This is a genomic window from Fluviicola chungangensis (genome assembly GCF_007558725.1).
In the GTDB taxonomy this organism is placed as follows: domain Bacteria; phylum Bacteroidota; class Bacteroidia; order Flavobacteriales_D; family Crocinitomicaceae; genus Fluviicola; species Fluviicola chungangensis.
This window is the reverse complement of record NZ_VLPL01000005.1, coordinates 57,672-115,342: the sequence shown is the minus strand read 5'-3', so window position 1 is coordinate 115,342 and position 57,671 is coordinate 57,672. Positions and strand designations below refer to the sequence as shown.

Genomic DNA, 57,671 nt, shown 5'->3' with positions numbered 1-57,671 from the left:
TTTCCATTTAGCGGAAGAGTTATCAAATTTTTCCGTTTTCACCGGGTTACGCGTCGAATCGACACTGGATTCAAAATACACGATTTGATCTTCTGAGAAAACCACTTCTTTTCGGCAATACCCGCGGCAATGCCCAAAATTGGTCCCGTGCGTGATGCTGATGATCGTATTGTCGGGGGCAACTGGTTTGGTGGTGTTGCAACTGAACAGGAAGGAAGCAAAAAGCGTAATAAACAGGAAGAATTTCATGACTCGAATTTTTAACGAAGGTAGTGGTTTGGAAATTAAAAGCTAAAGCGGAGAAGCCAAAATATGTAAATCCCGGTATGAATGGAATGTGCAGTTGAAATGATTTAGATCGCTTAATCTTTTCTGAAAGCGGGTTTGCCTGGAAATGGTTTTCTTCTTTTGATACACCGGTAAGTTTGACCGCTGCAGATACTATTTGCAAATTGACAGGTATCCCGGGTTTGTCTGTTAATTGATTGATTGGCCATTTTTTGAATTCAAATAAGTAAAATAAGCTTTAAAAGAGCGGGAGAAGTACAGGTTGTAAGCTCCCAGTCCATAAATGATAATCATTACCAAAAAAGGAACTTTTCCTGCAAGCGGAATAGGAAGGAACAATAGAATAAAACCACTAATCATTGCAAGTAAAAACAAAACAAACAAGGTGATTCGTGCCCAGTTTTTTCCCTGGAACAAAAAATAAAGCAGGGCAAGTGTGAGCACAAACCGAACAATTTGCTGAAAGAATTTCTTCGGATCTACTGAATCATGCGGAATGTGGTAGAATGCAATGACAAACATGGAAATAAGTATGACACTGATTGAGATAGCAATTGTTTGGCTTCTGCCTTGTCTGGCTAATTCATTCATGGTTGATTGGAGTTTTTATAAAGATAACTTATCGTTTTGAATCAGCTCTCCGTTCAAATAGAAATTGATTTTTCCGATAGGTCCGAACATCCTTGTAATAGTAATCATTGCTCATGAAATAGTCCCACTGTTTGGAATTCAGCGTATGATAAATGGTTGAATAGATTTTGGGTAATTGGTTGATAGTTAGAGGTATTTCTTTGTATACATATTTTCTATTCCAATCGGTGTATTCTCTGTACGGAAAGATTCCGAAGTTCAGGTTGTAGTTCTTTCTAAATAGAAAATATCCCAGCGGTCCGCAATCTGAGCTGAGATTGGAGTGCATTTTTTTCATGAGTTGCACTTGTTTTTTTAAAGAAGTTCCGTTGTATTCTTTCATAAGGGACTCCAGGCTGTCTTTTCCATGATTACGAGTTTTTAGGTAGGAATAAACCGATTTCTTTTGTCCGATGCTTACCTGGAAAATGGTGTCATGATAGAGAAACAAAACGTAATGGATAGTCGGAGGACTCATATAAACACCATTTTCTAATTCGATTTCAGCGCCATTACTGACTAAACAAATTGCCTGGAAATCTTCGCTGATAGTTTGTAGTTCGTTTTTGCAGGACGACAAAACCAATATCATTAATTGAATTGAAAAAATAAATCTCATATTACGCTTTTGCATTTGATAATTTCCAACGTCCCATTCCAATAAAACTCCCAATGCTTGTAAATTTCGAAAGTGGGAAAGTTGCTAGCCTCAACACGCAGTTCGGTTTGGTCTCCTTTCGCTTTTAAACAGAACGAAATGGTGGTATAATTCTCTGGCAAATCTTCCAGGTTTGACAAGGAGCTCAGGAATTCATATTGAAATACTTTTTCCGGGTCGAACTGTAGGATCGTTCCCCGGTTCTCAAAGGGCACATGATGAAAGCCTCTGATAACAAACGAACCTCCAATTTTCCAGTCGCTGATGATGTCGATTTCCATTGCTTCATCGCCCATCCATTCTTTCATCCGTTTCGGATCGGTCAAATAGCTCCAAACGGTTTCAAGTGAAGCCTCAATTAAAATGCTCTTTTCAATGTGATTAGGATAACCAGGTAATTCGTAATGCGGCATTTGTAATTATTTCTGGTGATCGTAACTCAATCCGGATCTCAATTTCCACTTTCCGTTTTCAATAATCCAGACATGGGTGAATTTTGCGGTACTCGCAAATTGCTCCGCTTTGCCTTCCATCTTTTCGTAAAACCGGTGTTCTCCGTATTGGATTGCCCCATACAGTTCTCCGTTTTCATACAATGGGAAAACCTGCGTTTTTTCTGTGATAAGTTCCCTTCGAGACTGGTAGGTTTCCGGCGATTTGCACAACCCGTTTTTCAAATCACTCAGGAATTTTTTGCGGTCGGAAATCCCCGATTTATCGTGGAAGAATTCAAACTGTTCGCTCAGCAATGCTTCAAATTGCGAAATATCACAGGTGTTGAAACCGATGTTAAATAGTAAACTGTCCTTTGAAAGAATGGTTTTATAAAGGATTGAATTGCTTTCAACTTGTGCCCGAGCGAGCCAACTGATTGCAATAAAGCAAAAGATGAACAGGTGTTTCATGTGTCTGAAATTGAAATTGTATCCGGAAAATTACGCATTTAAAATACGCTTTCAACTGTGTTGGGCAGCCTTTTCAATTGGGAAGTAAGCTTAACGCTGCTTTTTCCTGTTCAATTCTCACTTTTCAACGTTCAATTACGTAATTTTGTAACATGTTCGTCGAATCCCTTTCTTTAGTCAATTTCCGCAATCACAGCGAAGCTGAATTCCAGTTCGAATCCGGTGTGAATTGCATTGTGGGGAAAAATGGGTCCGGGAAAACGAATGTATTGGATGCGGTCCATTACCTGAGCATGTGTCGTTCGTATTTAAATCCGATCGACCGGCAAAATATCCGCTTCAACGAGCAGTTTTTTGTGATCCAGGGATGCTGGATGAAGGACGATCAGCCGTTCAATTTGTATTGCGGTGTGAAATCGGGTTCAAAAAAGGTGTTTAAGAAAAACAAGAAGGAATACGAACGCCTCGCAGATCACATCGGGTACTTTCCGGTAGTCATGATTTCTCCGTATGATACGGATTTGATCTCGGAAGGAAGTGAAGTGCGCAGAAAATGGATGGACGGGATTATTTCCCAGTTCGACCACGAATACCTGACGGATCTTCAGCGTTATAACAAAGTGCTGGATCAGCGGAATGCTTTGCTGAAACTGCAATTCGAGAACGGCTTCTTTGAGCGGGAATCCATTGAGATTTGGGACGAACAATTGATCCGGTACGGAACAGCGATCCACAACAAACGGGTTTCATTCATCGAAGCTTTTATTCCCTTGTTTCAGCATTATTACAAGTGGATCTCACAGGAACAGGAGGCTGTTTCACTGAATTATGAATCCAAACTTTCCGAAACGGATTTCAGGATTTTGCTGGAACAGGCGTATCCGAAAGACATGCGCGTTCAGTATACTTCCGTTGGGGTTCACAAAGACGACATCACTTTTTTGCTGGAAGGATTGCCGATTAAACGTTTCGGTTCTCAGGGACAACAAAAAAGTTTCCTGATTGCCTTGCGGTTGGCACAATTCGATTGGCTGAAAGAACGCCTGAAGCAAACGCCGATTTTGTTGTTGGACGATATTTTTGATAAATTGGATAACCTGCGTGTAGCGCAATTGATGGAATTGGTTTCCAAAAATACCTTTGGGCAGGTTTTGGTAACGGATACAGACGAAAACCGGGTTTCAGCTATTTTTGACACCATCCGGGTAAAGCCGCATATGATCATTTTTAATTCCGAATTGGTATGAGTGAGTGGGACGAACGCAAGAGATCGGGAAATGCACAACCGATGAAGGAATTGGTGGATAAACTCATGACAGCTTACCAGTTGAAGGGGAAACTCGTTGAAATTGAAGTGCTGAACAAATGGGAAGATATGATGGGGAAAGCAGTAGCCACAAGAACTACTAATCTTCAAATCCGCCAGGGAGTTTTGATCATTGCATTGAATTCCTCCGTGATGCGGGATGAGTTGCTGCATGGGAAGCAAATCATTATCCAGCGGGTAAATGAAACAGCCGGTAAGCAGATTATTCACGATGTGTGGTTTGAATAATTACGAATTTATTATTGATATCGGGTAGTGGCGAAAAATTTTTCGCCACTACGGTTGGTTTTAAATTCGCAATTCGCAATTCATAATTCGCAATTAACTAAATTTGTTAGATAAAATTATCGCTCATGTCTGTGCATAAAAATGTAAAACGCGTCACTACGAATGTTTTACAAGAAATGAAAAATTCCGGAGCAAAGATCTCTATGTTGACCGGTTATGATTTTTCCATGGCAAGAATCATTGATTCTGCAGGAATTGATATCATTTTGGTCGGGGATTCCGCTTCAAATGTCATGGCCGGACATGAAACGACACTTCCCATTACATTGGACCAGATGATTTACCATGCCGGCTCGGTTGTTCGTGCAGTAGAAAGAGCATTGGTGGTTGTCGATATGCCTTTTGGTTCTTACCAGGGAAATTCCAAAGAAGCGCTGTCAAATGCCATTCGCATCATGAAAGAATCCGGTGGACATGCCGTGAAACTGGAAGGGGGGATTGAGATCATCGAATCCATCAAACGCATTCTGACAGCCGGAATTCCGGTGATGGGACATTTGGGTTTGACACCACAATCCATTTACAAATTCGGAACGTACGTGGTTCGCGCCAAAGAAGAAAATGAAGCGCAGCGCCTGATTGAAGATGCATTGGCTTTGGAAGAAGCCGGATGTTTTGCGATCGTGTTGGAGAAAATTCCGGCTGCATTGGCAGAAAAAGTAGCCAAATCGGTTTCCATTCCGATCATCGGGATCGGGGCAGGAAACGGGGTCGACGGACAAGTACTCGTGGTCCATGACATGTTGGGCATCAACAATGAATTCTCTCCGCGGTTCCTGCGGAAATATGCAAACCTGTATGAAATAATGACCGAAGCGGTTAAGAACTACATCGATGATGTGCGCAGCGGCGATTTCCCCAATCAAAACGAACAATATTAGCCGATGGAGCAAATCCGCCCGCAAGACGTTTTGTATGAGGATAATCACCTGGTCGTGATAAATAAGCATGCAGGTGAAAATGTGCAGGGAGATAGTTCGGGTGATTTCCCTTTGGTGGAAAAAGTGCGCGAATACATTCGTCACAAATTTGAAAAACCCGGCAATGTGTTTTGTGGGTTGATCCATCGCTTGGATCGCCCGGTTTCAGGAGCCATTGCATTTGCACGTACGAGCAAGGCCTTAACACGGATGAACAAACTTTTTGCAGAGAAACATCCCCGGAAGGCGTATTGGGCGGTAGTTGAAAAAGCACCAAAACAGAAATCCGGTTCCCTGCAGCATCACTTGGTTCGCAACGAAAAACAAAACAAAACTTACGTATACAGTGAAGCGCGTAAAGATTCGAAAGAAGCGCGCCTGAAATACCGGCAATTACTCAGTTCCGACAATTATACCCTGCTGGAGGTGGAATTGGAAACAGGAAGACATCACCAAATTCGGGCACAATTGGCTGCCATCGGTTGTATCATCAAAGGCGATTTGAAATACGGTGCAAAACGTTCAAATCCGGATGGTTCGATATATTTGCATTCCAGGGAGTTGGAATTCGAACATCCGACGACCAAAGAAACAGTTAAAATAACAGCCCCGGTGCCAGAAGATAAGTTATGGCAATGGTTTGAAACCGAAATTCAAAAGCAGAAAAAATGAAACTAGTTCCGATCTTTCTACTCTTCACTTCACTTCTGTTTGCTCAAACAAAATCGTATTATTACCCGGTAGAAACTTCGCTGAAAGATTACCATATCACGGCAATCGAAGAAGATGCATTCGGACGCCTGGTTATTGGATCGGAGAAAGGGGTTTTCAGTTTCAATGGTTTCCAGTCAAAGCAAATTACAAGTGCTAAATTGTATTCCAAAGACATCATTCAGCTCGTGAAGTTGAGTAAGAAGCTGATCGGGTTAAATAGAACGGGACAACTATTCGAAATTAAAGGAAATGAATTGGCTTTGATTACTTTACCACAGATCGGGCAGCAAATCCTCAAGCTGGAAAAGGCCAAAGACGGAAATCTGAGAATTGTATGTCCCGATGCGGTTTACCTCTTCAAAACGAATCCGTTTTCCCTGGTTTCCAAAACTGAAATTCCGTTCTATGTAAAAGGAAAGTCGGAACTGATCGATTATTGCGAGAACGACAAAGGGCGTTTTGCCCTGCTATCAAGCAATGAACTGGTGGATATTAACGAACAAGTTGCGCGTACATTGCCTGGAATGACCGGAAGATGGCTGATAGGGGAACAAAATGGCCTGATTATTTTTCCTGCAAAACCGAATTCACATATTTCGCTCCAATACATCAATAAGCGTTTTAAAAATCTCAATAAACTGATCGGTGCTTTCAATCATTCCATTCAAAAAGTGGTACGCATAGATGAAAAAGTGTACCTGCTTTCAGAAACCGGTTTGATCGTTTTGAAAGCCGGGGACATGCGGGTTAAATCCATCATTGTCGGACTGCATGTAACGGCGGTGTTCAAGGATAAGAACAGTAATATCTGGCTTGGAACAAAATCGAAAGGTTTGTACTGCATGCCAGCCGGATCGTATAAATTATTGAATTCGACTGAATTCAGTTACCTGGACAGCTACCGGGATGAGATTATCGCACGAAGCAATTCGGGAGAAATGATGGTGCTGAATAAATTCGGAAAGAAGGTGCGTAATATGTCTCAAAAGGAAGAAATTACGCAAAAGGAGTGGAAGACAAGAGGAGTGTATCGCATCCCTGCTATCCTGTCGGATGAGTTTGTGAAAGAACTCATTCCGCTTAAAAATGACTATTTCCTGATCGTTTCTTCCAAAGGATTATTCACCATACAAGCGAAAACCGAAAAAGAACTGCGTGAAAAGTTGACGAAAAACAAAGAACGGCAGATTATCCTGGAAAGCCCGGTCAAACTGTTTCAGCAATCGGATACCAATGAAGTATTGTTCTCCAACCTGGACGGATTGTTTACGCTCGATCTGAACACCCTGGAGTACCGCTCGATCAGTTACTTTAATGAAACGATCGATCCTTCCGAGATCTTGTTCCACAAAAACTGCTGGTATGTGTTGAGTTCTGCCAACAAAATTTTTACCATTAAGAACGGGAAGGTGACTCATGAAGTAAACTTCCGGGAAAACGGCAGCAACCTGCCGATATCGAAATTGAAAATTTACAAAGACCAATTCTACATTCTTTCGGATAAAACACTTTACCGGACAACGAATTTAACCGGGAACCTGGAACGTCTGGAAGAGCTTTCCCGCATGAACGACCTGTTCCTGAGGGATTTTGTGGTAGTGGGCAACAAAGTGTATGTGGCAACTCAATTTGGCTTGTTCGAATTTAAATGGGAAAAGGTGAAAACGGATTTCCCTACCTTCATTTTAGGCAAACCTACAGGCGATCATCAAAAGGATCACTCCAATACATTTGAAGCTGCAAATACAGAAGTGGTTATTCCCTATGAGCTGGTGGAGTTGATGGGGAATCACCCTTACGAGTTGCAATACCGCTTGGTGCGAAACAATAAAAAAGACCAGGTTCGCTGGTCCAATGCCTCTCTGAATTTAACCAGGTTGACATTTGAGCACCTGAATTCGGGAGCGTATAGCTTGGAATTGCGGCTTTTTGATCCGGGAACGGGAAGTTATTCAACCCCGGATGCAATCACATTTAAAGTGAAAGCTTCGTGGTACGAAGAAACGGTGATTTGGTTCATTGCCGGCTTGTTGACAGGCTTTTTCGGGGTGCTTTACCTGAAACGAAGGAAACACTTAAAAAAAAAGCAAAGCTGAAGAGTTCGTGCGAAAATGATTTTGGGTTAATGAAAATGTGATAGAATTAACTAAAATCCACTAAACTCCTTCGGACACTGATACCTTCTGCGCATGCTCTTGCTGTTTGCATTCTTCGAGAACAAAACCTTATTCGGTATTTCGAATAGCAGTGAAAGTTCGTGACTGCCATAACTGCTTGTTTTCAGACGGGAAATGGTCATGTCAAAATTGTAAGTCACACGCCAAAGTGTTTCATATTTTGTTCGCAGATTTAGTCCCAGGGTGAAAATAAAAGAATCGTATTGCTTGAAATTCATAGCTGCCGTTCTGTTTCTGAACCAAATACCGATAATAAAGGGCTGACTGATAAAATTACTTCCCACACTAAATGTTCTGAATTCATTCTGCATTTCATAAACTACCCCGGGCGAAACCACAAACTCGTTGAAAAGGATGTTGGATGATGCATGGAATACCAGTTTAAAAGGTAATCTATCACTATCGGCAAGAAAAGCATCCTTGGGTTGTGACAAGTGATGGATCGCACCGCCCAGTGTTGCATTGAAACGTTTGAACGAATTTCGTTGCTTACGTGTTGAACCATTGAAGCGAGCAACCAACCCGGCACTGAAATCTGCGTAGGAAACACTGTTGTAGTTGGGTCGGTTAAAACTGCTTTCTTTGATTTTCCCCATTGTTTCATCCAGTTGGTCAGAGAAAGTGAGTTTCGACCAATCAATATTCTTGGTCACAAATCCACCGCTTACTCCGGCTTGGAGAATAAAGTTTTTCGTGTCTACGGGTCTGTAAGAATAATTCAGGTAACCACCGGCCGTTCTCAAAAGCGCTTCACCACCCACATCCGAATAGGCCATGATTCCCAATCCCATTTTGTACATTGTTTGTGCTTCGGCTGAAAAAGAAAAGGTATTGAACCTACCCGGGATCGGTCCCCACAAAGAACGTGCATTCAATCTGATGGCAATTCCATTGTTTACTGCCGTCATAGAAGGATTGTAATAAATCGGGTTGTTGTAAAACTGTGAAAAGTTGGGATCCTGTGAATACACACTTCCTGCAGCAACGACGAATAGGAATAAAATCAGTACTCTCATTTTCTAGCGTATTACAGTTACGGTTCCCGATCGTTTGACCCTGCCTTTCGGGTATTCTTTTCCTTCCCATACATTGGAATTTTTGAACGTTGCGCTGGCTTTCCACACATAAGCGTCCTGCTGAACCGGCTCACCCCGATAAGTTCCGTCCCAATATTCTGTCGGTCTGCCGTTTTCATCCAGCGCGGTCGTCGACCAGATCAAATTTCCCCAGTCGTCGTAAATCAATAACTCAAATTCTTTCATGTTGACTCCTTTCGGGACGAAGTTCGCTACTTCAAAGTCCGTATGTCCGGGGCTCATGGCGTTGGGAATATACAGTCCGTAAAAGAAATCCACTGTAATCGGTTTCACAAGAGTATCCGCACATCCATAAATGGTACTTGCGATCAGCGTTATACTGAATTCTCCGTCTTCCTCGTAACGGATTTCCGGATTTTCTTCGGAAGAGGTCGTGCCGTTTCCAAATTCCCAGGAATAAGCATCTGCCAAACTGCTCAGGTTCGTAAAATCAACGATTCCGCTTAACGGTTCCGGGCCTTCCACGTTGATATAACTGAAATCAGCAGTCGGTTGGGGAAGAACAGTAATGGAAGTGGTCGAATAAACCGTATCATTACATCCGCCGTTTCCGTAAGCAATCAGGGTTACAGGGTAAGTTCCGCTTGCATCAAAAGAAGCTCCGGCAGGGTTCTGACTGAGAACCGATCCGTTACCCAGGAACCAGGTAATGCTATTCGTGAATTGCGTAGTTGCCTGCAATATAATTTCTTCCCCGACACACACGGAATCTGTTGGCAAGACAAAGGAAGCAACAGGCATTTGATACGACGATACCGTTTTCTGTATGCTGTCGATACAACCATGAACTGTTGTTCCGACCAAGGTGACGGTGTAACTTCCGGTTTGCTGGTAAGTGGAAGTGGGATCAGTCAATACAGAAGTTAATCCATTTCCGAAATTCCAGGTATACCCCACGGCATTCACACTCAGATTGGTAAAGTTGATGACCGTTGGCTGAACGCAGGAATCCACAGGAGTGTAAGTGAAATCCACTGTTGGCAACGGGTAAACCGTAACAACCTGTGTGGCAGTATCCGGACAACCGATAGCATCGAGTACAATTAATTGAACAGCATAAGAACCCGGATTGGTAAAGGTATGACTTGGATTGCTCTGGATGGAGGAATTGCCGTCACCGAAATCCCAAACCTGGTTTACAATTCCTACGCTGTTGTTGGTCAACTGAACCGTTAAATCTTCACAACCGGAAGTTGGCCCGAGAGAAAATTGGGAATCCGGCCCCTGGTTGACTTTAATTGTTTTTGTTTTTTGAGTTGTACATCCGTAAGTCTGACTGATCCCTGAAAGAGTTACGGTATAATAACCCGGAGTGGAATAAGCGTGAGTAGGATTGGTTAAAGAGGAACTTGTTCCATCTCCGAAATCCCAGTTTACAGAAGCAATTCCCGAACTCAAATTCGTAAATACAAGTCCCTGGTTCAGGCAAACTGAATCCAATGAAGTAAAATCGATTTGTGGCAGCGGATGAACGGTTACAATGGTCGTTGCGGTGTCAAAACCGCAACCTGCTGCAAAAAGAGATACAACATAGGTTCCTGGTAACGTAAAGGTATGGGAAGGATTGTAAGCAGTGGAAATATTTCCATCTCCAAAATCCCAGGAAGAAAAACTGGCCCCTTGTGAAAACTGTGTCAGGTTAATGGTATGCGGCACACATCCGGAAGGATTGTCAATGTTAAAGAAGGCATTAACCTGCGGCGGAAGTACTGTAATTTGATGCTGGATAGTATCCGACCCGCATTCATTGCTTACAATCAACTGAATGGTGTATGTAGTATCTTCTGTTCCTGTGTAGAACGTATGCTGAAGCGTTGCGGCTGAAGTAGTTGAAGTGGAACCGTCGCCGAAATTCCATTCGTAGGTGTCAGGCAATCCAAAACTGTTGTTTACGATATCCAGGTCGAGCGGAGTGCAGCCGATATCCGTCAATGTTCCGAAAATAGCTGTCGGTGAAGGCATTACCGTAATTTGTTCCGAATGGGCACTGCTTCCGCAGAAATTGGTCAAACTCAGGGTGATGGTGTAGCTGGTATCACTGGTACTGCTCGCCGGATAGGTTTGTGAAACAGGTATAGCACCGGTGCTTGATTGACCGTTTCCATAATCCCAATTATAGGTCAGACTTTGCCCCAATGACAAGTCCGTGAAATTTACCGCCATAGGCCCACACGCTGAATCCGGCGTTAAACTGAAGTCTGCAACTGGAGGAATCCGCACTTCTATCTGAAGTGTAACGGAATCCAGGCATCCGAATGAAGTTGTTACGACTAATTCCACATCAAAGAATCCCGATGCGGAGTAAGAGTGAGTTGGATTAACAATAGCAGCTGTATTTCCATCGCCGAAATTCCAGTTGTTTTGACTGGCCAGGGTACTTGTATTTGTAAATAACTCATTGGTTCCGATACAGGTGATCGCATTGTATGTAAAGTTCGCAACCGGCATCGGATGGACCATTGCCAGCAAAGTATCCCGGTTAATACATCCGGTTGCCGGGTTGGTATAAGTATAAACAATGGAATGGGTACCTACAGGAGCTATTCCCGGATCAAATGTTCCCAGGATTGCATCTGTAATTCCGTTTCCGCTCCAGACACCATTTGCAGGACTTCCGGAAAAGTTAACAGCATTTTCGCTCGGACAAAATTCCTCGTCTGTTCCTACGCTTACAACAGGAAGAGAATGAACGGTGAAAAGCATGGTGTCGCGGGTAAGGCAGTTTCCAGCTCCGTTGGAAATAACTAATGGAAAAGTTCCTGCAATGGTCGGATTAAATAATCCGCTTGAATTGACAAAGCTTCCGGTCCATGTTCCTGAAACGGGAGTTCCGTTTAGCTGTACATCCGGTGCATCGATACAAGCTTCCAGGTCCGGGCCTGCATCTGCCTGGGTTGGATTAACGACCGTAACAACCCGGACATCGGAATTGGTACAACCATTGGCATTACTAAAAGTATAAGTCAGGTTGAATGAGCCTGTCGCATTGGGTGTGAAAAGACCGGAAGAAGTAATTCCTGCTCCCGTCCAGGTTCCTCCGGATGGAGTTGCCGTAAATTGGATCGGGAATGGTTGGTTACAAAGCGTTGTGTCAGTCCCGGCATTTACAACAGGCAATGGATTTACAGTAATAATCGTGTTATCTGAATTAGTACATCCGTTCGGATCGGTAAATGAATAAGTAAGTGTTTTGTTCCCTGGTCCTGCTGCAGAAGGTGTAAATTCTCCCGATGGGTTCGTTATTCCGGTACCTGTCCAGGTTCCCCCGGGCGGAGTACCGGTTAAATTTTGAATTCCGGCATCAATGCAAAGACTAAAATCATTTTCTGCATTGACCACCGGCAGCGGATTCACCAGAGCAACAAGTGTATCGCGCAGTAAGCAGGCTCCTGATCCTAAAGTGTATATTAAATCGAAACTTCCGGCAATCGTTGGATTAAAAATCCCTGCCGGTGTAGTGAACGAACCGCTCCAGGTTCCACCGGTTGGGGTAGGAGATAAAGTAACATTCGGAGCGTCAATACAAACTGCGAAATCAGGACCCGCATCCGGTTGTGTCGGACTGATGATGGTCACGATCCGTGAATCGGAATTGGTACAGCCGTTTGCATCTGTGAATGCATAGGTCAATGTAAAAGTTCCCGTTCCATTAGGAGTAAATTGACCGGTCGGGCTTACATTTGCTCCTGCCCAGGTTCCACCGGCCGGTGAACAACTTAATTGAAACGGATTTGGTTGGTCACAAGCTGTTGTATCCGGACCGGCGTTGACAATAGGAAGCGGATTTACGGTTATTACTAAGTTGTCAGCTGCAGTACAACCGTTTCCATTGGTAAATGAATAGGTCAGTGTTTTATTTCCGGTTCCGGCAACGGAAGGAGTGAACTCCCCGGCTGGATCAGTAATTCCTGTTCCTGTCCATGTTCCCCCCGGAGGTGTTCCGTTCAATGTTTGAATACCGGCATCGATACAAACCGCGAAGTTGGGGCCTGCATCTACAACCGGTAAAGGGTTTACTGTCAGTAACATGGTGTCACGAGATAAACATGTTCCCGTTCCAAATGTATAGACCAGGGAATGAGTACCCACCACATTTGGAGTAAATACTCCCGCAGCAGTTATACTTGTTCCGCTCCAGGTTCCCCCGGAAGGTGTTCCGGTAAGTGTCATGGCTGTGGCGCCGAAACACCCGGAAGAATCGGGACCGGCAGAGGCTGGAGTTGGAGCAACTACTGTTATCAGGACTGTATCGGTATTCGTACACCCGTTACCATTTATGAAAGAATACACCAATGGGAATACTCCTGTTCCATTCGGTGTGAAAACTCCCCCTGAAGTAACCTGTGACCCGGTCCAGGTTCCGCCGGTCGGAGTAGGAGTTAAGGTAAATGGAATGGGCTGATCACAGAGTGTAACGTTTGGTCCTGCATTGACTACCGGTAACGGGTTTACAGTAACCGTGGCCGTGGTAGAACCCGAACAGGTTCCATCGGAACCGACAATTGTATAAATTTGATTAGTTGTTGGATTTGCTGTCACAGTAGCCACATTGGTTGCAGATAGCCCGGTGGAAGGATTCCAGGTATACGTTGTGGCACCGGAAGCGGTTAAAGACACGGACTCACCGTTACAGATTGTTGCATTTGGGGGAGTAACAGTGATTACCGGAATAGGGTTTACAACCAAGGTGACAGATGCACTTGGTCCGGTACAACCGTTCATCGTTCCGAATAAGGTGTAAGTTCCCCCTTGGGCCGTGGTCACGTTTGTTAAGTTGAAATTTTGCTGGTTACTGGTAAAAGAATTCGGTCCGGACCAGGAATATGTAGTAGAAGGGGAGGCGTTTGAAGTGAAATTTGCAGTTTCGCCCACACAAAGTGGGGAATTCACCTGTGGATCTAATACGGGAGGAAGTGGTTTGATCACTACCGATGTATTCGCTGTGGTTGTACCGCAGGCATTGGTGACTGCCAAAGAAATCGGAAAAGTTCCGGCAGTAGGGTACGAAACTGTTCCCGGAACAAGCGTACTTGCACTACTTGGAGAACCTCCCGTAAATGACCAGTTATAAGTATCAGAAGGTTCCAGACAATCATTGACAACAGCTATGGGGTTCACACTTAAACCGGCACAGACACTTGGAATGGAATTAATCGATACCTGAGGTGGAGCCTGTGCAACAATTGCCTGGTTTGAAATGAATGAACCACAGGAGTTCGTTAAAGTCAAACGGATGGTATAGTTGCCGGGTTGTGTGAACTGGATCTGGGGGTTAACGGAAGAAGCGTTGGTTCCTCCAACAAAAGAAAAGGCACCTGAAGAAGGTAAACAGGGGCTTCCATTGAAAATGACGGTCCAGGCACGGGTTACATTACAGGTATTTGCCAAATCGGATGCGTCTGTTACCTGGGCAGTGAATGGAATACATGCCGAAGCAGGTGTCACGGTAAATGACGGAGCAGGTGGATTTTCAATACAAACAGTGTGTGTAATGACATTGGAATTACAGCTGTTTGTGGTTGTGAGGGTTACTGTATAGGTTCCGGGTGCGGTATAAACATGCGTTGGATTTGTTGCTGTTGCTGTCGTGAGTGTTTGTCCGTCACCGAAATCCCATTGAAATAAGGTGCTGGAACTGCATGCACTGTTGAACCCGGCTTGAGTGGTGTTTAAAAACAATACAGAAGCACCGACACAATTGTTGGGAGCTGCCAGATTGAAGTTTGCCACCGGACCTGTATAAACGCGGATTGGTGAAATAGAAGCCTCACTGCTGTCGCATAAATTAATTGCTTTTATACGGAATACAAATTGGTTTCCGGGTTGTCCGCAGGAAGAACCTGTATAGGTATGACAAATGGTAGGAGGTGGTGGATGCGAAAGTGTGTCTTTCGGAGAACCGTCACCGTAATCAACGACATAAAAAGTGGTATTGTGATTGGACGAATAATTACTTAGTGGAAAACAAAGGGTGATCGGGCCGCAGCCGGTTGTTGCTCCTGGGTTTGCTGCTCCGATAGCCGGGTTGGTAATGTTCGCAATGTTGTACGAAGCAGATTGGATACAGCCATTATTTCCGGTAATGGTGTAAACCAATGAAAAAATTTCGGCAGTAGTGTATGTATGCGAAACACCTGCGCCTGGAAAAGTTGCCGCGCTGAAATTGGGAGATCCGTCTCCCCAATCGATTGAATAATTGGAAACAGAAGTCGTGGAAGACGCATCGAAAACTGTTAGCGGGAAATTGGATCCGTCGCAATTACGCATTCCGGCAATCGGGTCAATTAAAGCAGGATTCGGAAGTGCGTTGACTGTTACGGTTTGAGTAATAGTTGCTGTGCATCCATTTGAATTGGTAGCGACCAGTGTAACCGTATAATTCTGTGTTCCGGCTCCAACTGCATTGTATTGATGAATGGGATTAATCAGGTTACTGGTATTTTGAGCACCAGACCCCGGATCACCGAAATTCCAGGAATAGGTGAGCCCGCTTCCCGATGAGGTGTTTGTAAACTGGATCGGAATATCGGAACAATTATTATTTCCCGTAATGGTAAAAGAAGCTGTTGGAGGCGGAGCAACTGTAATAGTAACGGAACTATTATCGGTGCAACCCAGTGATGAGCTGACAGTTAGTGTATAAGTTTGGTTTGAGCTGGCAGTTAGTACCGGATTTGGGCAATTGGTGCAGGAAAGTCCAACTGATGGCGACCAGGAATAGGACAATGTACCAGTTCCGGTTCCCGCCGGTGTTCCGCCCAATTGAACGGTTGAACCCAGGCAAACGGTTGAATCGGGTCCGGCATTTGCAACGCATTGTGCATACGTTTCCGTATGGAATAACAAGGGAATAGCAATAAGAAGAAATAGTTGCTTCATTCGTAGTTTTGTAGCCGATACAAAGGATGGAAATAAATTTCAAACCTCAAATACCTCAATTGCAGTAATAGTACTTGTCTCTCAAGTTATTGAGAGCTAATTTATACAATTAAACGCAAAAAAGAAAACGAAAGTTGCCTCCAAAATAAAAGCCCCGACGAGAAACGTCGAGGCTTTTAAAGTATTTGAAGACTATTTCTTAGTTGATAGTCAATTTTTTTGTTGATTTGATTCCGTTAGCAGTAACAACCACGTTGTAGATTCCAGCCTGGAAATCAGCTACATTCAATGTCTGAGAAGTTCCGTTGTTTTGAGTAGTCAAAACTGTTCTTCCTGCCATATCAACGATCGCAATGGTTTCGTTTCCAGCCAAACCTGAAATCACTACTGATTCGTTAGCAGGGTTCGGGTATAAACCGAATGTTGCTTTGTTGTTTTCGGAAACTGCCAGGTATTCATCCGGAGCAACACTGCTCATAACAATATGCTGTGTAGTTGGTGTGCCAGCTAATGTAATTACCAAAGTGGAGTGAACCAAAACAGGAAGGTAAGGGTTTGTCATAGTATAGTACTCATACTGTGTTCTTTCCATGATCACGTTTCCTAACCCCGGGATCGGAATAACTGCAGTTGCCTGGTCACTTAATTTAAAACGTGTTACGTTCGATAAAGTGGTAGCTGCATTTAATTTCAAAGTCCCTTGTCCGTCAACGATCGTAGTAATTCCTCCCGATGTTGCCAATGTTCCGAAATTATCTGTGATAGCATTTCCTGCAAATGCATCAGTAAGAGAGTTGGTTACGTCGTATGGGTAGTTCATGATTAAAGCATCGTCAGCTCCACCGTCGAAAACAACTCTCACTGTACCTGCACCGTTTCCACCATCAAAAGCATATCCTTGAGAAATACGTGAACTGGCACTGGATGTATAATAAGAAGTCATGAAACCCGCGATATCAATTGCCCATGTGGAACTTGTGTAATCACTTCCATTTGTAGTTGCTGAAGGAAGTGCTACGGTAACATCTTTAGTTTCACCTGTGATACCGGGAGTTGTGCTATAATCCCAAGTAACGCCTGTTCCCGTAACGGCAGCATAATCTACTGCATTGGAGTCTAAAAGAAACATAGTCATGGTTGACCCCATTACCGGTTCGTTTGATTGAGTGAACTGACCGAAAGCAGCTCCTGTAATTAAGCTAGTAGCTAAGAGTAAATTTAATTTCATAGTTTATTTTTTTCTAAAATTACAATTTTACACGATTTACCAAATCGATTTTTATTTGAATGGTAACGTTTGTTTACCTAATGAATACTTATTTAACAAAAAGGTTGGAAAATTAATTTTTCTACAACATGATTACCAAACCGGTCCGCACACTGAATAGGTTTTGAAAACGGTATTTGGACAATTGGATTTTTTGTTCTTCATCGTTGTTTGAACCGCTGAAATCAAATGTACCGAAGAAATCCGAAATTGCAGCCTGAACCGGAATATTGATGTGGGCATACCCGCCAAAATTCCAGGCAATATTTTTGGAAATAGCCACTCGGTATTCCAAACCGTACATCAACGTCAGGTTGATTGCAAATTCATCGACAAATTTTAAGTTTTGGTTGCTGATTGAAACCGAATCGGACTCGTAGTTGTAATAACTGAGTGACTCATAAGCTGTAATAGCTTTGTAGTTTCCCGATTTCAATTTGGAAAGTTCTACTCCCAAACCGAGGATGTTTACTAATCCTGTCGGCATATTGGAACCTCGTGATCCGATCTCGATCCGTGGCATAATGCGGATGGTATTGTATTTCACGCGGGCATCGTATCCTCCGACCGTTGCATACAGGTAACCAAATTCATCATAGAGGTTTTTCCGACCGATATTTTGCAGGAAGCTATTCCCCATATAGTAGTTGAAATCCAACGACAAAGCGGTGCGTTCTTTCAAAACGATTCCCAAACTTCCGTAGAAATTATAATTGAACTGATCCCCTTTGATCTGATTGCGATAGTTGCTGTAATAGGCGTTTGTTCTAAGCTTTCTTTCCTGGTAGCTTCCCAATTTTAAAATCGTGTTGTGGTTGATCCCGGCGCCCAATTGGAGCGTAAAACGTTTCCCGTAGAAACCGGTAGTTTGGTTTTTCTTCGCGGAAACATCAGTTTTTTTACCGGTTTGAGCAAACGAATTGACAGTACTTATGAAAGATACTGCGATGAAAAGGACTATTATTCTTGACATGTGATCTTAGTTAGTTGATTTGAAAATTTCATACATTTTGGATCCTAAGACCACTTTACTTGGTCTTCCACTGATCATATAAACATTCGAATAATCGGCATGACCATTTTTCAAATCCACTCCGATAAAATTGATGAGTGTTTTCTGGGCATCCAATAATTTTCCGGTTAAAAGAATCAAAGCCATCGGTGGCACATACCAGGTTGCAATGACCGGTTTTGCTATTTCCATCGGTGCACTTTTCTTGTTGTCAACATAGAAAATAGTTGGGATCATAATCACATCGGAATTGTATTTTTTCGACATGTTTTGCAATTCGGAATAATCGACCGGGAAGAAGTTCACTTTGGAATAACCGTCGTTTTGTCTCAATGCGGATTTAAGATACATGAATGCATTGATTCCTTCGATAGTCAGATAGCTTGGCGCATTATCGGTATTGAGGTTGTAGCCGTTATTTGATGCTTCCTCTAAAATCAGCTCGGTTGAATTGGCTTTAATGGATTCCGACAATTTGACGGTTTTCTTTGATGACTCCATGATTTCCACATCTGGTTCCACCAGGGCTATGGATTTACTTTTCAGATCGGGAATTGCAGGAATTAATTTTGATTTGTTTTCCTTGCTGTCTGTCAGTGCAACCGAATTGTTGTGAGCTGCTTTAAATGCTTTCACGAAACTGCTGTCAGACATGATATCATTCATTCCGTACAAATAGTATGCAGTTGAGTCAAAGACCTGCGCATCGATATTTCCGTCTACAGACCGCTTTTTCTTGATCTTGTCATATTTGGATTCGGTCGATTTCGCAGTCTCTGCCTTTAAACTGTCAACCGGAATTTTAGCGATTGAATCGTTGTAAGCCTTGTTTCGCTGAATGGCCTGATGATAATCGTATTTTGAGAAGGATTCCAGCGAAAATTGCTTTGTATTTGCTGCCGTTTCAACCATTCGGTCATAGATTGCCTGGATTTCCGGATCTGAAGCATTGGCAGCACGCAGGTCATAGATTTGTCTGAGTGCAATGGAAGAAAGTTCCAGTTTATCCATTTTTTTCAACATGGCGTGAAGCACTGCTATTTCGCCTTCTTTGTGGATTTTTGATTCGAATGGTTTGGATACCATTGCAGATTTTGTCTGTGCTAATGCCAGCCAGGTTTTTGCCTTCATATTGGTCAGGTAGTGTGACTGTGGAAACTCTTTTTCCAGAACGAAAATAGAGTAGAGGGCATTGGTCAGATTCAGAGCCAGGATGCTGTTTCTCACAGATTCAAATCGGGCGATTGTTCTGATTTCATTGAAACGTTCTGTTCCCAAGAGATTCGGAACACCTGTCCAGCCGTTTCCTTTTTCAAGAATTTCCAGTACTTGTTTTTTTCGCTTCGAAATGTTCGGGTGTGAGCTTTTGCTGTCGTTGTAATTTTCTTCAGCGGTTATTGCAAACGGTTCTTTTGGAAATTTAAAATCCGGTACGTAAAAATCGGTTGAATTAAAAAAGTTCTCCGGAATCCTTACTTCATCAAAGGGAAGATAAGAGTACATCAATACATCGAATGTAGGTTCGATCAATGCTTCGTCATATCCGGCTTTTTTATACAATTCAATGGCATCCGCATCTGCTTCCAGTTCCCGTTCCTTACTGTAAGTGCTTAATTCATAATAATTAGCGTTTTTTAGTATGGTCTTTTGCTTGAAACGCTCCAAAACATGTTTGCGCTTGTAGTGTGCAATTTCGTGTGCCAAAACATAGGCAATCTGAGCTTCAGAGCTTACCTGGGAAATTAAACCTGTTGTAACGAAAATAATTCCCTGATCGGTAGAAAATGCATTGGTCTCATTCGATTTTAAGGTATAAAAACGCAATTCATTAAACGTTTCCCGGTCGCCCTTCAACAAGTTTTTTGCAATGTCCTTGACATATAGTGAAATAGGATCTCCGAAGGCACATGCTTCCGAATGAAGGATTTCATCGATAGCGGAATGGATCCCGGTGTAAAATTTCTTTCTCAAAGAAACCAACAGTTCCGGACGGTCGATTTTTATATCGCGATCAACCTTTTGATAAGTAGAAAGGCTGAAATCTTCCGGAATGCTACCGTGTGAAAGCAGTGTTTGGTAATGATCGAAATCTGTTTTATTCTGAGCTAATGATCCGCTTGAAACAGTGATTGATAAAAGGCAGGTTAGAATGAATGTTTGTTTTAACATAACCGGTTTTTTAGGTAACTGGCTGTAAAAGTAATGAATCCGTGAACATATTGGAGTTTCGGGTCAAAGAAATATCCGATTTGGGTGCGAAAAAGACCTGTTTGAAAGCTGCAAATGTGTCTGTAAATAAAACAATGGTTACACGGTTACTTACCGGTTATCAAATTTCATCTTCCCCTGACGCATTAACGGAAAAGCAATCTTCTGCCTTCAAAAGCTATGCTTTTTCTTCTTATTTTTGCTTCCCTTGCGAAATACTATGAAACAAAACTCTCTCTTCCGAAAAAAAACTGTACAGGATATCCTGGCGTCTACCCAACAAGGTCAATCAGACGGTCATGAGTCACTTGGAAAACATTTAAAAGTAAGGGATTTGGCTGCTTTCGGTATTGCAGCGATTATTGGTGCCGGAATCTTCTCAACGATCGGAGAAGCCAGTTCAAATGGTGGTCCGGCAGTTATTTTCTTATTTATTTTTACGGCCATTGCCTGTGGTTTTGCCGCTTTTGCTTATGCCGAGTTTGCATCCATGGTTCCTGTTGCGGGATCTGCATATACCTATTCGTATGTTGCATTCGGAGAGATCATTGCCTGGATCATTGGTTGGGCGCTTATCATGGAATATGCCATTGGAAATATCACCGTTGCAATCAGTTGGAGCGATTATTTCACAGGAATGCTGGAAGGAATAAATATCCACCTTCCCCAATGGATACAAACCGATTACCTGACGGCACACAATGGTTACAATGAAGCATTGGCCCTGATGCAGGGAGGAAAAACCTTTGAGAACCTGGATACTGGATTGCAAGCTGCTCATACTGCTTGGACAAGTTCACCGACCATTTTCGGCTTCCACCTGATTTTCGATCTGCCGGCTTTATTCATTATTGTATTGATAACTTGGCTGGTATATCGTGGAATGAAAGAAAGCAGGAATGCCAGTAACCTCATGGTTGTCATTAAATTGGCGATCATTTTGCTGGTGATTGCGGTCGGTATTTTTTATGTCGATACGGAAAATTGGAGTCCTTTTGCACCAAATGGCGTTTCCGGTATTCTAAAAGGAGTTTCGGCTGTTTTCTTTGCCTATATTGGTTTTGATGCGATTTCCACAACGGCTGAAGAATGCGAAAATCCACAACGCGATCTTCCTCGCGGAATGATGTGGGCAATTATTATTTGTACCATTTTATATGTGATTATTTCATTGATTCTTACGGGGTTGGTAAATTACAAAGTGTTGGCAGTAGGAGATCCTCTGGCTTTTGTTTTCCGGGAGATTGATCTGAAATGGATGTCAGGAATCATTGCTGTATCAGCGGTTATAGCTATGGCTTCGGTTCTATTGGTTTTCCAGATGGGACAACCGCGTATTTGGATGTCGATGAGCAGGGACGGACTGTTACCAAAGAAATTTTCAAAGGTGCATCCAAAATATAAAACCCCTTCCTTTGCAACAGTTGTTGTTGGTTTTGTGGTGGCTGTTCCGGCATTGTTCATGAACCTGACAATGGTGACAGATTTATGCAGTATCGGTACCTTATTTGCTTTTGTTTTGGTTTGTGGAGGAGTTTTAATTCTTCAGAATAAAACCGACATTCCGAGAGGTAAATTCAGAACACCATATATTAATGGGAAGTACGTACTGCCTTTCCTGGTTGTCGGAGGAATTGTTTTTGGTTTTGTACAATACAAAAGCGAACTGATGGGATTCCTTATCAATCAATCGGAATTGAAAGAAACCAAGGACTTGATCGTGGACTTATCGGAAGCTGAATCGGCTAAACTGAAGGAAAATATTGTTTCCATAGACCAGACAGGATTATCGCGCGTCGGCTCTGATTTATTGGCTTATTTCGAACAGGCACCTAAGATAGATTTGGAAACTTCTCTAAAAGGAATAAAAAGTACATCCAAGGCGAAAATAGTTGCGGAATTAGACCAAAAAACAAAAGATCGCCTGGTGAATTTCCTGGAAGGTTACGATGAAAAAGGGTTTAAATTAATGGATTCGAACCTGTATAACTATTTCGGACAAGGACCCGAAATTTCGATTGAATCAGCCTTGAAAACCATTAATGTTTCGGGGAAGAGATTGTATAACAGCGGATTTTCGCACTTCGCGCATAAAATTCCTACCTGGATATTCATCTTGTTTACTGTGTTTATTACGATTGTAACCATCCGGAAAAATCTTTCTTTGATTCCACTATTAGGCTTGCTTTCCTGTTTGTATATGATGAGCCAGATCGAGTTACGAAACTGGATTGCATTTGTCATTTGGCTGTGCGTAGGGTTGGTGATTTATTTCCTTTATAGCAGAAAGAATTCTAAACTGGGACTTAAAACGACCGGTTTAGCAAGTTAGTAAACTTGCTTACAAATGGGGTTAAAATCTGATTTTTTGGGTTCAGCTGTAACTTTATAATATCTTTGCTTGTCTTACCGGTGTAAAGATATTCAGTTCATAATTCGTAAATTGGTATTCATAATCCGTTAAAATGAAAGCTACTACAATTTTTCCCGTGCTATTCTGTGTAAGTCTTATCCTGGGAGCCTGCAAAAAGAAACCTGTTGATCCGAATAACAGCGGAACGGATTACGCCTCTATGGAAGTGTATAAGGATAATGCAATGGGTGTTATTTACAACCAGGCAACGAACAGTGTTGCGTACAATAAACCCGATGCGGATGGTACGTACAAAATTTACATTTCAAATTACGATGGAACCGGAGAGGTTCAGTTAACCTATCCGGGCTGGGCTTCGAACCGGCATCAGTGGGCTGAAGAATGGGATCCGACGGGACAATATTTATACTGCTATATTGAAAAAACTGATTACGCTACGGAGTCTGACCACACACGTATTCCGGATGATGCAATACCCGGTTACGGGGCTTACACGGATTTGTGGATCATCAAGCGCGATGGAAGTCAGGCATGGCAAATGACTAATTTTCCCAACGATTACAATCATGGAATTATTCATGGAGCGATTTCAAACGACGGGACTATGTTTGCATGGACAGAACGTATTCAGGCACCGGTTTTCCTGGATTTGAATTTAGCTGCCGGAGCGTATGTGTTCAAAGTGGCAGACGTAAGCTGGAACCAGGGGCCTGTGTTTTCCAATGTCCGAACATATCAACCTGGAAATGAGCTCGCAGGAGGCGAGGTGGAAAGCATTAGTCCATCCAAAACGGATATCCTTATTTACAGCACTTTTGAATCACATAATTTAGTTGCAACCCCTATTTACCGGATTGACCTTGCAAGTGGAAACACAAGCAAGCTGACGGAAGAAAGTTTTTCTCAAGCTCCAACCTATACACCAAACGGACAACAGATTGTATACATGACCGGGGCATACTGTGATATTTTTCCCGGACAACTCCAGGGAGCCGATTGGTGGATCATGGATGCCAATGGCGGTAATAAAAAGCGTTTGACCTACATGAATTTGAAAAATCATCCGCAATGTGTCAACAGCTATCGATTGGCAGGAAGTCTCTCCTTTGTGAATGATTCAACCTTTATCGGGGGAGTCATGACTCAGTCTTTGGGATTGACGGGCTACAGTGCTTTAGTTAGGTTTTGAATGTAAAAATGAAGATGAATGACTGAAAAGTTTTCGAATGAAAGGCATCTTTTGATAAATTGTGCAATTCCTTTTCAAATTTCAATTATCCGTTTTCAATTAGTCGTATCTTTGTAATCGAAAAAAAATCGCTCAATAGCATGTTTGATAATCTTACTGATAAGTTTGAACGCGCCTTTAAAGTTTTAAAAGGACAAGGACAAATTACTGAAATTAACGTTGCGGAAACATTGAAAGAAGTTCGCAGGGCTTTGCTTGATGCCGATGTGAACTTTAAAACCGCCAAAGATTTCACGGTTCGCGTGAAAGACAAGGCGATGGGTGCAAATGTGTTGAACGCTATTTCTCCAAGCCAGTTGATGATTAAGATCTGCCACGAAGAGTTGGTAGAATTAATGGGTGGTAACGAAAGCGAGATCCAGATCCAGGGAACTCCGGGAATTGTATTGATGTCCGGACTTCAAGGTTCAGGTAAGACCACTTTCTCCGGGAAATTAGCGAATTACCTGAAAACAAAGAAGAATAAAAAACCGTTGTTGGTTGCCTGTGACGTATATCGCCCTGCGGCAATAGACCAGTTACATGTTTTAGGAGAACAGCTTGGAATTGAGGTTTACTCCAATAAAGAAGAAAAAGATCCGGTTAAAATTGCTTCGGAAGCAATCAACCACGCCAGAAGCAAAGGTTTTAATGTGGTGATCGTCGATACGGCAGGTCGTTTGGCGATCGATGAAGCGATGATGGATGAGATTGCACGAGTTAAGGACGCAATCAAACCGACGGAGACTTTATTTGTAGTGGATTCCATGACCGGACAGGATGCCGTGAATACTGCAAAAGCATTTAATGATCGTATCAATTTTGATGGGGTTGTATTAACCAAATTGGATGGAGATACCCGGGGTGGAGCAGCATTATCCATCAAAACGGTTGTCGATAAACCGATCAAGTTTGTTGGTACAGGTGAGAAGATGGATGCCCTGGATGTATTCTATCCGAAACGGATGGCTGACCGTATTTTGGGAATGGGGGATGTGGTTTCATTAGTGGAGCGCGCCCAGGAACAATTTAACGAAGAAGAGGCACGAAAACTTCAGAAGCGGATTCAGAAAGATCAGTTTGATTTCAATGATTTCCTTGGGCAAATTCAGCAGATCAAAAAGATGGGAAATGTCAAGGATCTGATGGGGATGATTCCTGGAATGGGAAAAGCTGTGAAGGATGTCGATATTCAGGATGACGCATTCAAGCATATTGAAGCAATTATCTATTCCATGACTCCGAAAGAACGTGCGAATCCTTCTTTGATGAATGGTCAGCGAAAAACGCGGATTGCAAACGGTTCAGGGACAAACATCCAGGAGGTGAATAAATTGCTCAAACAGTTCGAGGATACCAAGAAGATGATGAAAATGATGAGTAATCCGAAGAACATGATGGGCATGATGAAACAAATGAAAGGAATGCGCGGCGGAATGCCGGGGATGTAGTAAGAACGCAATACATTGCGTTACAATTGGAAATGGAATTTTAGTTCAGATAATTAGCGGAATAAAAAGATCGGAATTGCAGATCTTAAAGCGAGCTCGAATCCAGCTTTTCAATTGTACATTTTCAATTCTCAATAATGATTGATTTCGAACTCACATCCAACGATCCATACTCTGTCGCTTTTCGAGAAGCAGGGATTTCTTCCTTTAAAGATGCATGTGATTTTGTTGCAAAGCTTCCCTACGGACGGAATACGAACCGCGAAGATTTTGGCCTGGTACTTTCCGAAAAAAAGGGAACTTGTTCTTCCAAACATGCCTTATTGGCTTCTTTAGCTTTGGAAAACGGCTATCCCGAAGTGGAGTTGATCGCCGGTATATTTCTCATGAATGGCGAGACTCATTTAAAACTGATCGATTTTTTTAAGGATAAGGCTTATCAGAACATTCCTGAGTGTCATTGCTATCTTCGGTTGAAGGGTGAGCGTTTTGATTTTACAGATCTATCTGATAGCCTGGAGAAAATTGCTCCTAAACTAGTACGTGAGCAACGGATTGATCCGAACCAGGTAAGTGACTGGAAGATTATGATTCACAAACATTATTTGCAGGGATGGTTAAACCGGAATCCTCAGTTCCATATCACGTTGGATGAACTGTGGAGCGATAGGGAAGCGGCAATCAGTTTGTTGAGTGAGTAGTTGGAGATTTAGAGGGGCATTTTTTTTGTAAAAGCGGACTCGAATTCGTGATATCATGAGATTATAAAAAAGCATTGACTCAATGTTTAAGTCCTGAAAAAATTAATCCAGCAGCTTTTTCAAATCCTCTTTGGAACAAACACCGGTTATTCGTTTAATTTCCAACCCATTTTTAAAGGCTATGAAAGTGGGGAAGCTGGTAATGTTCAATTCCTTAACCAGTTGGTTTTGAGAGCCTCCGTCGACATAGGTGACCGGGTATTCCTTTGACAATTCATCAACAATCGGACTCATTTTTTTACAGGGCGGGCACCACGCTGCACCAAAATCAACAAGGACCGTCCGATCTTTCGGAAGTGACGTTAAAAATTCAGATAAAGTTACTTGTTTGACGTCTTTTGTTCCTTCCAGGGGAAGGTCTTCCAGCTTCCAGGCATTGATCCCTCCCTGTAAATTGAAAACGGTCTCAAACCCTTCCTTGAGCAACCATTTTTGAGCTGCAGTACTTCTGGACCCGGCTAGGCAATAAACGTAAACCGGTTTATGCTTGTCAAGGGAGGAAACCCGCTCCTTAAATTGATCAAAATTGTTCCAGTCTGCCTGAAAAGCGCCGGAAATATGTCCCTGCTTATACTCATCCGGTGTGCGCACATCCAGAAGCTGATTTTGTTTGTTCTGAATAGAGTCCAAAAACGATTTAGGTGCTAATTCAAGCCGTTGTGCAAAAGGGTGAGTAAGAATTGTTAAGAAAACCGTTAAAGTAAGCTGTTTTGTGAATTTTGCAAGGTATTTCATTGATAATTAAATGTATATTGTACATCCAAAATGGGGTTTTGTTGGTTTATATCCAGCTTTTGGAAACCAAATCACCCATTCCTGCGTAAATGTAAACAATGTCCATTTGGAATAATTGTAAAAAACTGTTAATTTCGATTTAGTTAATGATAAAAAATTCAAATACGATAGCTTATCAACACTTATACCCTATGTTTCTCCGATGCTCGTTTCTGTTGATTTTACTTACCACATTTTCTTCTATAACTAGAGCACAAGATGTTTGGTTACAAAATCATTTTTCTCCCAATTCGGGATGTGCTCTGTCCAATCTGGAAACAGTAACCGTATTGGTTAATAATAACTCGGGCGTCATTATGCCGTCCAATACCATTCAGGTATATTACAGTGTGGATGGCGGAACGATTATTAATCAGCCGCTTTCTTCGAATTTGACTGCCGGAGCATCTTGGAATTTCAGTTTTTCAGTGAAAGCTGATTTGTCGGTATGCGGTGCTCATACAATGAAGGTGTGGGTTTCAAGAGCCGGAGATGTGAATCATCTGAATGATACCTTACTTTGGACGGTCCAAAATGACTGTCCGATCGTTCCCGGAACAGTGACATCCGATATTACCGTCTGTCAGGGCGCAAATGCTGGGACCCTTTCTTTGTCAGGGTGGTCCTACGGTACCATTACAACTTGGGAGTCATCTGTAAACGGAGGTACCACCTGGACTCCGATACCAAGTACAACTACTCCGTCTTATGCTTACAACAATGTGGCTCAGAACACACAATATCATGTGGTGATTGATGGCGGATATTGCCCGGACGATACGTCGGGGTATGCTACTGTTTCGATTCAAACGCCACCTGTTCCGGGAACATTGTCCGGTTCAGATTCTTTGTGTGAAAATGTGGCTAACGGGACATTAACCCTTTCCGGAAATAATCAGCCTCCGATACAATGGGAATATTCTACGAATGGAGGCGGTACCTGGACAACTGTGGCAAGCGCATCAACGACCTACAATTATTCGGGTTTGACCGCTACAACCATTTACCGTGTGCTTGTAGACGGTGCAATTTGTGCGGATGCTTACTCCGATACTGCCATGATATATGTAGACCCGGTTTATCCCCCAACTGTCTTAACTGGAAGTGATTCTTTATGCATTACCAATGCAACCGGTTTTGTTAATGCCACCGGAACATTCGGTGCGGTGCTGAATTGGGAGTTTTCTATTGACAATGGTATGACGTGGACCGGATTGGGAAATACCACCGGAAGCCTGGGGTATACAAATCTGACTCAAACGACTTTTTACCGAATGATTACAGAAGGAGGACAATGTCCGGATGTGATTTCGGATACTGCGATTATTTATGTTCAGGCATTGCCGCCGAATCCAACAATAGGTCCTTCCGATACCATTTGTGCCTCTTCGGTAGCCGGAATTTTAAATATGACCGGCGCAACGACTCCTGTATTAAACTGGGATACTTCGACGGATGGAGGAAATACATGGATACCGGTCGCAAATACGACTACTTCATTCGATTATACAGGGCAAAGTTTAACCACTATTTATCGGGCTCAGCTGGAGGGAGGTTTCTGTCCTGATTACTATTCCGATACTGCGATCATCAAATTGGATGCAGCTCCGGTAGTAGGAGTTTTGAACCAAAGTGGAAGCATTTGTGAGGGTACATCGGAGGATTTACACCTGGTGGGCTCTGTTGCTGATTCGTTATACTGGCAGTTTTCGACAGATAATGGTGTAACATGGCAGACGGTTCCGAATTCGGATACGATAGATTACAATACGTTTGCAATCATGCAAGATGTGCAATTCCAGGTTGTAGCTTTAAATGGTGTTTGCCCTCCGACGGTTTCCAATCAGGCGGTTATTACGATGTTGCCTGCTCCGATTGCAAATGCAGGTGCTGATACGGCAATCTATTTGGGAGAAACAATTACCTTAAACGGTTCAGGAGGCGTAACAGGAATTTGGATGCCGGGATCAACCCTTTCTGACTCCACGATCACAAATCCGGTAGCTACACCTTCTACAACAACCGCTTATGGCTATTACGTGATTGATACTTCGGGATGTATCGACGGGGATACCGTTGTTATAAAGGTCTTGGATCCGATCCAGTTTAATATTCGAAATGTCATTACCATGAATAATGATAATATGAACGATACCTGGAACATTACCGGTGTGGAGTTTTTTCCGATGACGGCTGTTAAAGTGTTTAATCAGTACGGGAAATTGCTTTACGAGAATGAGGATTACAAAAATGACTGGGATGGCAGTTTTAAAGGTTCCAGATTACCGAACGGAACTTATTATTATGTCGTACTGAAAGGGGGGACAGAAGAGGAATATAAAGGAACAATTACACTATTGGGAAATGAATAAATTACTACTGCTTTGTATTTGTTTGTGTTGGGGAAGTTTATATGGACAGCAAGTTCCTTTCTACAATCATTATTTGATCAATCCATTTGTATATAACCCGGCCTCTACCGGGGCGAGCGATTATGTAAATGCCAGTTTTGTTCGAAATCAACGCTATTCATCATTTGGTTCGACTGCTGTAAACAATTACCTGACAGTTGAAGGTCCTATCGCAAAAGGAAATATGGGGTTGGGACTTATTGTCGCTCATCAAAATCAGGGAATTCAGCAGCAATTGATGTCCAGTTTGAACTATAGCTACAAATTGAAAATCAATGATCAGCAAAATATTCGGTTTGGTATTTCTGCCGGAGTTTTGGATAACCGGATCGATTACAATCAAATCAATGCGCAGGAAATCAATGATCCGTATTTGACCGGGTTAAGACCAACAGCTCCTGTTTTTGATATGAATGTCGGATTGCTTTACAATTGGAAAGATCTGCGAATCGGTATTTCGGTTCCGCAAATTATTGGAGGAAAAGTAAAATATGCCCGTGAAAAGAGTAGGGGGTATTACCAGCTGGAACGGCATTACATGATGTCACTGGAATACGATTTTCATGTCAATGAGAAATTTGTTATTCGTCCGAATGCTGTTTTGAGATACATGCCAAATATTCCGTTTCAGTATGATGTGACTGCGATGGCTATTTATAATAACATGATTTGGGCTTCAGCGACCTATAAATCCGATTATGCCGTTCAGTTTAATGCGGGGGTTCGTGTATTCGATTTTTTAAGAGTCGGGTACAGTTACGAATTGTTGATCGGTTCTTTGAAAACCTACAATACCGGGATGAATCACGAAATTTTCTTAGGATTCTCCTTTAAAGGTAAGCGTGAAAAAGAGATTCAAATCGTAGAAAAGGAAGTACGGGTAGTAGATGATCTGGCGGCCAGGCAGCGCGATTCTGTTCAGAAATTGAAGGATGAACTCGAGAATCAATTGAAGCGTTTGCTGGAGGAACGTGCGGAAAAGGATCGTTTGCAGAAAGAAAAAGATTCCCTGGCAAATTTAGCGAAAGTGGTTCCTCCGGTGCCACTTGATACGGTTAAACCTAAAATGACTTCTCCTGAGGTTATTCCGGTAGCAAAAGGATATCATTTTGTGAACCTGGATAAGAGTGAGTCGCCTGATGGGTTTTATGTGATTACGGGCGTCTTCTCGAACAGGCAAAATGCAGATTTGATGCTATCGAAAAACGCAAATGAATATCCGAATTCATACCTTGTTATTAATGAATCGAATAATTATTTCTATGTCGTAATCCTGTATTCATTGGATCAGGAACTTGCCACAAAGACATTTAATGATTATAAATCGAAGAAAAAACAAAAGGTTTGGATTTTAAATTATATAAAAAATTAACATTTTTAGGCAACCCTTTATAAAAAATACAGTCAATACATTGAACTAGAACTCTATGACTATGAAAATAACTACTGCTTTCAGATCAATCTGCAGCTCGCTACCGCTGCTATTGTTCACTTTGGGTTTTTCAACAGTATCCTTAGCTCAATTTCCTGGGTGTCCGGCAATTAATGCTGGTCCGGATCAAACGTTGCCTTGTTCTACGCCATGTACGAACTTAACGGCAACTCCTTTTGCAACGGGTGCTACGACAACCTATTCTGTAAGTTCTATTCCACATACACCTCCTATTGCTTATAACCAGGCAGGGGGTACTGCGGTTTCAGTCGGAACGGATGATGTTTGGTCGAATCCGATCACTTTGCCATTTAACTTTTGTTATTACGGAACCAATTATACAACTATTAATGTTGGTTCGAATGGTACAATCCAGTTTGGTGGAGGTACGGCAGGTGGATCTTTCAATCCATGGTCGTATACTGCAAGTTGTCCTAGTACAGCTTTAACGGGTGCAGGAGATATTTTCGGAGTGTACCATGATATTGACCCATCCTATGGTGGATCGGTTAAATGGTACTTATTGGGTACGGCACCTTGTCGTATTTTTGTGGTTTCTTTCAATAACCTACCTCATTTCTCCGGTTCATGTAATACTTCTAAGTTCACTACATCCATGATGGTGTTGTATGAAACAACCAACGTGGTAGATATATATGTACAACAGAAAGACCTCTGTTCCAGTTGGAATGGCGGCCGTGCAATTATAGGGATTCAAAATCCTGCCGGTACTGCAGGGATAGCGGCTCCGGGTAGAAATGCAGGTTCAACCTGGACAGTTACTACTCCTGAAGGATGGCGTTTTACGCCGACAGGTACTCCGAATTATTCGGTTGCCTGGTTCCAGGGAGCAACTCAGATCGGTACGGGAAATACCATCAATGTCTGTCCCACAGCCACTACAACTTATACTTCTGTAGTTACTTATAACCGGTGTGACGGAACAACCGTTACGGCGAATGATGCGGTAACGATTAACTTCTCGAATTTAACTCCGCCAACAGTAACGCCAACAGCAGAATCCTGTGCGAATTATAATAACGGTTCTGTAGTTATTGATAACCCGGCGGGTGCGGGGCCGTATACCGTCAATATTTCCGGTCCGACTACAGGATCGGTCGTCGAGGCCAATACGGCCGGGGCCACGGCCAACTTCACGAATCTACCGGATGGGAATTACAATTATACCGTCACCGGTGCTAACGGCTGTACGACCAGTGGAACATTTACCATTGGTGCAGGAGTGGTCTGTTGTAGTGTCACTGCTGCGGGATCGAACGTGCTATGCAACGGGGCCACAACGGGTTCTGCTACAGCTACTCCTGTAGGTCTGGCGCCTTATACTTATTCCTGGACCGGTGGTCAAACAACACAAACAGCATCAAACTTAGGCGCGGGAGCATATACAGTGACGATGACAGATAATTCGGGATGCGTGGCGACAGCAAACGTTTCCATTACACAACCAACAGCATTGGGCGGTACACTTGCTGCTGTAAATGTGAGTTGTAACGGTTCATGTAACGGAAGTATAACAGTGACTCCTTCCGGGGGAACTCCAGGGTATACTTATAGTCTCAATGGCGGAGCATTCCAGGCAGGTGCCACGTTTACCGGATTGTGCAATGGCGCTTATGCAATTACGATCAAGGATGCGAACGGCTGTACGATCGTATTGAACCAAACAATTACGCAACCGGCTATATTAAATTTAACTCAAAGTGCAATTACTCCGGCAACCTGTGGTTCGAATAATGGATCGGTTACAGTTGCTCCTGCTGGCGGAACACCTGCTTACACTTATACTATTGATGGAGGAGCTAGCCAGGCAAGTGCAACGTTTAACGGGTTAACGGCAGGGGTTCACAATGTGGTTGTTACTGATTCGAAAGGATGTACAAAAAACTTGTCCATTACCATTACCGCAACAAACGCTCCGGTTGCTTCTATTCAAAACCAAACAAACGTGAGTTGTTTCGGTGGTGTGAACGGATCTGTAATCATCGGCGTTGCAGGTGGATCTTCACCATTCACTTATTCAATAGGAGGACTGGGACAGGCATCGAATACCTTTACAAACTTAACTGCCGGTTCATATACTGCTACCGTAACAGACGTTAATGGTTGTTCTGCGAGTATTCCTTTTACTATTACCAGCCCTCCGCAATTAACATTTACAACTACACTGACTGCGGCATCTTGTAACGCAGTTTGTGATGGACAAATCCAGGTGAATGCATCCGGAGGTACTGCTCCTTATCAGTATTCTTCCAATAATGGAATTACATATGCATTGGCAAACCCGATGACCGGATTATGTGCTGGACTTATTCATGTGGTTGTCAAAGATGCAAACGGGTGTTTGACAAACTCCGATGTAACCATTACACAACCCACACCTGTATCGGGAACTTTTATTAATACAAATCCGATTTGTAACGGTGCCTGCGATGGTACGATCACTGCAACTCCTTCTGGAGGTACTCCTGGGTATCAATATTCATTAAATGGAGGACCATTGCAAGCTTCGAGTACAATAACTGGCGCTTGTGGAGGTAATAACACCATCCTAATCCAGGATTCTCATGGATGTCAGTTTACTTCTGTACAAAATTTGGTTGATCCTCCGGGATTCGGAATTGACACGACAGTTGTTACTGAATCGAATTGTGGATTTAATAATGGTGCTATTACGGTACAGGCAAACGGAACGAACGGACCCTTCACCTATTCCATGAATGGAGGACCTTTCCAACCGAGCGGGACGTTCACTAACTTGTACGGTGGGGCATATGAAATTACTGCTGTAGACCAATTGGGATGTTCAGAATCGGTGTTCTTTGGTATTAATGACGTTGAAATGCAAGGGATCGTTCTTATCCAAACAGATGCGAACTGCTTTGGGGTTCCTGATGGTACCATCGAAGTAACGAACGTAAGTGGAGCACTTCCGATTACATACGAACTGGATAATTCCGGAGCGACTCAGTTTAGTGGATTCTTCCCTAGTTTGCCTTTTGGATCGCATGTAGTAACGATTGCAGATGCCGGTAACTGTGTGTTTACCATTCCGTTTATGGTTGATGAGCCTGCAGAAATTGCATTTAATACAAATCTTACTCATATCACCTGTAACGGGGGAAATACCGGTGAGATTGAATTCACGAATGTAACCGGAGGAACAGGTGCATATCAATACAGTATTGATAATGGGGCTACCTTCCAGGCAGGAACAACCTTTACAGGATTGGCTTCCGGAACCTATGATTTGGCTGTTACGGATGTGAATGGTTGTATTGTAAACGCAACGGTTACATTAAACCAGGCTGCTCCATTAACAATGGCAACCACTGTTTTTGATTTAACTTGTTTTAATGACAATTCAGGAGGGATTCAGATCGGATCTACCGGAGGTACTGGAGCTTATCAATACAGTATTGATAACGGAGCAACTTTTTCTCCAATCGAATCATTCTTCAGTTTGGCTGCAGGAACATATGATCTGATTACACAGGATGCAGCAGGATGCCAGATTACCGGTACCGCAACTGTAAATCAGCCGGCTCAGTTAACGGCAACCTATACTCCGACAAACGCTCAGTGTTTTGATGCATGTGACGGACAAATCGTTGTCAACGCTTCCGGCGGTACTGCACCATATTTATACAGTCCGGATAACGGATTAAATTATTTCGTTTCTTCGACGCTTCAAAACTTATGCGCTGGAAACATAGATGTTGAAATAAAAGATGATAATGATTGTTTCATTACGGCTGTTCAGGTAATCGGTGAACCGACTGCTGTAACGTTGAACGTAGTTCCTACGGATGAAACATGTGCTGCTTCAAACGGTCAATTGGCAATTACTGGGGCCGGAGGTACCGGAGCATATACTTACAGTATTGATAACTCGGTTACTTATTCAGCTACTTCAACTTATACCGGTTTACCTGCTGGAGTATACGATGTATTCATTCATGATGCGAATAACTGTGAGGCAAGTACATCTGTTTCCATTTCAAATCAGGCTTCACCGAATATTATCGGGGCGGCAGTTCAAAATGTAACCTGTAATGCTGCTTGCGACGGACAATTGCAAGTAACGGTTTCAGGAGGTACCGGTGCGATTACCTATTCAATCGGAACACCTCAGGCTGCCTCACTCATCACTAATATTTGCGCCGGAGCATATACCTTGACGATTACCGACGCAAACGGTTGTACGGATACGGAGCCAATTACAGTTACTGAACCAACACCGCTTGCAGCAACCGTCACTCCAACTGCGCTGACTTGTTTTAATAACAATACCGGAGAAATCGCATTCAGTGGTTCAGGAGGAACAGCACCTTATACTTATAGTACAAACAACGGAGCTACATTCTCCAATCAGACAACTGTTCAATTCCTAAGTTCAGGTACTTACAATACAGTTGTTAAAGATGCAAACGGGTGTACGATCAATACTCCGGTGATTGTGACTCAACCTGCACAATTGGTTATTCAGAATATTGCAACGAATGATGCAAGTTGCCATGGAGTGTGTGATGGTGATGCAACCGCAACTGTTGCCGGTGGTACGACTCCTTATAGCTATGCATGGTCTAACGGAGCAACAGGTTCCAATACAACGAATGCATTGTGTGCAGCTTCTTATGACTTGACTGTTACAGACAATAATGGATGTACTGCTGTTCAAAGTTTTAGTATAACGGAACCACCTTTGTTGGTCATCACAAGTACAAGTGCAACGGATGCATTGTGTAACGGCGATTGTAATGGTACGATTACGATTAATTCGAATTTAGCAACTGGATACAGCGTGGATAACGGAACGACATTCCAGGCTTCGAATACATTCAACGGATTGTGCGCCAATACATATACTATCCAAATTCAGGATGCTGCAGGATGTACTCAATCCGGTACAATTACTGTCGGACAACCACAACCATTGGTTCAGGGTGTTATTCCTGAAGATGGATTGTTGATTTGTTATGACGGTTACGGTACATTATCAGGAAGTGCTACCGGAGGAATAGCTCCTTATTATTTTGTTTGGAATACCGGAGATACAACTCAGTATTTGAATGTAAACTTAACTGCTCCGGCAACATTTACATGCACGGTATACGATCAGAACGGATGTGCATCGAATGTTGAAACTGCGGATGTGACTGTCAGACCTGTATTTGTTGCTTCTGTTACAACACCGGTAATGGCATGTCCCGGGCAATCTGTTACAATGACAGGTTCGGGAGTAGATGGTTTACCGGGGTATACGTACGAATGGCTAACACCAATTGCGCACGACACATTGGCAACCGGCACTTCTTATTCTTATACTCCAAACGGATCGGAAACAGTCTTGATGGTCGCTCACGATGAGTGTTACAGATACGATACACTGCCTGTGACAGTTCAGATTTATGCATTGCCAAGCCCTGAATTTTTGGTTGACCCGGCTTTCGGATGTTCACCGTTTACTCCTACGTTTAACTTCCCTGTCGGAACGGTTGGTTCTATTACGGATGCACAGTGGGATTTCGGTGATGGCTCAACAGGAACCGGAACATCAAACGTAATGCATCAATATATACCTGTGGGATGTTACGATGTAAGCGTTCAGATTACCACGACTGATGGATGTATCACGGATACGACTTTACAAAATTTTGTTTGTGTTGTGCCTGATCCGATCGCAAATTTCACCTGGAGCCCGGTTCCGCCGACAACCATCAATTCAACCGTACATTTCAATGATAACTCTGTGAATGCGGTGTCTTATGATTGGGATTTTGGTACGTTCGGTACATCCACGCTTGAAAATCCGGTAATCAATTACGGAGATATTGATGCAGGAAGTTACCAGGTTTGTCTGACAGTCACTTCTCCTGAAGGATGTACCAATGATATTTGTAAACCAATCCTGTTTGTTGAAGAATTCCTGGTATTCGTGCCGAATACATTTACTCCGGACGGAGATGAGTTTAACAATGTCTTTAAACCTGTAATGCCTGCAGGAATGGCTTTAGACGACTATACATTTACGATCTATAACAGATGGGGTGAAGTTTTATTTGAATCTCACGATGTGGAATTCGGATGGGACGGAACTTATCATGGAGTTACCGTAAAAGAAGGAGTTTATACCTGGAGAATTGTTGCCAAAGGAGGTGGAGATAAAAAAGCACGCGAATTTGAAGGACACGTTAACATGTTGAAATAAGAGAAAGCATTGCTTTCGATCTGATACAGACAAACGTTAGTGGGTCGTAAACAAGATTTCGTCAAAACATTTGAAAATAACAAACAGGGCGTTCCGGCTTAGTCGGAACGCCCTGTTTGTTTTCAGAGATTTATTCAGGCTCCCATTTGATTAAAAATCGGTATAATCAGCTGTCGGACCGTAACTAGGTGGAACCGGTATCCCAAGTAATCGGTAGTTTACTCCTAATTGAGCTCTGTGATGGACCGTTTGATTGTGCGCAACACGTACCACGTCTTCCTTGGTACTTACAAAATGAATTTTGGAACCCGAACGAAGTGTCCATTCTTCATCGAATACGGAATCGGCGGCTTGTTCCAATGCGGTCATTCCTTTTGAAACACATTCGTTGAAGTAGTCCATAGCCTCTTCGACCGAATTCAATTGCTTCGGGCTGTAAGGAGCCGTTTCAAAATCCAATTCATTTGTTGTTACGGCCATTTCAGCCCACAAAGGAAGATCAACCACATGAAGAAAAAGATCTCCTAATTTCATGCTTTTTTCATGTACCTGGTACTCTTTTTTGTCAAAAGGAAACGCCTGGATAAATTTTCTTGTAGTTTCTGCTTCTGCAGCTAACTGTGCCTGTAATTGCTCTTTTCTTGTCATGATTTTTAATTTTTATACAAAGAAAAGGAGAGACACTGACAACCCTATGGCAGTCCGTTTTTCCGGAATTGAAAATTTTTTAAATAGCCAATTGAAAAGAAGCGAAAACCGTACTTTTATAAAAATCCATAAATGTGATTTACCTTATTTGCTGGTCAATTTTAGAATTTCCATTTTCAATTAGTAATTCACCGGTAATTTATAAGCGCTCAATGGAATATGCTGTGTAACTTCAAAGGGACAACTTGTTTTATACAATTTCTCGATGCGTTCAACCTTAAAGTCCCGGTAATCTTTCCGAAGTTGACAATAGCCTATCAAATGCCAGGAAAATGCATAAAAAACCAAACCGATAGGTTCAATAATCCTTTCCAAGCGTTCATCTTTTAAACTTTGATAAGTAATCTTAATTTGAGTTTGTTCGGTTATTGCGTGCTGGATTTGTGCCAAATATTCAAATTCGAAAGTAAGCCTTTCAGGAAGTTGCAGTTTAATACTTTCATCCAGGATGGCTACCTTTTCTTTATCAACCTGCTTTAAAACGGATCTGATCTTTGTGATGGCACTTTCAAATGTAGCCTGAACGGAACGATCCCCGAAGCCTCCGATCAGGGATTGGGATAAAAGCAGGGTATTTGCTTCTTCCAATGTAAAGGAAACCGGTGGAGTAAAATAACCCGGAATGATAAAATAACCTCTATTCGGTTCAAAGCTTACCGGTATTCCCGCTTCACCAATTGCTTTAATATCCCTGTAAACCGTCCGCACACTGATTTCAAATTTCTCAGAAATACGTTCGGCACTCACATATTTGCGGGATTGGAGCAAAGTTACGATCCCAAATAAACGGTCTACGCGATTCATCTTGTTTTGATTGGTAAAATTTTCCCGGGATTTAATAAATTCTTAGGATCAAAGGCTTGTTTAATTGTACGCATCAGGTTAAGTCCAACCTCATTGAAAGCGAGGTCCATATATGGAGTTTGTACCAGGCCGATTCCATGTTCTCCTGAAATAGTTCCGCCCAAACGGACCACCTCGGTAAATAATTCCCGGATTGCATGTGGAAGCTGATTGTTCCAGGTATCATCATCCAGGTTGTCTTTGATAATATTTACATGCAAATTACCGTCTCCGGCATGTCCGTAGCAAACGGATTTGAATCCGTATTTCTTCTCCAGTTCCTTGACTTTTTTCAGCAATTGGGGCAATTCATTTCTCGGCACAACCGTATCTTCCTCTTTATAAATGGAATGTGTTTTTACGCATTCTCCGATCTTTCGGCGCAAACGCCAAAGGCTTTCCTTTTGAGCATCTGTTTCTGCAAAAAGGACCTCATCAATATCGAATTGCGCTACTAATTCCATGATTTTTTCACATTCCTGCATCAATACATCCGGATTAAATCCATCCAACTCTATGATTAAATGTGCATCGTGATCGTCTTTTAACAGCTTAGGCGCATCATCCACGTATGGAGCAGTGAACAGGATCGCGTCGCGGTCCATATACTCGAGTCCGCTTGGAATAATTCCGGACATGAAAATTTTGCCTACAGCTTCGCATGCTTCAACTCCGCTTCGGAAAGGAACCAGTAAAAGCAAAGTGTGTGTTGGGTGTGGAATGAGTCGCAAAACGATTTTTGTAACAACAGCTAAAGTGCCCTCGCTTCCGATAACCAACTGTGTGAGGTTGTAACCGGTCGCATTTTTGATCACATTTGCTCCTGTCCAAAGGACGTCTCCGTTGGGCAAAACCACTTCCAGGTTCAGGACCCAATCTTTTGTTACACCGTATTTAACAGCTTTCGGTCCTCCCGAATTTTCAGCAATATTGCCGCCAATAAAACAAGAACCCTTGGATGCAGGATCAGGAGGATAAAACAATCCGACAGCCTTCACTGCATTTTGAAGTTCTTCGGTCACGACACCCGGTTCCGTAATTACCTGGTGGTTTTTCTCATCAATTTGAATGATCTTGTTCATGCGCTCCAGGCTCAGAAGAACTCCTCCATAATTGGCCAATGCACCGCCGCTTAAACCGGTTCGGGCACCAGATGGAGTTACGATCAGTTCGTTCTCATAACAGTACTTCATGATCGCAGAAACTTCTTCCGTGGTTTCGGGTTTTAAAACAGCAGCAGGGTAGAACACAAAATCTTCCGTATGGTCTGAAGCATATTTTGAATCGATATCAGTGCCGGTTTGAACGCGGCCTTTCAGCAACTGTTTAAAAAAATGAATGTGTTTTTCCTCTAAACCTTCTGTCATTGTGCCCATTTTTTAGTAAAAGTAGCGAATTAGGTGTGTTTTTTTGTTTTTGATGCCGCTAATAGGAAATTATTTGTCAAAATGGTAGTATTTTTAAGTTTGTTCTATTTTTCCCGTTTATGAATCAAATCAATTGCCCGAATTGTGGCACTCCCATCGATGTTAATGACATTTTGGCGCATCAGCTGGAAGAACAAATTCAGCGTAAGTACCAAAATGAGTTGAATGAAACACGCAATGAATTCGCAAAAAAACAAGATGCCTTGTTGCGTGAGAAGGAAGAATTTGAAGAGAAGAAACGCCGTGAAAATGAGCTTTTCCAGGAACGTTTTGAACAGAAGTTGAAAGACGAGCGAAAAAACATTGAAGAAAAGCTGAAAATCAAGATTATACAGGAACAGGGAGAACAATTTGCTGACCTTCAAAAGGAATTGAACGAGAAATCCGAACAGATCAAGGAATTGAACCGGACCAAGGCTGAAATTGAAAAGTTGAAACGGGAAAAAGATGAACTCAAAGAGGCCGTTGAAGCCGAATCTCAAAAAAAACTGAATGCCCAGCTCCAGGAAGAAAAAGAGAAAATCCGTAAAACAGAAGAAGAACGTAATGAGTTACGTGTTAGGGAATTACTGAAACAATTGGAAGACCAAAAAAAGCTGACGGAGGAAATGAAACGGAAGCAGGAGCAAGGCTCCATGCAATTGCAGGGTGAAGTACAGGAACTGGCAATTGAAGAATGGTTGATGGCTAATTTTCCGATGGATACCATTGAAGAAATCCGGAAGGGCGCGCGAGGTGGTGATTGCATTCAAACGGTGCATACCCGCGTCCAGCAAAATTGTGGAACAATCTATTATGAATCCAAACGCGCAAAAGATTTCTCACCTTCCTGGATAGAAAAATTCAAAGCCGATATACGTGATAAAGGGGCGGATATCGGTGTACTGGTAACAGAAGTCATGCCCTCCGATATGCAGCGAATGGGAATGAAAGACGGGATTTGGATTTGTACCTACGAAGAATTCAAAGGATTGTGCTCTGTTTTGAGAGAAACAATTGTCCAGATCAGCAGTACTTTAGTGGCACAAGAAAACAAAGGTGATAAAATGCATCTGCTTTATGATTTTCTGACCAGTTCAACATTCAGAATGCAGGTTGAAGCAATTGTGGAAGGATTTACTCAAATGAAGGCAGACCTGGAAAGTGAAAAACGGTCCATGCAGCGCATCTGGAAACAACGGGAAAAACAAATTGAAAAAGTCATTGTGAATACGATCGATATGTATGGTTCCGTAAAAGGAATTGCCGGAAATGCAGTGCAGGAAGTAAGAGCATTGGAGCTGCCTGACGCACCTGATTCGGATGACGAAGATTAAATTAAAATTTCCCCCTTTGAAGTGGGATTCAAGGGATGGCCACCCCTCTCAATCTCCCCTCAAGGGAAGAAGTGGTAATATTAAACCTTAAATTGCTAATAGATGATCAAATTTGCTTACACTATTTTATACGTTTCGGATGTGAAACGAACAGCCGAATTTTATTCTAAAACCTTTGGGTTTGAAGTGCGTTTCATTGCGCCCGGTGATGAATATGCAGAATTAAATACAGGAACAACTACCTTGTCTTTCGCGGCGCTTCCGTTGGCAAATTCAAACCTGAAAAACGGTTTCCAGGAGAGCAGTTTAAACACCAAGCCATTCGGAATTGAACTGGGTTTTACAACTGTTGATGTAGCTGCATTGGTAGAGAAAGCAATTGCAGCGGGGGGGACTTTGCTGGAAGAGCCAAGAGAAAAACCATGGGGGCAAATGGTTGCCTATGTGCGTGATTTGGATGGTTTTTTGATCGAGATTTGTACACCGATGGATTAGGGAATTCCGAATTAATACATTTTCTTTAGGTTATGATTTGTTCAATTTGAAGTATATTCGCACAGAATGAATCGATTGAATAGCACATATAACACCTTTAAACAAGTACCGGAAAAATATCTGATCGTACTTGCATTTGCAATCATTTATTCACTAGTTTCGCTGGTAAATCACTTTTTATTCCGCACTTATGCGCTTGATTTGGGGATTTACTCGAATGCCTTGTATGATTATTCGCACTTTCAATGGAACGACAGCGGCGTTTTTAAAATGGAGCCTCAAAATTTGATGGGGGACCATTTTGATTTTTACCTCATGCTTTATTCTCCCTTTGTGTGGATTTTTGGTTCCTATACCTTGCTGATCTTTCAAATTGTGAGTATCCTTTTCGGAGGATTGGGAGTTTATCGTTATTTCAGGGAGAATAGAATTTTGGCAATGAATGCCATGCTGTTTTTCTACTCGTTCTTTGGAGTTTATACTGCTTTATCATATGATTTTCACGACAGTGTGGTGGTAGCGATGCTCGTTCCCTGGCTGTTCGTTTTTACCAAAGAACGGAAAATGAAATGGGCGGCATTTTTTGTGGTGCTGCTTTGGTTGGGGAAAGAAAACAGCGCTTTGTGGATTGCTTTTGTTTGCTTCGGGCTTTCCATCTTGAATTGGAAAGAAGGGAAATGGCGCTTCTTTTTCATTATTTACGGATTTGTCTCGCTGCTTTATTTTGTGATCCTGATGAAATTCGTGATGCCGGCTCTTGCTGCGGACGGCATTTATCCACACTTTGATTACAGTGTTCTGGGAGCGACAATGCCTGAAGCGATCTCATATTTAATTGTCCACCCGGTAGATTCGTTCCAATTGATGGTTTCTAATTTCAATGGAGATTCTATGGGTGATAATACCAAATCCGATCTACTTAAATTTCTTTTATTTTCGGGAATAGCTTTACTGCTTTTCCGTCCGGCTTATTTGCTGATGCTCATTCCGATATTTTTCCAAAAATTATTTCACGATTCAATGGCAATCTGGGGAGCAGGATTTCATTATTGTATTGAATTCACACCGATTTTGGCAATCGGTGTTTTTGAAGTCGTTGATAAACTGAAAAAAGAGTCATTTAAAAGTGTAGCAGGAGGGATTCTGGTTGTTTTGGCACTGGTTATGACGAATAAACGATTGAGCCATCAATACCTGTATGCTCCAAATAATAACCTGAATTTCCTGTCAAAGGACCACTATAAAAAAGAATACAACGTGAAACCGGTTTACGAAGCATTTAAGCTCATTCCGAAAGATGCGGTAGTTTCCAGTCAGTCGAATTTGGTTCCACACCTGGCAAACCGTGATTTTTGTTACATGTACCCAATCGTAAAGGATGCTGAATACGTGATTCTGGCAAAAAAAGACACACCATATCCTTTAAGGGATTCTATTTTCCAGGTAGAAATCCGGAATTTCCAACAATCCAAAGAATGGATCAAATTGGTGGATAACGATGAAGTCCTTCTTCTTAAAAGAAAAAATTAATGGTGTAGATGTGATATCGTGAGTTATTTGCTATTTAAATTATTTTTTTTAATTTAGGTTTAAAATATTGCTATGTCGCTGAGAATACACCTATTTCACATTTTTGCTTTTTTCTTGCATTCTTCATTGTGTGCTCAAATTCCTACAAATGATCTTAATTGGAATTCAACACCTTACTTTATTGATAATTTCAATTCATTGGACTTAAGTATTTGGCAGACCAATTTTGGATGGGGTAATTATTCGTCTGGAGACGATTGTATCTATTTAGATTCCCAAGTATCAGCAAATAGTGGATTTCTAAATTTTAAAGCCCTAAATTACACTGATCCTGCTTATCCTTTAGTCGCCTACAAATCTGGGGTAATTTCATCGTTATCAACCTTTAAATATGGTTACTTCGAAATCCGAACCCAACTTGATAGTTACGGTGATAAATACATGCCTGCATTTTGGGTATGGAATTCTAATAATTGTAATTGCCCAGGAACTTGCAGTGGTGGATGGGTAGACGAGATTGATTTTTTTGAAGTATTCTGTGATTTTCAACAGTTAACATCAAACTTCCATATTAAAGACGGAAGTTGTACTGAAATAACTGGATTTTTAAATTCATTTTCACAAGCTTCACTAGCTACCAATTTTCATACTTATGGATACGAATGGACACCAAATAAGGTCATATTTTACCTTGATGGTGTTGCTTACAGGGAAGTATACGATCCACTTGTACCAGATCATGCCTTAAAGTTGCTGGTTCAGTTAGGAATGCGTCAGGGATACAGTACAGTAACTATTCCTGGTTTTATGCGAACAGACTATGTAAAAGTTTATGACCTTAAAATGGATTGTTCTACGGATGAAGTGATTACTAACCTAAACTCAGGTACATATAACAATTACTCCGTTAAAAAGACCATCACAGTAAATGGAACTTCAACTGTATATTCAGCTAATAATGTAACACTAAGAGCACAGGACGGAATTACCATAAATGGTGACCTAATTGTTGAATCTGGAGCACAGCTTCTTCTTCTACCAACAGGTTGTTATTAAACATCACTGATCATTTTTTTAATCAAATTACATACTTATGAAAAAATCACTTATCATTACTCTATCTGCACTTTGTGCAATAGTTCTTTATTCAACCACCTTTGCACAGGTTAAAGTCGCTACTAATGGAAGTGTGGCAATTGGAACTGTTAATAACCCCCTGACAAATGCCCGTTTACAAGTTGTATCTGGTATTGGTGGTTATTCAGTATTTAGCCAAACAATAAGTATTCCGACTTCATCTCCAATGATCCGTGGATTAAATACTTTTTCAACTGCGACCAATCCGGACTTTACATGGTGGGGAAATGATCAAACTGGTGTTTTCCATCCGGCAAATAATGTTTTGGCATTTACAATCGGGGGCGCGGAAAAAGGACGTTTTTCCAATGGAGCTAATGCATTCACTATTATAGGGTCAGGATTTGCTTCTGGTGGATTCTGGTTAAATTCAGACTTCCGATACAAAAAAAACATTGCTGAAATCAAAGATCCCCTGAAAAGAATTCTTCAACTTCAGGGATGTACATATGAGTTTAAAATGGACGAGTATAAATCGCTTAGTTTTAATTCTGGCTCTAACCTCGGATTTATTGCTCAAGATTTAGCTAAAGTATTTCCTGAAGCAGTAAAAGCGGATGAAAATGGATATTTAGCTGTTAACTATGATATGCTAGTACCTGTTCTTGTAGAGTCAATCAAATCACAACAGAAAATAATTGAATCACAAAATGAACGAATTAGTGTATTGGAAAACAATTCATCTAACTATAATAATTCTAATCAGTTACAAAGTAGTGCTAAATTATATCAAAACACTCCGAATCCATTCAATGCATCAACTACAATTAAGTGTGAAATCCCTTCCGATTCAAAGGTATCTGAGTTATATATTTACGATATGCAAGGTACTCAAATCAGAAATATTAAAATTACGGATAAAGGAAGTGTAAGTATTGTATTACGTTCAGGTGAGTTGAAACCAGGAATGTATTTTTATTCCTTAATCATAGATAATAAGGAAATTGATACTAAAAAGATGATCCTTACAAACGATAATTAAAGAGTGTAACTCAAATTAGTTAAATATTACTACGGTTTGAGGAACGTTCTAATAGTTAATCTGTAATAATGAATAGGACATCATTAATCACGTCTCTATTCTTTTAAGACATTCGATATTTCTTGTAGAAATCCGGAATTTCCAACAATCTGAAGAGTGGATTAAATTGGTGGACAATGATGAAGTGTTATTGATAAAAAAAAACAGTCGGCACGTGACGCATCACGTGCCGACTGTTTTTATAAATCCAAATGTGCGGGTTAATTCCCTTTAATCTCAAATTCCGTTCTACGGTTTTGTTGTTTTCCGTCTTCGTTGTTATTGGAGGCAATCGGTTTGGAAGAACCGTAACCTTTAGCAGTCATTCTGCTTGCAGAAACACCTTTTTGAGACAAATAAGCCACAACAGCTTCTGCGCGCTGCTGGGAAAGTGTTTCGTTGAGGGTTGCTGAACCGGTATTGTCCGTATGTCCTGAAATCTCGATCTTTAATCCCGGAACATCCTTCATCAACTGAACCAATCGCTCCAACTCTGCATTGGATTCGGACCGCAGAGTTGCTTTGTTAACATCAAAGAAGATGTTGCGCAGCGCAATTTTTGACCCGATGGCAATGTTCTTCAATTCGATCACCTTATTTACCAGGTTGTCAGCCGATCCTTCCGGAATGTCGAAATTTTCGGAGTGGAACAGGTATCCCGGAGCTTTTACGGCAATCCCGTAGTTTTTACCTGAGTTCAGGGTAATAATGAATTTTCCGGTTGCAGAGTTGGTTGTGAAGGTCTCAATCACCTTTCCGGTTGCATTATCGGTGATTTCGATCTGAGCTTCAACTGCTTTTCGTGAGATCGCATCAATGGTAACCCCTTTAAAAACCGTTAAACTCTTTTTCTTAACCTCAACTGATTTTTCAATCGTGTGATCCTTTACTGGCATGACAATACTCGCAAGCAAATAATCTTCCGTCTCGGAAATCGGCTTTTTCTCGGGACCCCAAAATGTAACTTTGTAAATATCATAACCACCTTTTCCGCCGGCTCTGTTGGAAGAAATGTAAGCAAATTTCCCGTTTGCAGTAGAAGCAAAGAAGAAATCGTCATACGGGCTATTGATCGGATATCCCATGTTTACAGGAGTAGTCCACTGACCCTGTACTTTTTTGGAAAGGAAAATATCATAACCTCCCATTCCTTCATGTCCTTCGGATGCAATGTACATGCTTTCCCCATCAATGTGGATATAAATAGGACCGTCGTTGAATTTCGAGTTTACACCCGTCAACATCGTTGCAATCATGAAATCCTGTTTCATCTTGTTCTGCATTCCCGAGAACATCACTTCAGAACCTGTTTCGCGCACGTCATTGTCCCTGCAGAAATAGATCTTCCATCCATCTTCATTGTAACAGGCATAACGTTCGTTGTTTTTGTCGGTACTGATGAAAATACTTAGGATTTTTGGGTCTGACCATTCGTTTCCTTTCAATTTGGATTCGAAAATGTCTGTTTGCCCGCCTGCATCTCTGTGTAATAACATTTTGGTACCGTCATAAGACAGGCAGTTTGAAATGTCATCGTTGTTCGAGTTAATCGGGCCCTGAAGTTTGGTTGGAGTGGACCAGTTTTCCAAAAGGGAAGAAGAATAGATCTCGTAATCGTAAATTCCCAGTGCATTCGGTTCGTGACTATTCGGCCTGTTGGAGCTTAAGATCATTTCGGAACCATCTGTAGAAATAGATGGAGCGATTTCGTCATTTTCAGTGTTCAAAGTTGGAACGTTATCCACCCAGCATCGAACAGGTGATGCCTCAAATTTCTTAGCCGTAACACATTGTTTTTTACGTTGGTTTACGAATTTCATGAAATTATCCGCTTTCTTGTATTCGGTTTCAAACACTGTGTAATATTTGGAAGCTTCGTCGTATTTCCCCTCCAACTGTGACGTGTATCCTAAATAGAAATCGAGGAACGGATCGCACTTTGGGTCCAGTTTCTGAGCTGTTTTAATGTAAGGAATGGATAAAACGGGATTGGTGGAATTTGCATGGCAAACGCCAATTTTGTAGTTGAGCAAAGCATTATTCGGGTTGAATTTTTGTGCTTTTTCATACTCCATCAGTGCGCTTTTGAAATTCGTTCCGAAGTCCTGGACTGCAAAAACCGCTTCCATTCCGACCTTGTAAAACTCATCTCCTTTGTCAATCGCAGTGGTTGCTGCTTTTAGACCTTCTTTATCGTCTTTAAAGTTTGCAGATTTGAAATCTACATTTTGAGCAAATAGATTCGTCGTTAAACCAATAACGACTAGTGTCAATAATTTTTTCATCGTCTTGAGTTTAATTGCTGCAGTTTCCTGAATGACATACTTTTCCTTCCGCCGATCCCAGATCGCTTGCTTTTTTCCAATCGCTGCAGGCTTCTTCCATTTTGCGAAGCATTTCGCGGGCCATCCCTCTGTTTACATAAGCAGAAGCATAGTTCGGGTCAATGGTAATCGCTTTGGTTGCCAGATCTTCGGCTTTCTTGAAATCTTTTCGCTTGAAATAGATTCCGGACAGGTTGGAAGCAGCCGGGGCATATTGGGGATTGATTTGCAGGGCTTTTTCAAAATCTTTGATCGCATCATCCAAACTTCCTTTTTCCAACAGGGTTACCCCGCGATTGTTATAAGCTAAAAAGAAATTCACATCTACGGAAATAGCCCGGTTAAACGCAATCAGCGCTCCGGCATAATCCTTCATTTTCTTTTTGGTAGTTCCTACATTATTCAATACGAACGCAAGATTCGGGTTTTTGCGAAGCGCAGCTTCGTAATCTTCAATGGCTTTCGGGTAATTTTCCTGCATGCGGTAGCAGCTGCCACGATCGTTGTAGGCCATTGGACTGGAAGGGTCCAGTTCGATACTTTTGGTAAAGTATTTAATTGCAGCATTGTAATCTTGTTGCAAGAATTTTAACGTTCCGTAGTTGTAGTATGCTTTCGGATTGTTTGCGTCCAGTTTGATGGACTCCTCATAATCTTTTTCGGCTTTTAAATAATCCAAAAGTCCCTGGTATCCTCTTCCTCTTTGGAAATACGCTTTCGAATACCCTTTTTGTTTTCCGATCAGGATCGTAAATGTATTCACAGCATCCTGGTACATTTCAGCCTCGTTTTCAGCAACCCCTTTGTTGTAATAGGCAGCCGTAAAGTTCGGATCGGAAGCAATTGATTTGTTAAATGAAGTAATTGCCTCTTTGTACTTCTTTTGATTGAAAAGTTCAATCCCTTTGTTGTAAGCTTCCTGACTAGCTGCAATTGCTGCGTTACTTTGATTCAATTTGGTAATTGAATCACGGTACCTTATTTCTGAAGGAGTCATATCTTCTACTTGTGAGAAAGACATGAAACTGCAGAATAGCATTCCAGCCATCACCGAGATGGGTTTTTTCATAACTTGTAATTTGGTTTAGGGTGTTGAATTTAATAAAATATTTCCCCTCCGAAGTCAATATTTATCAACAGTGAAGAGAACCTTTTAACAGAAACCGAATCACAAAGAATATTGCGTAATTTCGTAAAGGAATAAATAAATTGAAGTTAAACTAAGAACTTAATGACGACAAGTAACGCATATATCGTGGCTGGTGTAAGAACAGCCATTGGAAATTTTGGAGGGACTTTGGCTCCGGTCAGAGCAGACGATTTAGCAGCACATGTTTTGGTTGAATTGTTGAAAAAAGTACCGGACCTGGATCCGGCAGCAATTGAAGATGTGATTTTGGGCTGTGCAAATCAGGCAGGGGAGGATAACCGGAATGTTGCCCGGATGGCTCTGCTCCTGGCAGGATACCCGATTTCTGTAGGCGGAGAGACAGTAAACAGGTTGTGTGCATCCGGAATGTCGGCTGCGGTAAACGCTGCAAGAGCGATTCAGGTTGGTGCAGGAGATATTTACGTTGCTGGAGGGGTAGAGCATATGACCAGAGGACCGTGGGTTTTGTCAAAAGCTTCAGCTCCATTCGGGAGAGACCAGCAATTGTACGATTCTTCCTTCGGATGGAGATTCATTAACCCGAAAATGGAAGAGCTTTATGGAGCGGACGCCATGGGAATGACTGCTGAGAATCTGGCTGAATTGCACCGGATATCCCGGGAAGATCAGGATGCATTTGCAGCCTGGTCCCAGGAAAAAGCGTTTGCTGCCCAAAATGCCGGAATTTTGGCACAGGAAATTGCAGGCCTGTCCATTCCGCGTAAAAAACAAGATCCGCTGGTTTTTGACAAAGACGAATTTATGAGGCCCGGAACAACCATCGAAACTTTGGGAGGATTAAAACCCGCTTTTAAAAAAGAAGGATCTGTGACTGCAGGAAATGCATCTGGGTTGAATGATGGAGCTGCTGCACTTTTGCTGGCATCCGACCAGGGATTAAAGAATCATCACTTAAAACCGCTTGCTCGAATCGTCTCAGCAGCTGTATCCGGTGTGGAGCCCAGAATTATGGGAATCGGCCCGGTAGAAGCTTCCAGGAAAGCATTGGAAAGAGCCGGATTAACCCTGGATCAAATGGACGTACTTGAATTAAATGAAGCATTTGCCGCCCAGGTACTCGCTTGCACAAGAACCATGGGATTGGACGATCGCGATGAACGGATCAACCCGAATGGAGGAGCAATTGCACTGGGACATCCTCTTGGTATGTCCGGATCGCGTATTTTGCTTGCAGCGGTGAACCAGTTACAACGAACAGGCGGAAGATATGCACTCGTGACCATGTGTATCGGAGTAGGGCAAGGCTACGCTACTGTAATTGAACGCGTTTAATTCCAACCAATGTAGTATTTTTGTATCTCTACCATACCATGAAAAAACTCCTGTTTGTACTTTGTATCGGATTGGCTTTTGCTTCTTGCAAGAAGCGGGATAAAGCAGTTTGGGATACGGATTGGCAAGTTCCACTTGTTCACGATAGCCTCACACTGTCTAATTTGGTTGCTGACTCCCTGTTGACGGTAGTTGCCGGTAATTATGTATTGGATATCCATTCTTCTTTGTTTGAATTTAAATTAAGTGACTTTGTGGAATTACCCGATACGACGGTGGAGAGTACGTTTCCGATGGCTCTGAATTTCGCAGCAGCACCCGGGACCTCTTTTACAAGCGGTGACATAGAGGAACATGCTTTGAATATCGGTGAGGTACAATTGAAAAAAATCCGGGTGAAGGCCGGTGGGATCGAACTCAAAGTATTCAATCCGATCGGGACAAAAACCATCTTTAATGTAGTATTGCCGGGTGTTACAAAAAATGGAATAACACTCTCACAAAATTTTATCGCTCCGGCCGGAACACAAAGCAGTCCGGGCGTTGTTACGGGGTTTGTGGATCTGAACGGCTATGAATTGGACCTTACAGGAGAATTCGGAACCTCTTACAATCGGATTCAGTCTAAACTGACGGTTACTTCCGATCCGACTGGCCCAACGGTGAATGTGACGACGTCGGATGTCATCAAATTCAGGTTTTCGATGAAAGATGTGCAGCTGGATTATGCACGTGGTTATTTTGGAAATCAATTGGTTTCTGATACGGTGTATGCCAATATCGATGCAATGAACAATGTGACGGACGGATTGCTTGACGTGGATGCAATGACCTTTGATCTTGCCATTGAAAACGGATTAAAAGTAAATGGAAAGTTTAAGATCAATTCGCTTAAAAATATCAATGCAAACGGGAATGCTGTTTCTTTGAACCATCCGAATATCGGGACCTGGAATACCATTAATGCAGCTACCGGATCGAATGAAAACAGTATAGTACCAAGCAATACGACCTTGAGTTTTACGCCCGGAAACAGCAATTTTGAACAATATATTGAAAATCACGGATCGAAAAACGAATTGAGTTTCCAGCTTCAAATGAATCCATGGGGGAATGTCTCGGGAGGTTGGGACGAAATTTACGATACGCATCCTCTGAGAGTCAAATTGAATGGAATGTTCCCTTTGAATATTGGATTAACGGATTTGATTTTCCAGGATACGTTTGCACTGAGCTTGGTCAACAACTCCAACAAAACGAACGTGAAATCCGGTCAGATTTGGATCAATGCCATGAACGCCTTTCCTTTTGACGGAAACCTGGAATTATACCTGCTGGATGCAAATTATCAGACAGTAGCAGTGGTTTCCGGAACGAGTACTATTGAATCGAGTGTTTTCGGATCGCTCGTTAATGGAATCATGCAAAAGAAAAGTGTGGTCTATTTTCCTGTTTCCGAAACGGTTTGTGATGATATCGGCCAAGTCAAATACTGTATGATCAAGTTAAAACTAAATACTTACGACGCAAACGGGAATAATATCCAGGTACCGATTCCTGCAAACGCCTTTTTTAAGTTTAAGCTCGGTGCGAATTTAACTATTGAAAATCACCTGTAATGAAGAAATTCCTTTACACGCTAATAGCTTTCTTTACAACAGGTAATCTACTGGTTGCTCAATCAACGTTTCCTGTTTTCAAAGACAGTCTTTTACAAAGTAACCGGTTGTTGGTAAGCGGGAATTTGGATATTACCGGAACTTCCATGAAAAAAGAGTTTGTGAATACATTGGCTTTTGGGGGGTATATCGATTCCGATATGAAAGACCGTACTCTTAGGTCTACTCACGCAAATAACCGAATCGGAGCTTTTGGTTCCGGTGAAATAACCTATGTTTCCGGTGCCTCCAATCTATTTAAATCAGGTAAATATTCCTGGTTGGTAAAAGGAGGTTATTACCTTGTGGGAAATGTAAATTATACGAAAGATGCCTTTAAAATGACATTTTACGGGAATAGTTACCTGGGAGTGGATACGGCCAATTTAACCGGAACACGTGTCTCGGGAATGCAATTTCAAAAGGCAGGTTTTGGGTTTTATCATAAAAAAACAGGAAGTTCCCTGACACTGAATGTGGTGAATGTTCAAAATCAGTTGGGTGGCTACATAAGGAAAGGACAATTTTCTCAGGATGCAAACCTGGATTCGGTGAGTCTTCGTTTGAACGGGGACATGACCTATTCAACGGGTAAAGCATGGAGCAAAGGACTTGGTTTTGCAATTGACTTTGATTTTTACCTGAAAGTTCCGTGGCTGAAAGATTCCGCGACTTTCCAGTTCACGGTTCAAAACCTCGGAGCGGCATATATGTTTGAACCGCAAAGTCAATATTCACCGGATTCAACTTACCGTTTCAGTGGGTTTACCCTCGATCAGATCAAGAATAGCGGGAACCTTTTTGGAGATAATTTCTCGCTGCTCGATTCATTGAATATAGAAAAGAAGGAAGTGAAACGCTGGGTAATGGTACCCGCTTACATTCAGATTATGAAATTGGTTGATTTGACCTCACCAAAAAAATTGCAGAGTTTCTTCGGAATCCGTTTTTATCCGACCATTGGAATTGTTCCAACGGGCTTCGCAGGGTTATTTTATCGGTTTGTACCGCGTGTTTCTGCATCTGCAAACGTTGCTTTCGGAGGCTCATCCATCGTGCGCGGCGGATTGATGTTGGGATATCATGGAAATAAAGTAGGAATTCAACTGGGTACGGATGACCTGTATGGTCTGGTATCTAAAAAAGGATATGGTCAGTCTGCATTAATTCGTTTGTCATGGGTATTTTAAGATTTTTCCTGGTTTTGGTTGTGCTTATTTGTTCGCTGGAGTCCAAAGCACAAATTGCTTTTTACCATGTTTTCGGCGGCAGCGGATACGATAAGGCAGAAGGTGTGGCACAGTTGCCCGACAGCAGTTACATCATTACGGGATCTTCTTCCAGTTTTGAAGATGCTCCTTCCCAGGCCTTTTTATTGAAATTGGATAAACAAGGTTTCCATGTTTGGTCGAAAGAATATGGTGGAGCGGAGTTTGAGGAAGGAAGAAGGGTTCTGTTCGTTCCGAATTTCGGATACTACATAGTAGGAACTTCTTCCAGTAATGGGACCGGAGGTTTTGACGGCTACGTCGTATTTACGGATTTGGCTGGAAATCAGCAATGGGAGAAGTGGTATGACAATGGCGGCTGGGAACGATTCCACGATGCGCTTTTGTTACCGGATACGAGTATTATCATGCTGGGTGAATCGGATGCGAATCCGGAACAAACTCCCGATCAGTACTTCATGCGGATTGACAAAGATGGAAATGAAATCTGGAATCACCAACAAGGTGGTGTCGGAGAGGATTATTTCAACAAAGGAGTTATGGTAACGGATAGCACATTTGCGGTTGTTGGGACCGGTTATCTAGCAGATTCATTGCTATCAAAAGCGTATATCGGGTATTATCATATCAATGGTTCTTTGATTTGGGATACCTTAACGGGAAGCGACGGGATGTATGTTTTAAACGATGTTCAACTGGTTTCCAACGAACTGAAATGTGTGGGTGAAAGTACGAAGACAGGACAGACAGATACGGATAATTACCATGTTTTCCTAACGCTCACCGGAGGATATCTCTCGAATGATGACACCTATATGCAGTATCCGAGCCGCTATGTAGGTTTTGTGAATTATACGGCTTCACCCGGAAATAAATATTTTGTAGTAACACAAGGAAATCATCCTCAATATTCGTATGCGGGAGGAGAGGATTTCGTTATTAACCGGTTTAGCCAGTTTTTTTACTGGGATGGTTACGGTGCAGGTTATAACGCCTTAGGACAGGATCAAATGAACCAGATTATCCAAACCAGTGACGGGTACGCTGTCCTGGTAGGTTATCATTCGGATCCGGGTTTCAGTACCGGGGGGACTTCCATGTTTATCGTGAAATTGGGGAATGATAATGCGTTTCCTTCCAATGCTGAACCAACTATTTACAGCATTTTAAAGGTGGAAGATCCGGACAACAATCCCGATATTTCTATTTATCCGAATCCGTTTACGGAATCCATTCAGATTCAAAGTACGGGTTCTTTGGAAACTGTGGAAGTTCTTGATTTAACCGGAAAAGAGGTATTTACTTCTGCTGTACCGGTATCTTCGATCGAAACTGCATCCTGGCAAAAGGGAACGTACATCTTGCGTTACCGGTCCAACGGTATTTGGCATTTAAAGAAGCTGGTGAAGTGGTAAGAATTCAATTTCAGAGCTTCAAACTGTCGTGGGTTTCTTAACCTGTACAGGTATACATTTACCAATTTCCAATCTTTCTTAAAAAGAAAAATTCCCGCTACTGATTTTTTATCTTTATATAAAACCGGTAAACAGGAATCATTAAAAAGGGAAGTCATGGATAAGTTTTTTAACGCGTGCGTAGAGGCATTGGGTAAGGAAAAGGAGGTATACGATGAAGAACGAACGATCAGAGCTTTTAACCGTTTCCTCGAAGCTTTCAGTTTTGCAGTTATTGAGATCAATTGGGAAAAATACCCGGATCACAAGGTAATCTCAGGCCCGAAGGATTTGAAGGGCCTAAAACTGAACGACTGCTTTATTTTTTGGAATGAAGGAAGATTGCCGGCGGTCAAAACTACCTTCAGTCAGGCGATCAAATGCCGGCAAAAAATTGCGGAGCTTTCGCCCTTTGCCTGGATTGTCGGTGCAAACTACGATTGGGTACTCGAATTTCATTCTCAGGGCAAGGTTCGTTTCACCTTTGCCGATTGATTCTGCGGTTCCTGAATAAATTCCGGTAACACCGTTGCTCATTCGGATTGGCCGGATTAAAAAAACTTCATTTAGGAAAATTAACTTTTTGTGTCAAAAACTATTCACTGCTTTTAATTATCTTTTCTCTTCTTAAGTAAACGAAACCACTCTCTTTTACTAGCCGGGTTTGTACCGATTACCATCACAATTTAAAGTAATTGCCATGGAAAAGAAGCAAACACGATTGAGCCGGAAAGAACGCAAGCAGGCGATGACCCCGGAAGAACGTAAAAAACGCAAAAGAAAACGCCGCATCATTTGGCTCTCCATCATTTCAGTACTGGTTATTTTCAGGCTTATTTTACCCTACATCGTATTGAAATATGTTAATGGGAAATTGGAAAATCTCGAAGAATACTACGGACATGTAGAGGATATCGATATCCATTTATACCGTGGGGCATATGAGATCAGGGATATCCGCATCCTGAAAAAAGTGGAGAAAACCGGGAAAATCGGGGAAAAAGATACCATTCCGTTTTTCAAATCACCTTCGATTGATTTGTCTATCGAATGGCGAGCGATTTTTCATGGAGCCATTGTCGGGGAGATCAGTGTGGAACAACCGGTTGTCAATTTTGTCAAAGACCGGCACAAAGGAGAAGATGTAAAAGCCGATACAGCAGATTTCGCACAATTGGTTGATGATTTGATGCCCGTAACGATCAACCGGTTCGACATTCACAACGGAGAAATCCATTTCCGGGACTTGGAAGCACGCCCTAAGCTGGATATCGCAATGAGGAATATCAATATTACAGCAACCAATCTCACCAACGTAACAGATAGCAAAGAACTGCTTCCGGCATCGCTTACGGCTTCAGCCGAAGCGTATGAAGGAAAGTTTGCACTGAATGCAAAATTCGATGGCCTGGCGAAAAAACCGACCTTCGATATGAATACTTCCATGAAAGGATTGAACCTGGTGTTGCTCAATGACATGCTTCGCGAGTACGGGAACTTTGATGTCAAAAAAGGAAATTTCAGCTTGTATGGCGAATTTGCAGCCAAAGAAGGACAGTTCGGCGGATATGTAAAACCATTTATGAAAGATTTGGATATTGTACAGTGGAATAAGGAAGAAGGGGATTTCAAGCAAATTCTTTGGGAAACATTGGTGGCAAGTGCTGCGGAAGTCCTTCAAAACCAAAAAAAAGAACAGCTTGCTAGTAAGGTCCAGTTTGGAGGTAGTTTTGATAAGGTCCATCTGAATACCTGGCGTGCAATAAGCTATGTCCTGCGGAATGCTTTTTTGCATGCTTTGAAGCCATCAGTGGATAATTCCATCAATATTAACAGGTTGAATGAAGGCGGAAAGAAAACATTTCTGGAAAAGATTTTCGGTGGAAATCCGGAGAAAAAGGAAGCTCGTAAAGAAAAGAGGGAAGCCCGGAAGGAAAAAAGGGAACAACGTAAAAATGAACGAAAAAAGAACTTATGACGCTAAAAATTCGACTGTGGCCTGTAATCCTGATTGTGTGCCTGGGAATAGGGGGGTATCTCATTTATCTCTTGATTCAAAAACAAAAAATGCTCAATCTCCTGATTCCCGAAGTCACGGAAATAACACTGATAAAAGCAAATATCCACCAGGATACGGCTTTTGTTGAAGTCAACACCATCGTAGTGAATAAAGCACCTTACCCAATGAATATTGACAGCATTGTCTGCGATTTGTCGTTGGGGGGAACAAAGTTGATATCTACCAGCCAATATGTTGGATTGCGGCAGGAAAGCGGAGATACCGATTCCGTGAGATTCTCGGTAAATATCCCGATCAGTCACACGCGAAACAAGATTCTAAGCCTGCAGGACCAGGACTCAACCGGTATTACGATTGAAGCAACGATCGTCTATTCGGGTCTCAAAGTACCATTTATTAAAAGTAAAAAGATCGAGGTACCGGTTCCACCCAAATTTAAGGTCATTAAAACGGAGAAAAAGGTGAAACTGTTCAAAAAGGATATCCAGGCGCAGCTTTTTTTAGGGATCATTAACGAAGGAAAGAATCTGTCCCTGGACCTGCACGATCTGCAATACCGGATCACGATCGGAAATGACCTGGCCTCCAAAGGAAAGTTCCCGATGGATGTCTCCATTCGTCCTCAGTCCTCACAAGTTCTCAAACTTCCGTTAAACCTGAAAATGAAGCATCCGCTTGCGACGATTTTTAAGGTGATCGGTGACAAAGACCGGGTTCCTTTTCATTTGATGTTGAGCGGTTACTTGGATGCAGGAAAAATGAAACGGATCCCAACCGTGATCTTTGCTTCCGGGTACATGGAAATTGTAAACGAACAAAAAAAGAAAGCTGAAAAAAAGTGGGAGAAAGAAAAGAAAAAAGAAGAACGGAAAGAGAAGCGGGAAGAACGCAAGGAAAGATAGAAGAAATAAGTATATAAATTCGTTAGAGTCTTTGTCAGAGCCAATTAAAAGTGCTAAATTTGCTTCATCAAACTACTGAATAGCATTTTTAATTTCACCTGGGTCTCATTTGTATTGGTCAAATGACGGTTGTC

40 protein-coding genes (1 of these 40 only partly in view) are annotated in these 57,671 nt (G+C 42.1%); 24 read left to right on the top strand and 16 right to left on the bottom strand.

Going from position 1 to position 57,671, the window contains the following annotated elements:
- The 5 genes from FO442_RS11250 to FO442_RS11230 all read right to left on the bottom strand — a co-directional run.
- Positions 1-249 carry the 5' portion of a hypothetical protein gene (locus FO442_RS11250; RefSeq protein ID WP_144333292.1) on the bottom strand. It extends 213 nt beyond the left edge of the window, so the window shows 249 of its 462 coding nt (coding positions 1-249); its start codon is at positions 247-249; its stop codon lies off the left edge, out of view.
- 228 nt (positions 250-477) lie between these two features.
- A complete protein-coding gene (locus tag FO442_RS11245; protein WP_144333291.1) occupies positions 478-879 on the bottom strand; it encodes a hypothetical protein in 402 nt (133 codons plus the stop codon).
- A 28-nt stretch (positions 880-907) separates the two neighbouring features.
- The gene (locus FO442_RS11240; protein ID WP_144333290.1) at positions 908-1,537 is read right to left on the bottom strand and encodes a hypothetical protein; all 630 of its coding nucleotides are present in this window, start codon (positions 1,535-1,537) and stop codon (positions 908-910) included.
- Positions 1,534-1,989 (bottom strand): SRPBCC family protein, encoded by a 456-nt coding sequence (locus tag FO442_RS11235; RefSeq protein WP_144333289.1) that lies wholly within the window; start codon positions 1,987-1,989, stop codon positions 1,534-1,536. The genes FO442_RS11240 and FO442_RS11235 overlap by 4 nt, the downstream gene beginning before the upstream one ends.
- Positions 1,990-1,995: 6 nt before the next feature.
- Positions 1,996-2,481 carry a nuclear transport factor 2 family protein gene (locus tag FO442_RS11230; RefSeq protein WP_144333288.1) on the bottom strand — a complete coding sequence of 162 codons (486 nt, stop codon included), beginning with the start codon at positions 2,479-2,481 and terminating at the stop codon, positions 1,996-1,998.
- 152 nt (positions 2,482-2,633) lie between these two features.
- Here FO442_RS11230 and recF point away from each other — a divergent pair, with 152 nt between their 5' ends.
- From recF to FO442_RS11205, 5 genes are all read left to right on the top strand, one after another.
- Entirely contained in the window at positions 2,634-3,728 is a 1,095-nt protein-coding gene (recF, locus tag FO442_RS11225; RefSeq protein WP_144333287.1) for a DNA replication/repair protein RecF, read from the top strand.
- Complete coding sequence (locus FO442_RS11220; protein WP_144333286.1) at positions 3,725-4,036, top strand: DciA family protein; 312 nt, start codon at positions 3,725-3,727, stop codon at positions 4,034-4,036. Before recF ends, FO442_RS11220 begins: the two co-directional genes overlap by 4 nt.
- A gap of 125 nt (positions 4,037-4,161) precedes the next feature.
- Positions 4,162-4,977 carry a 3-methyl-2-oxobutanoate hydroxymethyltransferase gene (panB, locus tag FO442_RS11215; RefSeq protein ID WP_144333285.1) on the top strand — a complete coding sequence of 272 codons (816 nt, stop codon included), beginning with the start codon at positions 4,162-4,164 and terminating at the stop codon, positions 4,975-4,977.
- 3 nt (positions 4,978-4,980) lie between these two features.
- Positions 4,981-5,688 carry an RluA family pseudouridine synthase gene (locus FO442_RS11210; protein WP_144333284.1) on the top strand — a complete coding sequence of 236 codons (708 nt, stop codon included), beginning with the start codon at positions 4,981-4,983 and terminating at the stop codon, positions 5,686-5,688.
- Positions 5,685-7,826 carry a ligand-binding sensor domain-containing protein gene (locus tag FO442_RS11205; RefSeq protein ID WP_144333283.1) on the top strand — a complete coding sequence of 714 codons (2,142 nt, stop codon included), beginning with the start codon at positions 5,685-5,687 and terminating at the stop codon, positions 7,824-7,826. The genes FO442_RS11210 and FO442_RS11205 overlap by 4 nt, the downstream gene beginning before the upstream one ends.
- Before the next feature lie 50 nt (positions 7,827-7,876).
- On the opposite strand, the gene FO442_RS11200 is transcribed toward FO442_RS11205, so the two are convergent.
- The 5 genes from FO442_RS11200 to FO442_RS11180 form a co-directional block, all read right to left on the bottom strand.
- Complete coding sequence (locus FO442_RS11200) at positions 7,877-8,923, bottom strand: PorP/SprF family type IX secretion system membrane protein (protein ID WP_144333282.1); 1,047 nt, start codon at positions 8,921-8,923, stop codon at positions 7,877-7,879.
- A 3-nt stretch (positions 8,924-8,926) separates the two neighbouring features.
- Positions 8,927-15,883 (bottom strand): PKD domain-containing protein, encoded by a 6,957-nt coding sequence (locus FO442_RS11195; RefSeq protein WP_144333281.1) that lies wholly within the window; start codon positions 15,881-15,883, stop codon positions 8,927-8,929.
- A gap of 199 nt (positions 15,884-16,082) precedes the next feature.
- Positions 16,083-17,111 carry a T9SS type A sorting domain-containing protein gene (locus FO442_RS11190; RefSeq protein ID WP_144333280.1) on the bottom strand — a complete coding sequence of 343 codons (1,029 nt, stop codon included), beginning with the start codon at positions 17,109-17,111 and terminating at the stop codon, positions 16,083-16,085.
- Positions 17,112-17,232: 121 nt separating this feature from the next.
- Positions 17,233-18,123 carry a hypothetical protein gene (locus FO442_RS11185; RefSeq protein ID WP_144333279.1) on the bottom strand — a complete coding sequence of 297 codons (891 nt, stop codon included), beginning with the start codon at positions 18,121-18,123 and terminating at the stop codon, positions 17,233-17,235.
- Between the two features lie 6 nt (positions 18,124-18,129).
- The gene (locus FO442_RS11180; RefSeq protein WP_144333278.1) at positions 18,130-20,331 is read right to left on the bottom strand and encodes a M48 family metallopeptidase; all 2,202 of its coding nucleotides are present in this window, start codon (positions 20,329-20,331) and stop codon (positions 18,130-18,132) included.
- 259 nt (positions 20,332-20,590) lie between these two features.
- On the opposite strand from FO442_RS11180, the gene FO442_RS11175 reads away from it, so the two are divergent.
- The 4 genes from FO442_RS11175 to FO442_RS11160 all read left to right on the top strand — a co-directional run bounded on the left by FO442_RS11175 (position 20,591) and on the right by FO442_RS11160 (position 26,124).
- Complete coding sequence (locus FO442_RS11175; protein ID WP_144333277.1) at positions 20,591-22,702, top strand: amino acid permease; 2,112 nt, start codon at positions 20,591-20,593, stop codon at positions 22,700-22,702.
- A 133-nt stretch (positions 22,703-22,835) separates the two neighbouring features.
- Positions 22,836-23,933 (top strand): TolB-like translocation protein, encoded by a 1,098-nt coding sequence (locus tag FO442_RS11170; protein ID WP_144333276.1) that lies wholly within the window; start codon positions 22,836-22,838, stop codon positions 23,931-23,933.
- Positions 23,934-24,073: 140 nt separating this feature from the next.
- Positions 24,074-25,423, top strand: a complete 1,350-nt coding sequence (gene ffh / locus FO442_RS11165) for a signal recognition particle protein (protein ID WP_144333275.1) — start codon at positions 24,074-24,076, stop codon at positions 25,421-25,423.
- A gap of 137 nt (positions 25,424-25,560) precedes the next feature.
- Complete coding sequence (locus tag FO442_RS11160) at positions 25,561-26,124, top strand: hypothetical protein (protein ID WP_144333274.1); 564 nt, start codon at positions 25,561-25,563, stop codon at positions 26,122-26,124.
- Positions 26,125-26,226: 102 nt separating this feature from the next.
- Here the strand turns inward: FO442_RS11160 and FO442_RS11155 are convergent, their stop codons facing one another.
- On the bottom strand, positions 26,227-26,919 hold the full coding sequence (locus FO442_RS11155; RefSeq protein WP_144333273.1) for a rhodanese-like domain-containing protein: 693 nt from the start codon (positions 26,917-26,919) through the stop codon (positions 26,227-26,229).
- Between the two features lie 191 nt (positions 26,920-27,110).
- Here FO442_RS11155 and FO442_RS11150 point away from each other — a divergent pair, with 191 nt between their 5' ends.
- From FO442_RS11150 to FO442_RS11140, 3 genes are all read left to right on the top strand, one after another.
- On the top strand, positions 27,111-29,330 hold the full coding sequence (locus FO442_RS11150; RefSeq protein ID WP_186280070.1) for a T9SS type B sorting domain-containing protein: 2,220 nt from the start codon (positions 27,111-27,113) through the stop codon (positions 29,328-29,330).
- Positions 29,323-30,741, top strand: a complete 1,419-nt coding sequence (locus tag FO442_RS11145) for a PorP/SprF family type IX secretion system membrane protein (protein WP_144333271.1) — start codon at positions 29,323-29,325, stop codon at positions 30,739-30,741. The genes FO442_RS11150 and FO442_RS11145 overlap by 8 nt, the downstream gene beginning before the upstream one ends.
- A 61-nt stretch (positions 30,742-30,802) precedes the next feature.
- Entirely contained in the window at positions 30,803-37,030 is a 6,228-nt protein-coding gene (locus tag FO442_RS11140; protein WP_246073843.1) for a PKD domain-containing protein, read from the top strand.
- 150 nt (positions 37,031-37,180) lie between these two features.
- On the opposite strand, the gene FO442_RS11135 is transcribed toward FO442_RS11140, so the two are convergent.
- The 3 genes from FO442_RS11135 to FO442_RS11125 all read right to left on the bottom strand — a co-directional run bounded on the left by FO442_RS11135 (position 37,181) and on the right by FO442_RS11125 (position 39,948).
- Entirely contained in the window at positions 37,181-37,678 is a 498-nt protein-coding gene (locus FO442_RS11135; protein ID WP_144333269.1) for a DinB family protein, read from the bottom strand.
- A 180-nt stretch (positions 37,679-37,858) separates the two neighbouring features.
- Entirely contained in the window at positions 37,859-38,542 is a 684-nt protein-coding gene (locus tag FO442_RS11130; protein WP_144333268.1) for a helix-turn-helix transcriptional regulator, read from the bottom strand.
- Entirely contained in the window at positions 38,539-39,948 is a 1,410-nt protein-coding gene (locus tag FO442_RS11125) for an FAD-binding oxidoreductase (protein ID WP_144333267.1), read from the bottom strand. Before FO442_RS11125 ends, FO442_RS11130 begins: the two co-directional genes overlap by 4 nt.
- A gap of 119 nt (positions 39,949-40,067) precedes the next feature.
- On the opposite strand from FO442_RS11125, the gene FO442_RS11120 reads away from it, so the two are divergent.
- From FO442_RS11120 to FO442_RS11100, 5 genes are all read left to right on the top strand, one after another.
- A complete protein-coding gene (locus FO442_RS11120; RefSeq protein WP_144333266.1) occupies positions 40,068-41,324 on the top strand; it encodes a DUF2130 domain-containing protein in 1,257 nt (418 codons plus the stop codon).
- Between the two features lie 102 nt (positions 41,325-41,426).
- Entirely contained in the window at positions 41,427-41,819 is a 393-nt protein-coding gene (locus FO442_RS11115; RefSeq protein WP_144333265.1) for a VOC family protein, read from the top strand.
- A gap of 66 nt (positions 41,820-41,885) precedes the next feature.
- Positions 41,886-43,349 carry a DUF2079 domain-containing protein gene (locus FO442_RS11110; protein WP_144333264.1) on the top strand — a complete coding sequence of 488 codons (1,464 nt, stop codon included), beginning with the start codon at positions 41,886-41,888 and terminating at the stop codon, positions 43,347-43,349.
- A 72-nt stretch (positions 43,350-43,421) separates the two neighbouring features.
- Positions 43,422-44,405, top strand: coding sequence for a glycoside hydrolase family 16 protein (locus FO442_RS11105; RefSeq protein WP_144333263.1), 984 nt, complete (start codon positions 43,422-43,424; stop codon positions 44,403-44,405).
- Positions 44,406-44,442: 37 nt separating this feature from the next.
- A complete protein-coding gene (locus tag FO442_RS11100; protein WP_144333262.1) occupies positions 44,443-45,468 on the top strand; it encodes a tail fiber domain-containing protein in 1,026 nt (341 codons plus the stop codon).
- 260 nt (positions 45,469-45,728) lie between these two features.
- Here FO442_RS11100 and FO442_RS11095 read toward each other — a convergent pair whose 3' ends face one another.
- Positions 45,729-47,792, bottom strand: coding sequence for an OmpA family protein (locus tag FO442_RS11095; protein ID WP_144333261.1), 2,064 nt, complete (start codon positions 47,790-47,792; stop codon positions 45,729-45,731).
- A gap of 10 nt (positions 47,793-47,802) precedes the next feature.
- The gene (locus FO442_RS11090; RefSeq protein ID WP_144333260.1) at positions 47,803-48,900 is read right to left on the bottom strand and encodes a tetratricopeptide repeat protein; all 1,098 of its coding nucleotides are present in this window, start codon (positions 48,898-48,900) and stop codon (positions 47,803-47,805) included.
- 162 nt (positions 48,901-49,062) lie between these two features.
- Here FO442_RS11090 and FO442_RS11085 point away from each other — a divergent pair, with 162 nt between their 5' ends.
- From FO442_RS11085 to FO442_RS11055, 7 genes are all read left to right on the top strand, one after another.
- A complete protein-coding gene (locus FO442_RS11085) occupies positions 49,063-50,274 on the top strand; it encodes an acetyl-CoA C-acyltransferase (protein WP_144333259.1) in 1,212 nt (403 codons plus the stop codon).
- A gap of 38 nt (positions 50,275-50,312) precedes the next feature.
- Positions 50,313-51,893: a hypothetical protein gene (locus FO442_RS11080; RefSeq protein WP_144333258.1), complete on the top strand. Its 1,581-nt coding sequence runs from the start codon at positions 50,313-50,315 to the stop codon at positions 51,891-51,893.
- On the top strand, positions 51,893-53,122 hold the full coding sequence (locus tag FO442_RS11075) for a hypothetical protein (protein ID WP_144333257.1): 1,230 nt from the start codon (positions 51,893-51,895) through the stop codon (positions 53,120-53,122). The genes FO442_RS11080 and FO442_RS11075 overlap by 1 nt, the downstream gene beginning before the upstream one ends.
- Complete coding sequence (locus FO442_RS11070; RefSeq protein ID WP_144333256.1) at positions 53,110-54,576, top strand: T9SS type A sorting domain-containing protein; 1,467 nt, start codon at positions 53,110-53,112, stop codon at positions 54,574-54,576. Before FO442_RS11075 ends, FO442_RS11070 begins: the two co-directional genes overlap by 13 nt.
- Before the next feature lie 156 nt (positions 54,577-54,732).
- On the top strand, positions 54,733-55,110 hold the full coding sequence (locus tag FO442_RS11065) for a CDI toxin immunity protein (RefSeq protein ID WP_144333255.1): 378 nt from the start codon (positions 54,733-54,735) through the stop codon (positions 55,108-55,110).
- A gap of 205 nt (positions 55,111-55,315) precedes the next feature.
- Positions 55,316-56,593: an AsmA family protein gene (locus FO442_RS11060; protein WP_144333254.1), complete on the top strand. Its 1,278-nt coding sequence runs from the start codon at positions 55,316-55,318 to the stop codon at positions 56,591-56,593.
- Positions 56,590-57,537: a hypothetical protein gene (locus FO442_RS11055; RefSeq protein WP_144333253.1), complete on the top strand. Its 948-nt coding sequence runs from the start codon at positions 56,590-56,592 to the stop codon at positions 57,535-57,537. The genes FO442_RS11060 and FO442_RS11055 overlap by 4 nt, the downstream gene beginning before the upstream one ends.
- The last annotated feature ends 134 nt before the right edge of the window (positions 57,538-57,671 follow it).

Excerpts from the sequence above, each read along its gene's own strand:
- FO442_RS11210 (WP_144333284.1), top strand. The coding sequence starts at position 4,981 with ATGGAGCAAATCCGCCCGCAAGACGTTTTGTATGAGGATAATCACCTG.
- FO442_RS11240 (WP_144333290.1), bottom strand. The coding sequence starts at position 1,537 with ATGAGATTTATTTTTTCAATTCAATTAATGATATTGGTTTTGTCGTCC.
- FO442_RS11145 (WP_144333271.1), top strand. The coding sequence starts at position 29,323 with ATGAATAAATTACTACTGCTTTGTATTTGTTTGTGTTGGGGAAGTTTA.
- FO442_RS11070 (WP_144333256.1), top strand. The coding sequence starts at position 53,110 with ATGGGTATTTTAAGATTTTTCCTGGTTTTGGTTGTGCTTATTTGTTCG.
- FO442_RS11200 (WP_144333282.1), bottom strand. The coding sequence starts at position 8,923 with ATGAGAGTACTGATTTTATTCCTATTCGTCGTTGCTGCAGGAAGTGTG.
- FO442_RS11065 (WP_144333255.1), top strand. The coding sequence starts at position 54,733 with ATGGATAAGTTTTTTAACGCGTGCGTAGAGGCATTGGGTAAGGAAAAG.
- FO442_RS11080 (WP_144333258.1), top strand. The coding sequence starts at position 50,313 with ATGAAAAAACTCCTGTTTGTACTTTGTATCGGATTGGCTTTTGCTTCT.
- FO442_RS11100 (WP_144333262.1), top strand. The coding sequence starts at position 44,443 with ATGAAAAAATCACTTATCATTACTCTATCTGCACTTTGTGCAATAGTT.
- FO442_RS11125 (WP_144333267.1), bottom strand. The coding sequence starts at position 39,948 with ATGACAGAAGGTTTAGAGGAAAAACACATTCATTTTTTTAAACAGTTG.
- FO442_RS11105 (WP_144333263.1), top strand. The coding sequence starts at position 43,422 with ATGTCGCTGAGAATACACCTATTTCACATTTTTGCTTTTTTCTTGCAT.
- FO442_RS11245 (WP_144333291.1), bottom strand. The coding sequence starts at position 879 with ATGAATGAATTAGCCAGACAAGGCAGAAGCCAAACAATTGCTATCTCA.
- FO442_RS11115 (WP_144333265.1), top strand. The coding sequence starts at position 41,427 with ATGATCAAATTTGCTTACACTATTTTATACGTTTCGGATGTGAAACGA.
- FO442_RS11090 (WP_144333260.1), bottom strand. The coding sequence starts at position 48,900 with ATGAAAAAACCCATCTCGGTGATGGCTGGAATGCTATTCTGCAGTTTC.
- FO442_RS11120 (WP_144333266.1), top strand. The coding sequence starts at position 40,068 with ATGAATCAAATCAATTGCCCGAATTGTGGCACTCCCATCGATGTTAAT.
- recF (WP_144333287.1), top strand. The coding sequence starts at position 2,634 with ATGTTCGTCGAATCCCTTTCTTTAGTCAATTTCCGCAATCACAGCGAA.
- FO442_RS11175 (WP_144333277.1), top strand. The coding sequence starts at position 20,591 with ATGAAACAAAACTCTCTCTTCCGAAAAAAAACTGTACAGGATATCCTG.
- FO442_RS11060 (WP_144333254.1), top strand. The coding sequence starts at position 55,316 with ATGGAAAAGAAGCAAACACGATTGAGCCGGAAAGAACGCAAGCAGGCG.
- FO442_RS11190 (WP_144333280.1), bottom strand. The coding sequence starts at position 17,111 with ATGAAATTAAATTTACTCTTAGCTACTAGCTTAATTACAGGAGCTGCT.
- FO442_RS11155 (WP_144333273.1), bottom strand. The coding sequence starts at position 26,919 with ATGAAATACCTTGCAAAATTCACAAAACAGCTTACTTTAACGGTTTTC.
- FO442_RS11220 (WP_144333286.1), top strand. The coding sequence starts at position 3,725 with ATGAGTGAGTGGGACGAACGCAAGAGATCGGGAAATGCACAACCGATG.
- FO442_RS11185 (WP_144333279.1), bottom strand. The coding sequence starts at position 18,123 with ATGTCAAGAATAATAGTCCTTTTCATCGCAGTATCTTTCATAAGTACT.
- FO442_RS11075 (WP_144333257.1), top strand. The coding sequence starts at position 51,893 with ATGAAGAAATTCCTTTACACGCTAATAGCTTTCTTTACAACAGGTAAT.
- FO442_RS11170 (WP_144333276.1), top strand. The coding sequence starts at position 22,836 with ATGAAAGCTACTACAATTTTTCCCGTGCTATTCTGTGTAAGTCTTATC.
- FO442_RS11160 (WP_144333274.1), top strand. The coding sequence starts at position 25,561 with ATGATTGATTTCGAACTCACATCCAACGATCCATACTCTGTCGCTTTT.
- FO442_RS11150 (WP_186280070.1), top strand. The coding sequence starts at position 27,111 with ATGTTTCTCCGATGCTCGTTTCTGTTGATTTTACTTACCACATTTTCT.
- FO442_RS11195 (WP_144333281.1), bottom strand. The coding sequence starts at position 15,883 with ATGAAGCAACTATTTCTTCTTATTGCTATTCCCTTGTTATTCCATACG.
- FO442_RS11235 (WP_144333289.1), bottom strand. The coding sequence starts at position 1,989 with ATGCCGCATTACGAATTACCTGGTTATCCTAATCACATTGAAAAGAGC.
- FO442_RS11130 (WP_144333268.1), bottom strand. The coding sequence starts at position 38,542 with ATGAATCGCGTAGACCGTTTATTTGGGATCGTAACTTTGCTCCAATCC.
- FO442_RS11095 (WP_144333261.1), bottom strand. The coding sequence starts at position 47,792 with ATGAAAAAATTATTGACACTAGTCGTTATTGGTTTAACGACGAATCTA.
- FO442_RS11140 (WP_246073843.1), top strand. The coding sequence starts at position 30,803 with ATGAAAATAACTACTGCTTTCAGATCAATCTGCAGCTCGCTACCGCTG.
- FO442_RS11110 (WP_144333264.1), top strand. The coding sequence starts at position 41,886 with ATGAATCGATTGAATAGCACATATAACACCTTTAAACAAGTACCGGAA.
- FO442_RS11055 (WP_144333253.1), top strand. The coding sequence starts at position 56,590 with ATGACGCTAAAAATTCGACTGTGGCCTGTAATCCTGATTGTGTGCCTG.
- FO442_RS11180 (WP_144333278.1), bottom strand. The coding sequence starts at position 20,331 with ATGTTAAAACAAACATTCATTCTAACCTGCCTTTTATCAATCACTGTT.
- FO442_RS11230 (WP_144333288.1), bottom strand. The coding sequence starts at position 2,481 with ATGAAACACCTGTTCATCTTTTGCTTTATTGCAATCAGTTGGCTCGCT.
- FO442_RS11135 (WP_144333269.1), bottom strand. The coding sequence starts at position 37,678 with ATGACAAGAAAAGAGCAATTACAGGCACAGTTAGCTGCAGAAGCAGAA.
- ffh (WP_144333275.1), top strand. The coding sequence starts at position 24,074 with ATGTTTGATAATCTTACTGATAAGTTTGAACGCGCCTTTAAAGTTTTA.
- panB (WP_144333285.1), top strand. The coding sequence starts at position 4,162 with ATGTCTGTGCATAAAAATGTAAAACGCGTCACTACGAATGTTTTACAA.
- FO442_RS11205 (WP_144333283.1), top strand. The coding sequence starts at position 5,685 with ATGAAACTAGTTCCGATCTTTCTACTCTTCACTTCACTTCTGTTTGCT.
- FO442_RS11085 (WP_144333259.1), top strand. The coding sequence starts at position 49,063 with ATGACGACAAGTAACGCATATATCGTGGCTGGTGTAAGAACAGCCATT.